The following is a 57671-nucleotide window of genomic DNA, read 5'->3' on the forward strand; positions in this document are numbered from 1 at the left end:
ACCTACACACCCGCCGATGATTTCACCGGTGAGGATACCATTCCTTACACTGTGGATGACGGCAATGGCGGCACCGACACTGGTGAGATCGTTGTCACCGTGACACCAGAGGGCGAAAACACGCCTCCGACGGCCGTGGATGACGAAGCCACAACGCCAGAGGGCACGCCAGTTGTGATCGAAGATCCGGCAGGCAACGACTCTGATCCGGATGGCAACCCGCTAACCGTGACCGAAATTGGTGACCCAACCAACGGCACCGCGACGTTGAACCCCGATGGCACCGTGACCTACACACCCGCCGATGATTTCACCGGTGAGGATACCATTCCTTACACTGTGGATGACGGCAATGGCGGCACCGATACTGGTGAGATCGTTGTCACCGTAACACCAGAGGGCAACACCGATCCGGATGCGGATGATGATGCGGAAACAACGGCTGTTGATACGCCTGTTGTGATCTCTGTTCTGACCAATGATGACGACCCTGAGGATGACCCTCTGACGGTGACAGGAACAACTGAACCTGCCAACGGCGAAGTCGTAGTCAACGCTGATGGGACAGTGACCTACACACCTGATGACGGGTTCACCGGCACCGATACATTCGACTACACCATTTCCGACGGCAATGGCGGTACGGACACGGCAACAGTCACCGTGACGGTTGGTGACGGCGGCGGCAACAGCGATCCTGTCGCTGAGGATGACGAAGCCACGACAGATGTTGACACACCCGTCATCATCGACAACCCGGCGGCCAATGACACGGACCCTGATGGTGATCCGCTGACAGTGACCGAGGTTGGCACGCCAACCAATGGCACCGCGACGCTGAACCCCGATGGCACCGTGACTTACACGCCAGAAGACGGCTTTATCGGTGAGGATACCATTCCTTACACCGTGGATGACGGCAATGGCGGCACCGACACCGGTGAGATCATCGTCACTGTTGAGCCTGAGCAAGGTCGCATCGATACCGATGTGTTCCCAGTCAGCCCAGATCAGCAACCGCTTGATCCTCTGAACGGCTTTGACGAAGACGAAGACCCGTCTGACGATCTGGATAGCATTGATGGCACGTCGGGCTCCGACACCATTGAAACTGGTGACGACGCCGACACCATCAACGCCGGTGGCGGGGATGACAGTGTTGCACCGGGTATTGATGATGACCTTGTCGATCTTGGCGGCGGTGACGATTACGTCAACGACATCCAAGGTGCTGACACCATCTTTGGCGGTCAGGGTGATGACACCATCATCGCGGGTATCGACACCTTCTCTGACTACGAGAACGACGATCCATCCTTTGCGGATGGCACGCCACTGGCGGGTCTGGGCTTTGATCGTGATCCAAACACCGAAGATGGTCGTGACAGCATTCAGGGCAACCTGGGCAACGATCTGATCTTTACCGGTGACGATGCCGATACCATTGACGGTGGCGGGGATAACGACACCATCGATGCCGGTATCGACGACGACGAAGTCATGGGTGGTCAAGGTGACGACTCGATCATTGGTGGTCATGGTTCCGATACGCTGGATGGCGGTCAGGGCGATGATTATATCAATGGCTCCAACACACCTGAGCTAACTCAGACCGATGATGTTGACGTCAATACCGAGAACGACCGTGATTATCTCGACGGCGCGCTGGGCAATGACACGCTCTATGGTGGCGACGATGACGATACACTGATTGGTGGCTCGGGTGATGACCGTCTGCTTGGTGGTATCGACGAAGACATCCTAGAGGGTGGCGGAGACGATGACACGCTGATCGGTGGTCAGGGCAATGATACGCTCGACGGTGGCGACGGTGACGATAGCATCCGTGGCGGCGAAGACCGTGACATGATCCAAGTCGACAGTGCCGAAGCCGGTGCCAATGACACCGTTGATGGCGGTTCGGAAGGGGATGACTATGATATCCTCGATCTGGGTGGTGTTGGCGAACGCGATGTTGACTGGCGTCTTGTTGACCAGACACCTGACAGCAATGGCAACGGGACCGACGGCACCGTTGAATTCCTAGACGGCGACGGCGAAGTCACCGGCACCATGGAGTTCTTTGAGATCGAAGAGATCGTTTGCTTCACTCCGGGTACGCTGATTGCGACCCCATCGGGTGAGCGTTTGGTCGAGGATCTGGTCGAAGGGGATCGTGTTATCACACGGGACAACGGCATTCAGGAAATCAAGTGGCTGGGTCGCAAAGACCTGACCGGGCATGATCTGGCGCGCAAGCCTCACTTCAAGCCGATCCTGATCCAGAAGGGTGCGCTGGGCAACAACCTGCCTGAGCATGACCTCTTGGTCTCGCCGAACCACCGTGTGTTGGTCGCCAATGACAAGACCGCTCTGTACTTTGAAGAGCGCGAAGTTCTGGTCGCAGCCAAGCACCTGACCGGTCTGGACGGTGTGGATGAGGTCGAAAGCCTCGGCGTGAGCTATATCCACGTCATGTTCGAGAACCACGAGGTGATCTTGTCGAACGGCGCTTGGACCGAAAGCTTCCAGCCGGGTGACTATAGCCTTAAAGGTATCGGCAACGCCCAGCGTCAGGAAATCTTTGAACTGTTCCCAGAATTGGAGCACGCCGAAGGTGTCAAGGCTTATGGCTCTGCCCGCCGCTCGCTCAAGAAGCACGAAGCCGCGCTTCTGACCAAGTAAGCTGGTCGTAACAAACAACTGAATATGCAGCACAGCCCGCGCTTATCGCACTGGGCTGGGACGGGGCGGCCCTTTTGGGCTGCCCCTTTTTTGTTGATTGGTGGCCAGAAGGTTGCGATGCGAAGGGGGGGAGGGAGCGGTCGGCATGGCGGTGGGTCACGTCCCTTTGCGACAGGGGTATCAGTACCAAACGAACGCCCTAAGCGCGCGGTCGCGCCGACAATATCTCTCAAATTCTGTGCAAACGCCTTTTTTGTGCCCAATTCCGTTACCGAAATCCTTATAGGCCCAAGGTTATCGTCCACGTCGGGGGCCGCCTTTGGGTGGCAAGGCACTGGGTGACATGCAATGGCGTTTTATAGCGTAACCACAAGCAATTGGAATTCGGCTGGGTTTTGGTCTGGCATCACCGAAGGTGGTGTTGGTCATACCTTGGATTTTTCGACGCTTCCGGCCAACTACACCCTGACTATGGACAAATCGAGTGGGGCGTTGACCATTTCGGATGGCTCGTCGAGTTTTACGATTGGCCAATCCGGTTACAGCGGCACCAGTGACGCCACCCTTGGCGGTGGAACGCAGTGGGGATATTTTGACACGTTGGTTACCAATGACGGTGACCACAGCCTATCAGGCGATTTTCGCAGCGAGACCATCACCACAGGGGACGGTGACACAACCGTCTATGCGGGTGACGGGACAGATACCGTTTTTGGCGGGGCCGGGGCCGATGAGATTTATGGCCAAGCGGGTGCTGATACGCTCGATGGTGGCGATGGAGCCAACTACATCGATGGTGGGGCCGATGGAGACCTGATCACCGGCGGGACTGATGATGATTACCTACAAGGTGGATGGGAAGACACCGGTGCCGATACCATTTATGGCGGTGGCGGCAATGACCTTATCATGGGTGGCGATGGCAATGACCGCCTTTATGGGGAGAGCGGGTCAGATTGGCTTGATGGTGGTGATGGCGAAGACCTGATCCAAGGCGGCACAGATAGTGACCGTATCATTGGTGGTGATGGTCAGGACACACTTCAAGGCGATAGCGGTGATGACACGCTCACCGGAGGAGCCGGAAACGATCAACTCTACGGTGGCGACGGGGCCGATCACATCTATGGTGCCGCAGGTGACACCGTTGATGGTGGAGAAGGCGGCAGCGACAACGATTTCCTCTGGGTCGGTGATGTTGACTACGTCAGCTATGCCGGGTCCGAAGGGGGGACGGTGCATTTCCTGTCCGGGGGCACGCTAAGCTTTACCAATATCGAAAACGTTGTTTTGACGGCCAGTGATGGTGTTGTCACTGGAACCGGGGGCGACGATCAGATTGGCCAGTTCTATTTTGATGCCGATGGGGATTGGGTCGACAACAACGATGCGACGGGTGCCTTTGGGATGTCCGGGGATGAGGACAGCATCAATGCCGGGGCTGGCAACGACAACGTCTGGTCCTTGAACGGTGCCGATAGCGTCGATGGCGGTACCGGCAATGACATGATCGATGGTGGCGGGGGGGCCGATACCCTGCTTGGTGGCGACGGCATGGATTCGCTGCATGGGGATGCCGACAACGACAGCCTTGATGGCGGCGATGGGGATGATTGGCTGCAAGGCGAATGGGGGGATGACACCCTACTGGGCGGCGCGGGCAATGACACGCTGGATGACGAAAGCGGATCGGGTAGCGGTGAGGGGAATGACTACCTAGACGGCCAAAGCGGTGAAGACCTTTTGTACGGCGGCGATGGACACGACACGATCTATGGTGGCACAGGGGATGACAGCCTCTTTGGCGAGGCAGGCTCCGATAGTCTTTATGGCGGTGACGGGGCCGATACCTTTGGGTTTTGGTATGGGTTCGAGAACGATATTGTCGAAGGCGGGGAAGGTGGCACAGACACCGACACCCTTGATTTCAGCTATATGTCGAGCCCGCTGTCGGTTTGGGTCACCACCAATGAAACCGGGACGGTCACCAACGGGGCCAATGGCGACCTGATAAACTTCTCTGAGATCGAAGCCTTTACCCTAACCAGCGGAAACGACAGCCTCTGGGGTGCTGGAGCTGATGACGCGATGTATGTCGATGCCGGTGATGGTAATGACGACATTAATAGCGGCTCAGGCAATGACACGCTGATTTCGGGGGAAGGCAATGACTCGTTAAGCGGTGGAGCAGGCAACGACAGTCTGGTGGGGAATTCGACACTCGGGTCGAGTTATACGCTACTCGAAGGTGGGGCAGGGTCGGACACGCTAGACGGGACACTCGGGAACTGGGATGTCGCGGCCTATTGGAGTTCTGGTTCCGGGATCGATATTGACCTCACCGATGGTATTAAGGAAAGCGGCGGTGAGGCCGCCGGTGACACGCTGATCGGTATCGAACAGATCGACGGCTCCTCCCATAACGATACGATCGTAGGGGATGACGACCTCGTTGAGATCAAAGGCAATGGCGGCGATGATTGGCTTGTTGCTGGGGATGGTGGAACATCGATCTATGGTGGTGATGGTGCCGACACGCTGTTTGGGGGCGACGGGGATGATTACCTTGATGCCGAAGATGGTGTTGCCGCCAATGACCACATTCAGGCCGGAGCAGGTAACGACACCCTGATCACCGATGCCGGGGATGACACGGTATATGACCAAGCCGGGGATGATGTCATCTATGCCGGTACGGGGGATGATGCCATCGTTCTGGGAACGGGCGATGACACCGCATACGGTCAAGACGGCAGCGATTACTTTAGTTTGTACAATGGCACCGGCAATGATGTGCTTGTTGGCGGTGAAGGGGGGACCGACAGCGACCTCATCATGATCCATTCCAGCCCGGTTAGTGTGACCGTCACCTATACAGGCGATGAAATGGGCAACATGGTTCTGGGAAGTGATACGATCACTTTCTCGGAGGTCGAACGTCTGGTTCTAACCGATGAAGGAGATTATGTTGATGCGCTGGGCATTACCACTGATCTCAATATCGATGGGGCCGGAGGCAACGATAGCCTGAATGGCGGATCAGGGGATGATACCCTGATTGGTGGCTTGGGGGACGATGTCCTGCAAGGGTCAGGGGGCAACGACTCCCTGAATGCCGGGGAGGGTGCGGATAGCATTTATTCCGGGTCTGGCAATGATACGGTTCTTGCCGGGGATGGGGATGACTATGTTGGCCATTCGATAGGCCATGACCTTGTCTATGGCGGAGCGGGGAACGACACACTTTATGGGGGCGGAACGGCCTCCAATGGCAGTGACACGTTGTACGGTGGGACCGGGGGTGACAGCCTTGCCGGTGTCTTGGGCGATGACGTTCTCTATGGCGAAGACGGAGATGATACCCTTGATGCCGATAGTGGGGATGACAGCCTATCGGGGGGCGCGGATGCCGACACGTTTGTCATCCGGGATGGATTTGGTGATGACACGATTGTTGGGGGGGAAACCGCAACCAGTGGAAGTGATGCAGATACGCTTGACCTGTCGAACCTGACAAGCGGTGCCCACATCGACCTAAGCCAAAACGGGGCCGGCGATACCGAAAGCGGTGTTGTGACGTCTGGGGCCAATACCGCGTCTTTTACCGAAATCGAAACTGTAGTTGGGTCTGAACAGGACGATACGCTTACCGGGTCGACGGGCGATGACAATGTCGATCTCGGCGGTGGTGACGATAGTGCCGATGGCGGGGCGGGGGATGACACCCTGATTGGCGGGGCAGGCTCTGATACGCTGGATGGTGGCGCGGGTGCTGATAGCCTGTCTGGGGGCGAGGGTGATGACTTTTTTACCCTTGGTGTCGGTGATGCCGCGCTGGGCGAAGATGGGGATGATACGTTTGACGTCACCGCAACGTCTATGGCCACCGGCAATGCGACAATCACCGGTGGCGAAGCTGGGGAAACCGGGGGGGATACGCTTAACATCACCGGCCCGGCCACGATCGACATGCTTGGTGCCGAACATGGCACGGTGACGTGGTTGGATGGTGCGACACTGACGTTCTCGGAGATCGAGAACATCAACTATACGCCCTGTTTTACCCCCGGCACCCGGATCAAGATGGAACAGGGGCAAAAGCGCGCCGAACATGTGCGCATCGGCGACTTGGTGCAAACGCGCGACAACGGCGTTCAACCGGTGCGCTGGATCGGGTCAAAAACCCTGAGCTGCTCAGACCTGCGGGCCGCTCCCGCCTTGCAGCCCATCCGTATCTCTGCCGGTGCGCTGGGCGCAGGACTGCCCAAGCGCGATATGATGGTCTCTCCGCAACACCGCGTCGCGCTGGGCTCGGCTCAGGTACAGCTACTCTTTGGTGAGGATGAGGTTTTGGTCGCCGCCCAAGATCTTTTGGGCTTGGCGGGCGTGCGCCGGGCCATTCCACCGCAAGGGGTGCGCTATATCCATCTGATGTTTGATCGACATGAGTTGGTGAAATCCGATGGATGTTGGACCGAAAGCTTTCAACCCGGTGATCTGTCATTGGCGGGAATGGACATGGCGCAACGCGGTGAATTATTGTCGCTGTTCCCCGATCTTGCCCAACCCGACCGTCGCAATCGGCGGTTTGCTGCGGCGCGCCCGTCGTTGAAATCCTATCAGGCGCAATTGGTTGTCGCCCAGCTACGCGCCTGAATCATTGCGCGCTTTCTAACTCTGTGCTTCCGTCGGTCTTCTAAATGATTGACAGCAATCCGGGAGCACCCATGCAGGCACATCAGCATTTCCACTTTGTCCTGATGGGGCGATATCAATTGCTGTCTTTGGTGTCGGCGCTGGAAACGTTGCAAAATGCCAATTACACCGCCGGGCAGGAGCTGTTCACATGGTCCATCCACAGCAGCGGGCCAACACCCATTTCGTCTATTGGTACCCGCGAATTTACCTGCCAATCGCTGGACGACATTCATAGCCCCCAAGAGGTGGTCATCGTCGGCGGGCCGGATGTGGCCGCGCTAGAAGACCCGAAATTGACGGTATGGTTAGGGCGACATGCGCGCCGTGGGGTGCGTGTCTCGGGGCTTACCACCGGGGCGTTTGTTCTGGCCTATGCGGGGTTGGTCGAAAACGCGGCTGTGACCCTGCATTGGCAATTTCGCGATGCCTATCGTGAAATGTTCCCAGATCATGAGCTTAGCCCACGCCCCTTTGTCGGGGATGGAACGCGGTGCAGCAGCTCTGGCGGCGTCTCGGCGATTGATTTGTTTCTGGGGTTTGTCGCCGAATATATGGGCGAAGAGTTTTCCGGCCGCGTCTCGGAATCAATGAACTATGTGACGCTTCAACAGGTTCAACAAGTCGCTTCTGCCGAGGCCTCGGCGCGCACGCGGGTCAAAAACGCCCCAACCGTCGCGGCGCTGGAAATCATGGAATCCAATCTGGAATTCCCTGTGACTCCACCGCAAATCGCCGCTGAAATTGGTGTGTCGACGCGGCAATTGGAACGGTTGTTCAACAAACACCTCGGCCAAAGCCCAAAACGTTATTACATGCATCTGCGCCTGCGTCGTGCCTATTTCCTTTTGACACAAACCAAAATGCCGGTGATCGAAGTCGCGATTGCTTGCGGCTTCCAATCTCCGGGCCATTTTGCCAAATGCTTTCGTGCCGAATTTGGTCTGACTCCAACCGAGCTGCTTAAGTCGCGTGTGAGTTAAGGGGGCCCTTAAACCATTTCGGCCGTTTTGGCGCGCCACGCGGCCCAAGCTTCGGGCGTATCGAGATCGACAAGGGCACGATCATCCGACAAGGCGACCCGGCGCAACCGGTATTTGTTGGCCTTTAAAACCGCGCGCGCACCTTGATCGCCGGATACGGCCATCAGCGCGGTAAAACAATCCGCTGGGAACAGAACCGGGTGACCGGGGGTGCCATCGGCGCTTGTGGCTTGTTGCAAGGTCGGATGCGCCTCGTTGCAAAACCCTTGATAGACGGCCAGCAAATCTTCGGTTGTCAGGTCCGGCATATCCGCCGGGAGGATCATCACCGCGCGTTGATTGCGTGGCAACATCCCAACCCCACGCCGGAGCGAAGCCGACATGCCCAAATTGGCATCGGGCACGGCGACCATTTGCACGGGCAACCCCTGAAGCGCTGCGGCGCGTGGATGATCATGATCGGGCAAGGTCACGCACACATGCGCGCCCGTTGCCAAGGCGGTTTCGACTTGGCGGCGCAGCATCGGCACGCCGCCAACATCCTGTAGCAATTTGTCTTGGCCCCGCATCCGTCGGCTGGCCCCGGCGGCGGGAATCACAATGGCAATATCAAGCATGGCCGCACCATAGCCGCAAATGGCACAATCACGCAGAGCTTTCTTTGTGCTAATATCGCCGTGGTTGTGTCAGCCGCGCATTCGATCCCCGTTTGCATCAAACAAGGGGGCAGTCAAAAGGCGAGAATTGCACATCTTTCCAAGGATTTCGATCTCGGCCTTCATATCTTCTGATACCATTGCACGGGGCACCAAGGCGAGCGCAATCGATTTGCCCAAATGATGTGAATACCCGCCTGACGTGCAGAACCCCTGAACCTTTCCCCCTATCCACACGGGTTCATAGGCATTTACGTCAGTGTCTATTGCGTCAACCTCAAAGGCCACCAAGGTCCGCTCTGGTGGGGCGTTCCGCTCGGCCTCGGCGGCGGCGCGACCGATGAAATCGGTGGTTTTCTTCCATGAAATGAAACGGTCTAAACCGGTTTCCGCCGGCGTATAATCAGGTGAAAACTCACGCCCCCAAGAGCCAAAGAACTTGTCCAACCGCAGGCTCATCATCGCCCGCATGCCAAAGGGTTTTAACCCCAAAGGTTGCCCCGCGTCCCATAGGGTCTGCCAAAGGGCGCGTTGTTCCATGGCATCTACATAGATTTCATAGCCCAGATCGCCGGTATAGCTCACCCGCTGCACAATGGCGGTCGATAGCCCGATGGTGACCTGACGCACATCCATGAACCGCATGTCCGAGATGTCTTGGCGTGCAACTGCCTGCAAAAGATCCCTGGCACGTGGTCCGGCAATCTGAAACCCGGTGCGCCGGTCCGATACGTTGTCGAGGGTCACATCGCCCTCTGGCTCATGCGCCATAAACCACCGCATGTGATAGGCCTGCGCGCCATATGAGCCGGTGATTTGGAAATGCGTTTCGCTCAGGCAACTTACGGTGAAATCCCCGATGATGCGCCCCTTGGGGGACAACATTGGCGTTAGGGAAAGCCGCCCCGGCTTGGGGATGCGCCCCGCCATGATACGGTCAAGCCAGGCGCGCGCGCCCGATCCTTGCACATTGTATTTGCCAAAATTCTGGACCTCGTTGATCCCGACGGCCTCGCGTACGGCTTTGACCTCGCGCGCAGTGGCCTCAAAAGCGTTGGAGCGGCGGAAAGACGGTGTTTCAAGGCGCGGCTCATCTGGAGCGGCAAAGTAATTGGGCACTTCTAACCCGTATTGCTGCCCCCAAACCGCGCCCATCTTGTCAAAGACGTCATACATCGGTGTCGTGCGAAGCGGCCTTGCGGCGGGTAGCTCTTCGTTGGGGTAGGAGACGCTAAAGCGGGTCTGATAATTCTCGACCACCTTGGGCAAGGTGTACCCCGGTGTGATCCAGCGCCCATAGCGGGCTACGTCCATCGCCGCAGTATCGCGTTCGCATTCGCCTTGCACCATCCACTGCGCCAACATCAAACCCACACCGCCGCCTTGGCTAAACCCGGCCATGACACCACAAGCGCTCCAATAGCCGCGCAGCCCCGGTATGGGGCCGACAAGCGGGTTGCCATCGGGGGCAAAGGTGAACGGCCCGTGGATCACCGATTTGACCCCGGCGGTCTCCAAAACAGGAAAACGTTTATAGGCAAAGGCGATGCTGTCTTCGATCTTGTCAAAATCATCCGGGAGCAATTCGTGACCAAAGTCCCAAGGCGTGCCATCCACAGCCCATGGGCGGCAAGGTTGTTCGTAAAATCCAATACATAGACCGCGGCCCTCTTGGCGCAGATAGCTTTCACCAGCCGGGTCCATGACATGGGGGTGTTCGGTCTCGCGTTCATAGATGTCGGCAATGTCGTCGGTGACGATGTATTGATGTTCCATCGGGTGCAGTGGCAGGTAAACACCGGCCATCTCCCCGACCTCTCGCGCCCAAAGGCCACCGGCATTCACCACATGTTCGGTGTGAATGGTGCCCTTGTCGGTGACGACATCCCATGTGCCATCGGTGCGCTGGTTGGTTTCAATCACCTTGGTATGTGTGACGATGTCCGCTCCACCAAGGCGCGCGGCTTTGGCATAGGCATGGGTGGTTCCCGACGGATCGAGATGGCCATCAAGCGGGTCATAAAGCGCGCCTATGATCCCATCCGTGTTGATTATCGGTGCGAATTTTTTAATGTCGTCAGGGCTGAAAATCTCGGTTTCAAGGCCCATGAAACGATGTTTGGCGCGTTCTGCCAACAACATGTCAAACCGGTCTTGGTTATCGGCAAGGGTTAGGCCACCGACATGGTGCAAGCCACATGACATGCCGGTGATTTCTTCTAACTCTTTGTAAAGGTTGATCGTGTACCCCTGAAGTGCGGCCATGTTGGTATCGCCGTTTAGGGTGTGAAATCCACCTGCCGCGTGCCAGGTTGAGCCGCTGGTAAGCTCAGAACGCTCCAACAACATAACATCAGACCAACCCAGCTTGGTCAGGTGGTACAAAACCGATGCTCCTACAACGCCGCCTCCGATCACGACAACACGGGTGGTGGTCTTCATGGCAGTCTCCTTGCAGGTGGTTTTTTACGGATATGAGATAAGTCTAGGAAGCCGCAAATGCCTTCGCTTTCCCCAAACACGACACATTGTGTCGCTTTTGATACCTCTGCGGGAAATCTTTAACTTTAAGCGCTTTTTTGGACGATCTGCTGCTTATTTCAGCAGAGATAAATATTTGATGCCTAGGCTCGGTCGAAATGTAAGCCAAACCCCCGAATATCGGAGCCGCATGAATGTCCGCACTCTTTCGTCTAAGTATCGCCTCCAAAGTCTATTTGCTGATCGCTTTTTTCATAGCGTCCAGTCTTGGCGCAGCTTGGGTGTCGGTCTCGATGATGGAGCGAAATACCTATGCTCTGAGAGAAGCGCATCTGAAGGATGTTGTTGAAACCGCGCGTAGTCAGTTGGTTGCGTTGCAAGCCGAGGTTGATGCCGGGGAGATGACACTTGAAGACGCCCAAGCCGAAGGGGCCAAGCGTCTGGCGATCGTGCGCTACAGTGGTTCCGAATACATGTTTGCCTCGGACTATGAGGCCAATGTGACGGCGCATCCGCGGGATAGTCTGTTGGGATCAAATCAGTGGGAATTAGAAGATAAAAGCGGCCAAAAGATCTACCAAGAAGGGATTGCTCTGGCACAGAGCGGGCCGCAAGGCGGGGCATTTTACTACATCTGGAATCGCGGCACCACCGAGGGCAGCGAACAGTTCGAAACCAAGATGAGCTATGTTTTGCCTTTCGAACCCTGGGGGTGGATGGTTGGAACTGGCACGTTTGTGACCGACATCGAAGCCATGACAGCAGAGGTTCGCAACACCTTGATGACATTGATTGGCGCAGGCATTGCCGCGATTATGATCATCGGTGGGCTTTTGGCCGTAAGCATCAGTCGACCGGTCAAGCGCTTGAAAAACAGAATGCATTCCCTTTCAGAAGGCAACTATGATGAGCCGGTTCCCTACACCAAGGGACGAACGGAGATGGCACAAATGGCGCAAAGCATTCTGGTGTTTCGCGATGCTATGAAAACCAAAGCCGAGCTGGAAGCCAAAGAGGAACTCGCACGCGCTGAACGTGAAGCTGACATGCAAATGCAGCAGGATATTGTTGAGGAGTTGGCCGAAGGTTTGAATGGCCTTGCTTGTGGGAACCTGCAGGTGGACATCACAAATGAGTATTCGGGCCTGTATGAAAAGCTACGGTTGGACTTTAATCAAACCGTCGAAACGTTGCGCGATTTGATCGGAAATATCATAGCGATGTCTTCTGAATTGGAAGCACGCAGTCGAGGCATCAACGATTCCGCTCAACGGGTCGCAGTGAGTTCGGAACGCTCCGCAGCGACATTGGAAGAAACAGCAGCCGCTTTGGAAGAATTGACGAACACGGTCAACCAAGCTGCCCAAAGTGCCGAAGATGTTGATGGTATCGTCAAAGGTGCTCAGGATCGCGCGGCGACAAGCGGAACAGTTGTCGATCAGGCCGTTGGCGCAATGAATGAGATTGAAGGCTCGTCAAAAGAAATTTCCAAGATCACAAGTGTGATTGATGACATTGCCTTTCAAACGAACTTGCTTGCTCTCAATGCCGGGGTCGAAGCTGCGCGTGCAGGTGAAAGCGGTCAGGGTTTTGCAGTTGTGGCCAGCGAAGTACGTGCATTGGCAGGGCGTGCCTCTGAGGCTGCGAGTGAAATCAAAAGCCTTATTACCGCAAGTGGCGATGAGGTGTCGCGCGGCAGCGAGCTTGTCGACGGGGCCGGCAAAGCACTGGGTGAAATCTCGGATTCTGTGTCTCAAATCAGCGGCCATGTGGCCAACATCACATCGGGTACCAAAGAGCAATCAATTGGCTTGTCAGAAATCAACAATGCGATGGCCGAGTTGGATCGTTCTACCCAGCAAAACGCGGCGATGTTTCAGGAAACGCTGTCGGAATCTGAAATACTTACTCGAAAGGCGGTCGAACTGGCGCAGCGCGTTTCACATTTCAAACTTGAAAAGGCCGACGTGGAACCGATCTCTGACGCAGCTTAAGTCGCTTGCATAGCAGCACTGACCAGAGGGCGGACTTTCAACAGTGTAATCCGGTTGTGTTCACGTTCCATGACTTGAAAGCGAAAGTTGTGGAAAGAGAATACTTGACCCACAACAGGGATCATCTGGGCTTCGTGAATGACCAGTCCGGCAACCGTATTGGCCTCATCATCAGGCAATGTCCAATCGGTTGCACGATTGAAATCACGGATCGTCATAGCGCCTTCGATGAGGTAATCCCCATCTTCGGACTTGCGAATTTCCTGCTCGGCATCTGGGTCAAATTCATCGGTGATTTCACCAACGATTTCTTCGAGAATATCTTCGAGTGTGATCAGCCCTTGCAATGATCCGTATTCATCGACGACCAGCGCAAAGTGCGTCCGGCGGCGTAGAAATTGCCGCATCTGATCATCCAAAGCCGTGGTGTCGGGCACAAAATAGGGTTTCATCGCGACATCTGTCACCTTGAACCCTTTGAGCGCATCGGCAGCCGTTTCTGCCCCGTCCAAAAGTCCATACATGGCGCGCAACAGGTCTTTGGCGTGGATCACACCGATGATGTTTTCCGGGTCATCTCGAAAGACGGGTAGGCGGGTATGGCTACTCTGTAGACACTGCGCAAGGATGTCCTGAGGTGGCGCATCGGCATCAATCATTTCGATGCCAGAGCGGTGAAGCATGATTTCCTCGACGGTGCGTTCCGCTAAGTCCAAGGCACCCAAAATTCGGTCTCGGTCTTCCTTTTCGACGACACCTTCGGAGTGGCCAAGCTGTAAAGCACCGGCGATTTCCTCACGTACGGCAAGGATATGGCTGTCGGGATCGGTTTGCACACCAAAGAGACTAAGCACGCCCCGCACCAAGAGACGCACAGCCGATACCACCGGCGCAAACCAGCGCACAATAAAGCTAATCGGAGTGGCGACACGCGCAGCGGCGGTTTCGGGGTTTGTGATCGCGTAGGTCTTGGGCAGGACCTCTGCGAAAATCAAAACCAAAAGTGTCATGACCAAGGTGGCAAGCGCAACGCCGCTTTCACCGAAAAGGCGCGTGAACAAGGCCGTGGCAAGCGAGGTTGCCAAAATATTCACAAGGTTGTTGCCCAGCAAGACCGACCCGATCAGACGTTCATTGTCTTCGGTAATCTCCAGCGCAGTTGTGGCCCCACGGGACCCTTTGTCATGGGCGGCGCGCAATTTGCCCCGCGACGCGGCGGTCAGCGCGGTTTCCGAGCCTGAGAAAAAGGCGGATAGGGTCAAAAGCGCCAGAATTGACAAGGATGTGATCCAAAATGCGGAGTCAATCAGGCTGGTCTCGGCTTCCATGCGTTGGGCTTTCCTTTATGGTTACGCAGGTTATGGGGCCGGGGCGGCGCGCAATCAAGGGGAGCAGGCCATGGAAGCCTTTCGTAATGTGCATCTTTTTGACGAAGACGGGCCGGTTTTGATCTTTGGTGGCCCATATTCGAACTTGCAAGCCACTCAGGCGATGCGTGCCGAAGCGCAGCGGCGGGGCATTCCATCCGAGCGCTGTATTTGCACCGGCGACGTGGTGGCTTATTGTGGAAACCCAGCGGAGACGGTTGCCGAGATCCGTGATTGGGGATGCGCCGTTGTGGCAGGCAATTGCGAAAGGCAACTTGCCAGCGGTGCGCAGGATTGCGGATGTGGTTTTGAAGAGGGCACGACCTGCGATCTCTTGTCGGCTGGTTGGTTTTCCTTTGCGAGCGCGGCTCTTGATCAAGACGCGCGCAATTGGATGATGGAGCTGCCAGATTCAATCAGTTTCGGACGTGGGGAAAGCGCCCCCGATTGTTTCTGCATCCATGGAGGCCTCACAGACATCAGCCGTTTTCTCTGGTCCTGTTCACCGCAAGCCGAATTTGATGAAGAGCTAAGAGAACTTGCGACGCGATCAGGAAAGGGCACACCGAATTATGTGTTCGCCGGGCATAGCGGTATCCCCTTTGATCGTCGCATAGGGGACGTTCGATGGATCAATGCCGGCGTGATTGGCATGCCGCCCAATGACGGATGCCAAACCGGGCGGTTTGTGGTGTTGGATCAAGGGAAAGTCGAGTTTTTTGACCTAACTTACGATCATATCGGCGCGCGCGCCGCCATGGAGAAGGCGGGGTTAACGCAAGGCTATCACCTTGGTCTGACCTCAGGATTTTGGCCATCAGAAGATGTTTTGCCGCTGGAGTTGCGCCGCGATGTCAAAGCCGGTTAGTCATCCGCCAATGGGTGATGTTCCAAAACCAGCTCTTTGAGCCGTTCTTCAAGCACATGTGTGTAGATTTCGGTCGTCGCCACATCCGCATGGCCAAGCAGGGTTTGGATCGCCCGTAAATCCGCGCCATTGGCCAAGAGGTGTGTGGCAAAGGCGTGGCGCAATGTGTGCGGCGTAACCTTGTCCGGTGACACTCCCGCTTCGACAGCAAACTCTTTGATCAGCAAATAAAACGCATGGCGGGTCAGATAGCCGGATTTCCCCCGCGAGGGGAACAGATAGCTGGATGCTGCTTTGCCCTTTTCCTGCGCCAGCGCATCCTGAGCATCGCGTGCCGCCAGCCAAACAGCCAAGGCCTTTCGCGCCGGTGGTGAAAGCGGAACCATGCGTTCCTTGTCTCCCTTACCGCGAACCAACAACATGCGCGGGTCACCGCGTGCAGCGGACACGGGCAACGAGACCAGCTCGGTCACCCGCATTCCCGTGGCATAGAGAACCTGCATCAAACAGGTGTTGCGCAACCGGTCATGTTGGGTGCGGCCATGGGCACTCGCCGCGATAAGGAGGCGGTCAACCTCATCGGTGGATAGGGTTTTTGGTAGACGTTTGTCACGACCGGGGCCGGTGATTTGGACCGCTGGATTGTCGGTGCGCAACCCTTCTTCAAAGGCAAAACGGTAGAGTTGTTTGATCGACGATAGGCGACGGGCGCGTGTGGCCCGGGACAGACCTAGAATATCGCAATGTACAAGATAGGCTTCGATATCTGTGCGGGTTGCGACCAAAAAGTCAGACCCTTGATCACCTAGCCAAACCGATACGTGATCGAGATCACGCTCATAGGCCACCAAGGTATTGGAGGCCGCGCCACGTTCGGCTGCAATGGCTTCTAGAAAGACCGAAATCCAACGATTTGGTGTCATCGCCGGGCTCTTTCAGCATCCAAGATAATGAGCTGGAGGGCGGCGCGGCGCGCCGTTTCCTCAAGCCCAACGCCTCGGAAGGTCGCCAAAGCATCAGTCATATCTTGGCCATTGCCCTGTGCGCCACTAGCAAACAACGACATAGCGCGCAATATGACTTCGCCCAAACGCCCTTGTCTAAGCTGTTCCTTAAGAGTTTCCGGAATATCCGCAGTACCAAAACCCAATGCCACCGGTGTAACATGATCAAGGTCGGGGAGATCAGTTTCGGATGGCGGGCCTCCACGTGCGATGCTGGTGAAAAACCTTGTTTCGGCATTGTCTTGCGGAAGGGTCGCGGCCAATTCTTCGAACTGAGGTGATAAGAACACCGCGCGTCTTAAAATGCCCTGGGCGCGACCGGACAAGTCGACCTGAGACAAGCGGGTCGCAAACAAGTCGGCAAACGGGTCAAGCAATCGCGCACTGCGCATCTGTGGCCAGACTTCGATCAAAGCGCTTGAAACCGCGTCGGGGCGACCGCGGGTGAGCTCTTGTTCAAAACGTTGCAAGGCGCTGACACGGTCCCAAACCCCGCCGGACGCAGCGGCTTGGCGTTGCGTGTAAAGGCCCAGCAGTTGATTGGCAGGCAAGCTGCCGATCCGGGCAAGGCGTTCTGCGGCTTCGATCTGTGCGCGCCACCCGTTGTCACCGTTGAGGTCAAGCACCGAAAATTGCAACGGCAATGGTGCGGTTGGCAGGGGCTCTCCCAAGGCTTCAAACAGGCGAAACTCAAGAGGAGTTGGCCGGACTGGCGGCAACAAAGGCGGGCTGTCTTCGTGCAGTTCCGGATCAAGGAAACGCGCCAAGAGGTCGGATTTACGGCTGTCCAATTCGCCCAAGGTTTCGGCGCTGCGCAGGATCAATGCTGCGCGGTTCCAATCGCCGCCGCGAGCCGTGCAGTAAATTCGCAAGCCAAAGTCACTTGATAGGCGTGGACGGGCCAGCAAGGTCCGACATACGGGGTCGGGGCGACCAACCAAGAGATTGAGATCGGCCCAACGGGAAAACAGTTGTGGGTCATCAACGCCGACAATGTCGAGCATGGCCAAGGCTTCGTCGACCGACCCATGGTCCAACAGCCAATCGAGACGATGGCCGAGATGGGCAACAGAAGCAGCCCCGCCGGCGGGAGGATCGGCCTCGGCAACCATCAAGGTGCGCATCAGATTGCGCAACGCCGGGACCGGTTGGTCAACCGCGCGGATCAGGTTTGACAAAGTTTCTGGGTCTGAGCCAAGCCAGAGGCTCCCCGGTAGGCCGGTTTTTGTACTGGGCAGCAGACCAACCGCGCCGGGGCCTTGTGACTCCAAGGGGGTTGATTCGATTTGTGGCGGCAAAGCGCTTTGGGCAACCGGCGCGTTTTGTGCGGCGGGGTTGCTTTGGCCTGCGACAAAACTTGGCAGGGCAGCAAGGGCCAAACCGGCCCAGAGAATCGGTTTAATTCGCATCCAGCTCAACAGGTACATGGATTTCTGTTTGCGGCGGGCTGAAATCTGCCCCAAAAAACGGGCCGATATAGGCATAGGCCACAAGCGCGAGCGCCCCCAGCAAAGCCAGAATGAACAGCCATTTCAATAAGCGCCCCATATGGATCGTTTCCCTGCCACGTCGTTTTTTCGAACTTATACCTAGCCTTTTTGGCCGGTTCACGTCATTCACGCAACGAAATAAGGAATGAGCGAGAGATGGCCGAGGAGCAACCCCACAAACACGTGATTTTGCGCAAGACCGTGGTTTTGGTTGGCATGATGGGCGCAGGGAAGACGGCGGTGGGTCGCACATTGGCGGCCCAGCTCGGGGTGGACTTCCTTGATTCCGATCATGAGATCGAAGAAGCGGCCAATATGAGCATCGCCGAAATCTTTGCCCGCGACGGTGAACCGTTTTTTCGCGACAAGGAAAGTCAGGTGATAGAACGGCTTTTGGCGGGAACACCTTGTGTGTTGTCGACTGGCGGCGGGGCGTTCTTGGCAGAGCGCAATCGCCAGATGATCACCGAAAAAGGCGTGTCGATCTGGCTGAATGCGGACCTTGAGGTTTTGTGGGAACGGGTACGTCACAAGGACACACGTCCGTTGTTGAAAACTGAGAACCCCAAGAAAACCTTGAGCGAGATTTTTCAGACACGCGTTCCCATCTATTCATTGGCGGATATGTCGGTGCTTTCCGGTGGTGGTGCGACGCTTGAAGAAATGGGGCGTCGTGTTCAGGATGCTTTGCTGCAAGAGCGTCCGGATGTTTTGGAGGTAGCGACATGATCGAAGTGGTCGAGGTCCCCCTAGAGGGCCGCGAATACGAAGTGCGGATCGGGCAGGGGCTTTTGGATCAAGCGGGGGCACATATTGCACCCCTTCTCAAACGTCAGCGAGTTGCTATCGTTAGTGATGAAAACGTAGCGGCCTTGCACCTTGAAACACTAACTCGTGCCCTAGAGATCGAAGGGGTCGAGCATGTTTCGATGACTTTGCCCGCCGGGGAGGCGACCAAAAGCTGGCCGCATTTCACCCGCACCGTGGAATGGTTGTTGGAACAAAAGGTTGAGCGGCGCGATGTGGTTATAGCCCTTGGCGGCGGTGTGATTGGCGATCTTGTGGGCTTTGCCGCGGCCGTTTTGCGCCGTGGCGTGCGGTTTGTGCAGATCCCGACGTCCTTGTTGGCGCAAGTCGATAGTTCGGTCGGTGGCAAGACCGGGATCAATGCACCACAAGGGAAAAACCTGATTGGGGCTTTTCACCAGCCGTCTTTGGTTCTGGCCGATATCGATGTGCTTGGGACATTGACGAAACGCGATTACCTTGCTGGGTATGGTGAGGTGACCAAATACGGGTTGCTGGGGGATGCGGCGTTCTGGGATTGGCTTGAGGCCAATGGAGAACGGGCAGCGGCAGGTGATGCTGAGGCAAGGATTTACGCGGTCAAACGGTCGGTTGAAATGAAAGCCGAGATCGTTTTGCGGGATGAAACCGAGCAAGGGGACCGAGCCTTGCTTAACCTTGGTCATACGTTTTGCCATGCTCTTGAGGCGGCAACCGGGTTTTCGGACCGCTTGTTGCACGGCGAAGGGGTGGCGATTGGGTGCGCTTTGGCCTTTGAGCTGTCGTCACGTTTGGGATTGTGCAGTCAGGAAGACCCAAGCCGGGTGCGTGCGCATCTAAAAGCGATGGGGATGAAATGCGATCTGTCAGATATTCCGGGCGATTTGCCGGGGGCCGAAGCGCTATTGGACCTGATGGGGCAGGACAAGAAAGTTGTCGATGGCCAACTTCGGTTTATTCTAGCGCGTGGCATCGGTGATAGCTTTGTCACCGCAGATGTTCCGTCGGATAAAGTGCTGACGTTACTGAAAGATCAGCTGATCTAAACATCAAAAACGTTGTTACATTATGCGCTTCCGCGCGCTTGGTTTAGGTGCGCGGAGGGGTAATGGATTTTTTGAAAGCTCAGACACCCGAAGCAAATGAAAAGGCCGACACAATGGCCGGCCTTTGGTCTTAAAACGGGATTTCGTCGTCGATATCGCGCGCCGGTGGGCGCGATTTTTCCTGACCGCCGCCGCCACCTTGGCCGCCGCCATAGCCGGGATCGTCATAACCGCCACCTTGGCCACCGCCATAGTCGCCGCCGCCGCCGTAGCCGCCACCTTGGCCACCACCGCCGCCGCCGCCATCACGACCATCGAGCATTACCAACGTGCCGCCAAAGCCTTGAAGGACGACTTCGGTTGAATAGCGATCGGCTCCGGACTGATCTTGCCATTTGCGGGTTTGCAGCTGGCCTTCGATGTAAACTTTGGAGCCTTTGCGGAGGTATTGTTCGGCCACGCGAACCAAGCCCTCTTGGAAGATCGCGACCGAATGCCATTCGGTCTTTTCACGGCGTTCGCCGGTGCTGCGGTCTTTCCATGTTTCGGATGTGGCGATGCGCAGGTTGCAGACCTTGCCGCCGTTTTGAAAACTGCGGACCTCGGGATCACGTCCCAGATTACCCACTAGGATCACCTTGTTCACGGAACCGGCCATACTCTCTCCTTGCGCTCTTGTGCGAATCTTTCGGCAAATGTTTGCCGAACCTATACCAGCGAATGGGCGGAAACAAAGGGCCTGCGTATCAGACCCTAGCGGAAACTTTAAATTCGCGTATATTGCCCGCAATGAAAAAATGATGGGCGGGTGGCTATCATGGTGCGATTGCGTTTTGGCGTGGTAACGACGCTGGTTTTGGGCATGACGGGGCAGGCGGCTTTGGCCGATGTTTTGTCGACCAAAAGTCGGGCAAGATTGTTTTCAAGCCAAACCAGCGTGCTCGATACCAGAGCGTCACAGCAATATAACAATTCCGTTCGCCTAAAGCCGCCGACCGTCGTAACCCCAACAAAATATGGTGATATTCCGGCTGGCTCGGAAGGGTCGGTTCCCAAGTATCGTGGTCGCTACAATGGTGAATACGCGGCGATGGCACGTGCTGCTGCGCGCAAACATGGCATTCCCGAGGATCTTTTCTTGCGATTGGTCAAACAGGAATCGAACTTTAACCCCAATGCGAAATCGCATGCTGGGGCGATTGGTTTGGCACAGCTCATGCCAGCAACAGCTAAGTCTTTGGGGGTGAACCCAAAAGATCCCAAGCAAAACCTTGAAGGCGGCGCGCGCTACCTCAAAATGCAGTACAAGAAGTTCAAATCTTGGCGTCTTGCGCTTGCGGCCTATAACGCCGGGCCTGGAGCTGTGACCAAATACGGCGGTGTTCCGCCTTACCGAGAAACAAAAAACTACGTCAAGAAGATCTGGGGCAGTTAGACCTTTAGGGGTTGTTATCTGTTTTCGGTCATCATGTTTCCATTGGTGAAACATGCGGATTTGGCGATGGCATGGGTGTTAGGTTTGTTTGGTTGTGTGCGCAAGGTCGGTGCCTTTGCGCTGGTATTCTCGTGGGTCATTGTATCTCAAGTCAGCGCACAAAGCTGCCAAATGCCATCAAAGCTTTCGCATCTTTCTGATGTCTTGGTCAGTTATTTGGAGTTCGAGGGGCCGATTTCAGCCCAGCGGGCCCTACAGCTCGGGCAAATAGTGGACAACATTGATGATCAACACTTGGTTGTTCAATTGCGTGAAAACGGGTTGCAAAGCCTATCAATGGTGGTTGCTGATCTGATCAGCGAAGCCGAAAGAATAGCTACGGCGGCTGAAATCCAAGATTCCCGTCGTTTGAAAGGGATGCTTCATAACCTGAACCAACAGGCATTGATTGCTTGTGCGGATTCGGATGGAAAAATCTTTCAGAATATTCAACAGGAAAGGGACGGTGGCATAATAGAGGCCGGCAAAGTTGATTGGGAGGCCGTCAATCGTGTGCTGGCCAAGGACAGGTCCCTAAGCATGGCGATCTTGGTCGTTCTTGTCGGTATCGTGATCGGGGTTCTGTACCTTGCCGATACATCCTACAGGTTGGCGATGGCCATGTTGTACAATCGCAAGGCATGTCGCATTCCCGTAACGCTGCGTTTGGGGATGGATAGAATTCCCGTGTTTGTAACGACGCTCGGCCGCGGTGGATGCCGGATTACGCCGGAAGAACCCGTCATGTTTGATACGCATCTGGCCAAGCTTAGGCAAACGACCACAGTCTTTGATTTCGAGGGTAAATTGATAGAAGCGCAGGTCAGCGCCATCTACGAGGATGTGTCGGATTTTCGTTTCGAATATCGCATTCCGCTAAGGCTTCAGAAAGAGTTGTTGTCGCTCTCAACGATCTCACCATTTTATGTAAAAAAGAACCGCCGCAAACCACGCAGCAAGCCCGAGACCGCATCGTAGAGGTTGGATTAGTGTTGATTGAGCTTGCGTCAAAGCTTTCCTGTTGAAAGAAGATGCTTGGCCGCAAGCATAGTGGGTCGGACGAGGTGAGAAATGAATAAGACAGTTTTGATTGGTCTGATAACTGTGTTGGCTTTGCCCGGTATCGGTAGGGCCGAGAATGCGTCTGTATCCTATCCGAGCATCGAAGCTTTGGGCGAGGCGTTGTTCTTTGATACAAACCTATCAAAGAACCGCACACAAAGCTGTGCAAGCTGCCACGCACCGGAAAATGGGTTTGCCGATCCACGAGGGGCCGCGTCGTTGGGCGATGACGGGGCGTCGATTGGTGACAGAAACGCACCAACGGCGAGTTATGCCAGTTTTGCACCACCGTTCCATCAACGCGATGATGGGGCGTGGGTAGGTGGTCAATTTTTGGATGGTCGCGCCGCTGATTTGATGGAGCAAGCTGGCGGGCCGCCTCTCAACCCAATCGAAATGGGCCTGACCGACAAGGCGGAGGCCGTTGCGCGCCTCGCTGAAAACCCGTCCTATGTTGCGGCTTTTGATAGTTTGTTTGATCAGGGCATCTTAAACCGACCAGATGAAGCGTATTCAGCCATGACTCAGGCCATCGCTATGTTCGAACGAACAGACCAATTTGCGCCCTTCGATAGCAAATATGATAGGTATTTGCGTGGCGAAGTTGAGCTGGCCAAAGAAGAAGAGCTTGGGCGCATCCTGTTCTTTTCCGAACAATTCACCAATTGTAACCTTTGTCATCAATTGCAGCGCAGCCAAATCCACCCACAAGAAACGTTTAGCAACTACGAATTTCATAATATTGGCGTTCCGGTGAACCAATCATTGCGGGCCGAAAATGGGGTTTTGACCAAGGATCTTGGGTTATTGGCCAATCCACTGGTCACTGACCCAAGCCAAGCGGGCAAGTTCAAGGTTCCGACGTTGCGCAATGTCGCGGTTACGGGGCCGTATATGCACAACGGTGTCTTCGATGATTTGCGCACGGTTGTGTTGTTTTACAATCGCTACAACACCACGGCCAAAGCCCGCCAAATAAACCCAGAGACTGGTGGCGTATTTGGCATGCCTGAAGTTCCTCAGACTTTGGCAACCAAAGAGTTGACCCACGGTCCCGCTCTCAACGATCGTGAAATTGACGCTTTGGTTGCATTTATGAAAACGCTGACGGATGCCCAATACGAACACTAATTGGACACCGAATAGCGGGTTTTCGAGAGGGTCACTCAGCTGCGATTTTGATCACGGGCTCCATTTCGTTTAACTGTCCATCGCTTAGGTGGCATTTGATCTGATGCCCGTGTGACAGCGTCTTGATGGGGGGGATTTCCGTCTCACAGAGGCCGCCGGGGACCTGAGATTTCCAACGGCAGCGCGTTTGAAAAGGGCACCCAGAAGGCGGATTCATAGCCGAAGGAATGTCACCTTCCAGAACGATATGTTGCTTTTCAATGCTGGTATCCGCAATCGGAACCGCCGACAAAAGCGCTTCGGTATAGGGATGATAGGGCGGGGCAAAGACCTGATCAGTTGTGCCCAACTCGACCACATGACCAAGGTACATCACCATCACACGGTCGCTCAGATAGCGCACGATACTGAGATCATGGCTAATGAACAGCAACGTGGTTTTGTGTTCGCGCTGGATTTCCATCAACAAATCGGTGACAGCGGCCTGTACAGAAACGTCCAAGGCCGAAACGGGTTCATCTGCAACAACAATGCGGGCGTCCCCAGCAAATGCGCGGGCAATACCGACCCGCTGTTTTTGGCCCCCCGACAATTGACGCGGCATCCGATCGGCAAAGGCGCGGGGCAGCTTGACCAGATCTAGCAATTTGAGCATTCGGTCTCGCCGCTCGGTATCGCTACTGCCAACCCCGAACACCTCAAGCGCGCGGATGATCTGACGCCCGACCGTCATCGACGGGTTCAGAGTATCAAATGGGTTTTGAAAGACCATCTGCACATCCGCGATTGTACCTGTATCGCGCGCTTCAATCGGGATGTCCTGAATCTCGCGGTTGTCCAAAAGAATCCGGCCATCCGTCGCGGTTTCAAGTCCCATCAAGACCTTGGCAAAAGTGGATTTTCCACAGCCGGATTCGCCAACAATCGCCAGTGTTTCACTTTCGCGCGCCTCAAAACTGAGGCTTTCATTGGCTTTCACAACCTTTTTCTCACCGGTGCTACCGAAAAGCGCATTGGCCGCGACTTCGTAATATTTACGAAGGTTTTCCATCTTTAAAACCACCGGCCCGGGTTGGGGTTTCTCGACGGTTTGACCATGGCCTATCGGGGCGTTCCAGTCAATTTCGGTGAACCTCAAACAGCGCGACGCGTGGCGATCGCCTTCGGCGGGGGACATGGGAATGTCACTCGCATCACAGCGTCCAGCTTCGAAATAATCGCAGCGCGGACCAAAGTTGCAGCCCGGTGGCCGTTCGTGAGGAAGGGGGAAGTTGCCGGGAATTGCGACCAATGGGCGGGCATTTTTATCGGCTCCAGGGAGTGGGATAGAGCGAAACAAAGCCTGCGTATAAGGGTGCTGCATATGGTCAAACACAGCTTCGATAGACCCGGTTTCAACCGCCTCTCCACTATACATGACGCACAGTCGGTCGCAGGTCTCTAGAACCAGCCCAAGGTTGTGCGAGATGAACAGCATTGAAGTCCCGTATTTTTTGCCAAGCTCTTTGACCAGTTCGACAACGGCAGCTTCTACTGTCACGTCCAAAGCGGTTGTGGGTTCGTCCAAAATCAACAACGACGGTTCCGCCATCAGGGCCATCGCAATCACAATGCGTTGCTGCTGCCCACCAGACAGTTGATGCGGGTAGCTATCTAGCATCCGCTTGGGATCTGGCAGCTTCACATCGGTCACCACCTGCAGCGCCCGAGCATAGGCGTCTTCGTTAGAAACACCTTTGTGAACTATGGGGACTTCCATCAGCTGCTTGCCGATTTTCATCGCCGGGTTCAGGCTGGCCATCGGTTCTTGATAGATCATAGCGATTTCAGAGCCGCGAATGTCACGTAGCTCCTCAGCACTCATGAGGCTAAGGTCGCGCCCTTTGAATTTGATCGATCCACCGACAATCCGGCCGTTTTTGCCAAGGTCTTGCATGACCCCAAGCGCAACAGTGGATTTACCACAGCCGGATTCCCCAACGAGCCCCACCGCTTCTCCGGGCATAACGGTAACAGAGAAATCCATCACCGCTGGGATTTCCCGAAGTCGGGTGAAAAAGGAAATCGAGAGGTTTTCGATCTCTAAAATCGGTCCATCATAGTCATCAGTCATATGCGTCTCCCTGGCGGGGGGCAGGACGGGGCCTTGGGCCTACATCTTACCAAAAAAACTCCGGGGGGGCCGGGGGCTAGACCCGGTCCGTCCCTCTCATCAATCGCGCAAGGATTCTTCGCGCAGACCATCAGCCAATAGGTTCAACCCCAAAACCAAACTTAGCAAAGCCAAAGCAGGCGGAAGAGCAGGGTGCAGATACACCGACAAAAGCTTGCGTCCTTCGTTGATGGTTGATCCCCAATCCGGGCTTTCGGGTGGAAGACCCAGCCCAAAGAACCCCAAGGTCCCCAAAAGGATCGTCGTATAGCCAATCCGCAGGCAAAAATCGACGATCAACGGACCGCGAGCGTTCGGCAGGATTTCCCAAAGCATGATGTACCACGGGCGCTCGCCCCGTGTTTGTGCGGCGGCGACGTAATCGCGGGTTTTGATATCAAGCGTCAGCCCGCGCACGATCCGGAACACGGTGGGTGAGTTAACGAACACCACCGACACAAAGACCACCAAGGTTCCGCCCGGAATATCGAACATGTCCAGCGGCCAGAAGTCGATCTTTGAGCCACTTTCGTTGATGAGCGACAAGTACAACAAAATCAATGGCACCAAAACGACGACTAGCCAACGTATGTTCTTGCTCGGTTGGGTACGAAAGCGTGAATGGATCAGAACGGCAAAGAACACCACGGGACAAACGAACAAAACAACGGCCATAAACTGAGGCAAACCTGTTGCGACAATTTCCGGTGTGACCAACAGATAGAAGAGTAAGATGACAGGAAAGGCGAGGATGAGGTTGGCCAGAAAACTTAGCCCGGTATCAAGCCGCCCGCCATAATACCCCGCTGGCAACCCAAGCGTGATCCCCACCATAAAGGCAAACAACGTGGCAAGGGGGGCAATGGCAATGACAACCGTGCTGCCCATCACCATGCGGGTGAATACATCTCGGGCCAGTGTGTCGCCGCCCAAAAGGTAATGGGCAAACTCGCCCTCTTCTGCGCCGCGCACCGGGGTTCCGGGTAGTTTGTTTTTCATTCCAGAAATCTGTGCGACAGGGTCATGAGTGCCGATCAGATCAAACACCCCAGCAAACAGTGCGGTGAAAACCCAAAACATCACCAGCGCAAAACCGATCATACCGATCATACTGTCAAAGAGCTTGCCATAAAGGCCAAGCCGCCGTTTGTAGCGGATCGATACGGTGTACAGGACGATCAAAGCCACCCAAACCGGTGTGAACTGAATGAGAATTTGCGTGAAAATGGCGCCCCAGCTTAACGGATCCATGAGCGCCTCCTTATGTTACGCTAATGCGTGGGTTGAGATAGACATAGCCGATGTCTGAGATCAGCTGCGTCAGCAGAACCACAACCACCGAAACCACCGAAATCCCAAGCAGCATTTCGATATCATTGTTGCCCGCCGCACGGACAAGTTCCCATCCCAAGCCTTTGTATTGGAATAGGGTTTCGACAATTACGACCCCGTTTAGCAACCATGGGATTTGCAACATGATGACCGTAAACGGCGCGATAAGCGCGTTGCGCAGCGCATGTTTGACCACAACATTGGCAAAGCTCACCCCCTTGAGACGGGCGGTGCGAATGTATTGGGCGGTCATCACTTCGGCCATCGAGGCGCGGGTCATGCGGGCGATGTACCCCATGCCATAAAGCGCAATTGTTAGAACCGGCAGGGTGAAGTTTTCGAAAGTGGGGGTTTCCATGGCCTTGGCTGCGGACCCTTTGAAAAGGGCTTTGCCTTCGATCCAGCCGTTGGAAGCCAACCACTGGTTTATCGGTGATTTTGAGGACGCCAGCAAAGCAATGAAAATCACACCGGACACATATTCCGGCGTCGCTGTAGACAAGATCGACACGCTGGACAGGGTTCTGTCGGTTGCGGACCCTTCGCGCATCCCGGCCAGCACCCCGATGATCAGGGCGCTTGGAACCATGACAATCATCACCCACATCATCAGATAACCGGTATTGGCAAGCCGTGTTGACAGAACTTTGACCACCGGAGCTTTGGAGACCGAAGACCACCCCCATTCCCCTTGCAGGATTCCGCAATAATGCGGCGCTTCTTCGGGTTTCATCCCAGGTTTGATGCAGCGACCATTGACTGAGCCATCTTCCTCAACCTGTCGAAACGAGGGCACAACCCCAATCCATTCGGCGTATTTCTTTGGAGTGGATTGCAAATAGCCGCGATCGGTTAACCAGCTGGCAACAGCCTCATCTGACATTCGAAAGTTGCCTTGGGTTTTGGCGAGTTTCTCGAGGTTCGGATAGAGGTTGGTCAGGAAAAAGACGATGTAGGTCAGACAAAGCGCTGTCAGGATCATGACCCCGACACGCCTAAGGATGAATAGTCCCATGGGTGCCCCTGTTGGTGGCTGGACACAAATCTGACCGAAAAATCCGGCGCATGTGTCTCTTGTTTTGGCTCAGGACGAAAAAGGGCGCCCCATGTGGCGCGCCCAATTTGTACTTAGATCAGGCTTCGAGCGCCCATTTATACAATTGCGGTAGGTCGGAAATGTGTTTGTCCACTCCGACAAGACCTTCGCGTGTATGGCGAATTGCGGTGCGCCAATAGGGCTGCAAGGTCACACCTTCGTCGATCATGATCGCCTGAATTTTGGCCATCACTTCGCGGCGTTTGTCGACATCCGCAATTGAGTTGGCCTCGGCCAGTAGGGAGTCAAACTCAGCGTTGGCAAAGCCCGCTTCGTTCCATGCCTCGCCAGAGCGATAAGCCAGAGCAAGAACCTGTGTGCCCAATGGACGGTGGTTCCAGTTTGTCGAGCTGAACGGATATTTCACCCAATCATTCCAGAAAGTAGAGCCGGGAAGAACCGTTCTTTTGACGTTGATACCCGCATCGCGGAGCTGAGCCGCCACGGCATCGGTGGTGTTCTTGCGCCAATCATCGTCGATCGAGTGTAGCTCGTGCTCATAGTCACCCATGCCGGCCTCATCCATCAAAGCCTTAGCTTTCGCCGGGTCATGGGGAAGGCGGGTGACATTTGCGTCATGTTCCGGGTGCATCGGACCGACGTGGCAGTTATCGGCAACAACGCCGTAACCGGACATGCCAAGTTCCAAACAAATTGCGTTGTCGACCGCCATGGCAAGCGCCTGACGCACACGTTTGTCGCCATAAATCTTTTTGCCATCTGCGTCTTCTGCAAGCTGGTTGGGGCGGATCACGATGGTGAACCCCGAGGCGACTTCGGACCGCTTAAGGCCAAGTCCATCAAAGACGTCGACAAATTCGCCAACCGATTCCCAGTTGAGATCGATTTCTTCGGCGTCGAAGGCCGCAACAAAGGCAGCTGGATCAGTGCCGTAGTCGATGAATTCGACCCGGTCGACATGGCCGCCTTTACCCGCAGCATAGCCCCACCATTCGTGGTCCTCGTTGCGCACCAACACGCTTTTGACCCCAACTTCGAGGAGTTCGGGTCTCATGAAACCGGTGCCAATTGGGTTCTCATACATGGTGGCAGGGTCGTGGCTTGAATGCACGATGGCGGCTGGATAATCGGCCATGCCGGGAATGATTGTGATGTCCGGCGCGTTGGTTTTTAGCTTGACGGTATGGCTGTCAACAACGGTGATTGCGCCGTCGCTAGCCTTGTTTGTGGTGGCGTCGATCATACTCGACATACGGCCAGCCATCGAGTTGCCCTCGACCTCCTTGTCGCACCACATGGCAATGTTGCGCGCGACATCTTCGGCGGTGAAATCGTCGCCGTTGTTCCATTTTACACCTTTACGGACATGGAGCGTGTATTCGGTGGCGTCTTCATTGGCTTCCCAACTCTCCAAAAGCATACCATTGAAAGAGCCGTCATTGTTGTATTCGATCAGATACTCAAGCCAACCCGAGGTAAAGGTCGCGATCTGGGTCCAGTCATAGGTGCGCGGATCTTTGAGGGCACGGACTTCCATTTGCATCCGAATAGTGCCGCCTTTTTGAGCGTGCCCGTCGGCCAAAGCCGGGCGTGTCAGTCCGCCCAATGTATAAGCCGCAGTTGCCGTCAAACCCAATGCTGTACAGCGCGCCATAAATTCACGGCGATCCAAGTCGCCATTTTTGAGTTCTTTGGCATACATTTCTGCAGCCGGATGGACGCCGTTGGCTGGTGAGTGGAAAGTCATCGTCTTCTCCCTGAGACTTATCATTTATTTAGGATGTCTTTTTTTGTCACAGACCGCAAATCCAAGGATGTCCCTCGGTTTGCGATGCCGTCATGACACCCCTTACCTCCATAGCGCCCGAGATGGCCCTTAAGGTCAATGATAGAATTCGACATCATGGGTCGCAAAAGCGACATTCCCTTTGTTGGGAAACGACCTTTTCAGGGTTTGAAAACGACAATTTAGAAAATTGGAATTGGGCTAGCGGCGGTTTTTGGGCTGGGATTGTCGCCGCAAACCTGACGGAGAATGCCCCGATTGAGTTTGAACAAACCGGGTAAAATAGGCAGCAGAAGAAAACCCTAGCGCGGATGCAAGATCTTTGATCGGCATTTTTGACATACTCAGAGCAAGCCGAGCAGAGTAGAGTTTTCTCTCGGCCAAAAAATCTGCTGCGGTCTTACCACAGGATTTTCGACAAACACGGGTGAGGTGCGTTGGCGTCACCTCAAGCCGTTCAGAATAATCAGAAACACCCATGGGCCGATAGAAATCGCGTGTCACGTTCTGGGCAAACCGTTGGGTGAGGCGGCAGGCGGCGTTGTCCTTAAATGGTTCACAGGCACCGGCCTGAATTTGGCGATGCAGCCAAACGGCTATCAGGCGCACATGCGCCTCTAGCGCTTCGTCAATTAACGGGCGGCTGTGCATCAGTTCCCGGCCCATCGTGTCAATTTCTGATATAATTTCGGCCTGGGCCAAGCTATCACGGACCCGCATGTGCAAGCATTCTCGCGGCATGCGGGTGGTCAGACCGCTGGGGCTTTGCATCATCAAACCCTGTGCGGTTTTTGGGAAATCGAGTGCAAACAGCGTTCCAGCAGGCAAAAACATTGCCTGATTGGCGATTAATCCGCGACGGACACCATTAACGATGATCACACCTTGCCCACGAGTCAGGTAGATCAGCACATTGTCAGGCCGGTCATGCAAAAGCGTATAGCGCCATGGAGCCGCCTGAGTGAGCAGGGCAAGCGAGCCGGCTTTGATAGGGTCTTGTTCTATGATGGGGAGAGAGGGGCGGTTCCGATTTGATGACACAGGCTCGGCAACGGGGGCGGGCGGCATAGGTTTTGTCAGGAAAGATGGGGGTTTCATGTGCCCATCTCCTGAGGAGAAATCCTCGACCATGTCTTCATGCGGGCGTTAAACCACGTGCGTTGGCGTTTGGCGAATTGCCGCGTCAAGATTGTGGCCCGCAGACAGGCATCCTCGAGCGTTATTTCTCCACGCAGATGGGCGATCAGTTCAGCGGCCCCAATGGCCTTGGCCGAGGGCAGGGCAGGGTGCCAATCATCAAGATTTGCGTGGGCTTCGTCCAAGGCCCCCTGTTTGATCATCAGATCGAACCGACGTTCAATGCGAGGCGTGAGCCATTCCTTTGGGGCATCAAAAACAAACGGGTGGGTTTGGTCGAGAGGCAACAAAGGCGGCGGAGTGTTGTCTTGCCACTCTGCAATACCGCGTCCGGTGTTTTTCAATACTTCCCAAGCGCGCCCAACCCGAGCAGGGTTTTGCAAATCTATCCGAGCACGTGTTTGTTCATCTAATTCGGCTACCAATAACGATAGACCATCTTGTGCCAGCCGCGTTTCAAATTCGGCGCGGATATCGGGCGGGGTGGCCGGAATATCGGCCAACCCTTCGGTCAGAGCGGTAAAGTACAACCCTGTCCCGCCAACAATAATTGGGCGTTCTTTGGCACTGAGGCGTGGTTTCACCTCTCGCAACCAATGGCCAACGGAATAGTCTTGATTTCCGGGAATATGCCCGTAAAGCATATGTTTAGCGCATGTTTCATCCTCTTGCGACGGGCGCGCCGTCAAGATGCGCCAGTCGTCGAAAACCTGTATGGCATCCGCATTGACGATCACGCCGCCCTGTGCCTCGGCAATGGCCAATGCCAAGGCTGATTTTCCGCTGGCCGTCGGGCCAGCGATCAATACCGGCTTGGCCGGGTCAAGCTGTGCGATGATGTCATCGCCTTGCGCGCTCATTCAATATGCTCCGTCTGCCCCTTGTTTGGCCGATTTTCCACCGCTGGCCATTGCGGCCAGCCCGGTTTTGCGCCAAATATGCGCGCGATCATATCCCCCAGTCATGACGGAGCGCAACATGACCGCGAGCGACACAGCAGAAACCACCTTTAATCGTGTAATGTTGAAGATTTCCGGCGAAGCCCTGATGGGGGATCAGGGATTTGGCCTGCATCCACCGACGGTTGAACGGATCGCCCAAGAAGTCAAATCGGTCCATGACATGGGTGTCGAGATTTGCATGGTCATCGGAGGCGGCAATATCTTTCGCGGTCTTTCAGGCAGCGCTCAAGGTATGGAACGCACGACAGCGGATTACATGGGGATGATGGCCACGGTCATGAATGCCCTTGCGATGCAATCCGCGTTGGAAAAAATGGGCGTGTTTTGTCGGGTGATTAGCGCGATCCGCATGGATGAGGTGGCCGAGCCCTACATTCGTCGCCGCGCGGTGCGCCACCTTGAGAAAAAGCGGGTTTGCATTTTTGCGGCCGGAACCGGTAACCCGTATTTCACAACGGACACGGCTGCTGCCTTGCGCGCCAATGAAATGGCGTGCGAAGCGATCTTTATGGGTAAAAATGGTGTCGATGGCATCTATGACAAAGATCCGCAAAAGCATGACGATGCCAAGCGCTATGACCGCGTAACATTTGATGAAGTCCTGAGCAAAAACCTAAAAGTTATGGATGCTTCGGCGATTGCCTTGGCACGCGATAACAACCTTCCTTTGATTGTATTCCCATTGGACGAGCCGGGTGGTTTCCGCGGGATTTTGGCCGGCAAAGGCACGTACACAAGAGTTACTGGATAACCTTGCTACGCGTTTTGGCGCATGATGCGCGGTGGGGCCCCGTAGCGGGATTTGAAGCTACGTGTAAAGGATGATGGCGAGGCAAAGCCAGTTGCCAACGCCACATCTTCGACGCTGAGCACCGTGTCGCGAACAAGCTGTTCCGCCCGTTCCAGACGCAGTTTGAGGTAGACTTGGGTGGGCGTTTGACCAAGCCCCTTACGACACCGCAGCCGTAGTTGTTTAGGGCTGAGATCCAAATCCGAGGCGATTTGATCCATCGGGCGTGGGTCGCCCAAATGCGTGACCATTATCGACTGCATGCGGGCAAGAATGGGGTCTTGCGCTTGGGGGAGGTGACAGGCATCGCCATCGCTTCTAAAGCGTCCCAACGACAAAGCGTCTGAAACTTCGCGTGCGACATCCGGGTCGTGAACCCGTGCGACCCAAGCCAATAGCGCATCACCAGCGGCAAGCCCGGTTGCAGCCGTCAAGCGACCACGATCAAAGCAAAACAGTTGATCGCTTGGCGCAACACGGGCAAGAATATCGGCCTCGTCCTCAGTTGGATCAATGGGCAAAACCGCTTGATATCCATCCAGTAATCCAAGTGCAGCAAGCACCGTAACACCACTATCAAACCCGGCCAGTGTTCCGCCGGCGGTCTGAGCACGCAACAAGAAACCACGTAACCCCATGGGCAGCCGTTTCAGCGGCTGAGCGCACGCGCAAATGACGACCAAGTCCCATCCTGGTGGATCCTCCCAGTCGGTTCGATCAGGGGAAATTTCGATTCCGTCGATTGAAGCAACCGGCGCGCCGGTTACAGTTCTGATCTCAACCGAAAACAATGGGCGACCCGCTAAATTATTGGCCCGGCTCACAACTTCGCGAAGCAATACGTAGGTGAGGATCGGGAAGCCGGGGGCGAGGATCAGGCAGATATGCATTGGGCCGTTTCAGTTCGGTTTTCTGTTGGGATTAGTGATGCCGGAATTAGGTAAATGAACCCTTTCTATGCGGAGATTTTTCGGGGTGAAGACGACGGTTGAGCCAGTGGAAACAAGCGTGAATTAAATGATATGTCATCGCGCCTATACATTCTGAACGCGAGCGCATAGAACGAAAGCAATCGAAAACAAGAAGAAGACCGAGGGCCCATGTCCGAAGATTTCGAACTCGACACAGATGATCTCGCCCGCCGCATGGACGGTGCTATGGCCAATTTGCGGACGGAATTCGCCTCGTTGCGAACCGGTCGTGCATCGGCCTCGATGCTTGAACCTGTGATGGTGGATGCCTATGGCTCCATGACACCAATCAATCAAGTCGGTACGGTGAACGTGCCTGAACCCCGTATGGTCACAATCAATGTGTGGGACAAAGGGTTGGTTGGCAAAGTCGAAAAAGCCATCCGCGAATCCGGGTTGGGCATCAACCCACAGCTCAACGGCACCATTATTATGCTGCCTATCCCCGAGCTGAACGAGGAACGTCGCCGTGAGCTGACCAAAGTGGCCGGCGGTTACGCCGAACATGCCCGCGTTGCGGTCCGCAATGTGCGCCGCGATGGGATGGATCAGATCAAGAAAGCCAAAAATGATGGGATGTCGGAAGACGACCAGAAACTTTGGGAAGGCGAAGTGCAAGAAATGACCGACGACTACATCAAGAAGGTCGATGATGCGCTTGAAAACAAACAAGAAGAGATCATGCAGATCTAAGAGACGGGGCGGTCCTATTTGACCGCCTTTTGCGTGAGGCAGCGCTAAGCTGCCTTTTTCGCGTTTTTGGGGCGGCTTGCCCAAACCAAGTGTTTTGAACAAACAAAGGACGATGTGATGGCAAAACCGCTCCGTGACGGCACTGGCCCGCGCCATGTGGCGATCATCATGGACGGCAATGGCCGTTGGGCGACCAATCGCGGACGTCCGCGTCTGTTTGGGCATCATGCCGGTGCAAAACGTGTAAGGGAAGTGGTCGAAGCTTGCCCGGACGTGGGCGTAAAATATCTAACGATATTTGCCTTTTCCACGGAAAATTGGAAACGCACTCAGGTTGAAGTCGCCGGTCTGATGAGCTTGTTTCGTCGCTATATTGCCAAGGAAACCCGTGCTTTGCGTGATCGCAATGTTCGGGTGCGGTTTATTGGTGATCGGGTGCGACTGGATGCGAAACTTATCCAATTGATGGACGATCTGGAAAAGATCACCGAAGAATGCACCGGAACAAACCTGACGATTGCGCTAAACTATGGTGGTCGCGATGAGGTGACCCGCGCGACACGCCGTTTGGCGCAGGATGTCCATGACGGCAAACTTGACCCGGCAAGCGTGGATGAGGAAACCCTTCCTAAGTATCTGGATACACATGTTTTACCTGATCCGGATTTGGTGGTGCGTACAAGCGGTGAAGCGCGGATTTCCAACTTCTTGCTTTGGCAATCGGCCTATGCGGAATACGAATTTATCGACACGCTTTGGCCGGATTTCACCGCCGAGGAATTTGCCCGTTTGATCAATGGTTATGGCGCACGTGATCGACGGTTTGGAGGGGTAAACGCATGACCGACAAGTGGCGTGATCTAGGACCTCGGGCGATTTCGGCCATTGTTATGTTGGCTCTCGCGATAGGGGCGGCTTGGGCTGGCCCTTTTTACTTTGCCATTCTAATTTCGATCGCGACTGGGCTTATGGTCTGGGAATTGGCGCGTATGCACGAACCGCGCTTTCCTATGTTGCCCGAGATCATGGCCGCCGTAACCACCGCGATGGTCTTTACCACTTACCCATTGTTCATGGGAATTTTGGTCCAATATGCCTTTGCTGCGACTGTGGTGTTGGCCGCTCTTCTGACCATTTGTGTCAAACGTGATATGCATCTCTTTGCGCCCTATGTTTTGGCGGTTCTGCTAACCGGTAACCTGTTGGCAGGCCTATACATGGCCTCACCCAAATCGGTTCTGTTCTTATTGGCCATTGTCATCGCAACCGATGTTGCCGGGTATTTCGCTGGCAAATCTATTGGCGGTCGCAAATTCTGGCCGCGCTTTAGCCCCAAGAAAACCTGGTCTGGTGTCATTGCTGGCTGGCTTGCGGCTGGGTGTATTGGGTTTGTGGGGTATGTGACCGGAAATTTCGGGCCTTTGTTCATTTTAACCGCGATGATTATGAGCTTTGGTAGCCAGCTTGGGGACATTGCCGAAAGCGCGTTAAAGCGCCGGGCAGGGGTCAAGGATAGCTCCAACCTTATTCCGGGCCATGGCGGCGTGCTTGACCGGTTTGATGGTGTTGTTGGCGCGTCGATAGTCCTTATTGTCTACATGGTTTTCTAACCTCAATGACACGACGCATATCCATTTTTGGCGCAACAGGGTCCATCGGGCAAAGCACGATTGACCTGATCGCTCGTGATCCAGACGCCTATGAGACTGTGGCACTGACCGGTGGCCGCAATATTGCGCAGCTGGCATCCGATGCGATTAAGCTTGGCGCGCAAATCGCTGTGACTGCTGATGAAAAGCGCCTTGCGGAATTGCGTGACGCTTTGGCCGGAACTGGTGTAGAGGCGGCCGCGGGGCGACAGGCCTTGATCGAAGCAGCCAGCCGTCCGGCCGATTGGGTGATGTCGGCCATTGTCGGTGCAGCTGGTTTGGAGCCGGGGCTGCGGGCCTTGCAAACCGGCGCGACATTGGCGTTGGCCAACAAGGAAAGCCTTGTTTGTGCTGGGCCATTGATCATGCGAACAGCCCAAGCGCATGGCACGCATATCCTACCGGTCGACAGCGAACATAGTGCGGTTTTTCAAGCGCTGATTGGCGAAGACCTGGCCACCGTCGAACGCATTGTCATAACGGCGAGCGGCGGGGCCTTTCGCGATTGGCCAATCGAAGACCTTGCCAAAGCGACCCCGGCCCAAGCGGCGACCCACCCCAATTGGGATATGGGCCAGCGCATCACTATTGATAGTGCATCCATGTTCAACAAAGCCCTGGAGCTGATTGAAACCAAAGAATACTTTGGTGTCTCGGCGGATAAGATTGAAACGGTTGTCCATCCGGAATCGATGATCCATGCGCTTGTTGGCTTTAACGATGGCGCATTGATGGCCCATGTAGGCACCCCGGATATGCGCCATGCCATTGGGTTCGCCTTGCACTATCCGCACCGCAAATCGCTCCCTGTGGAACGGCTCGATCTGGTCAAGCTGGGCCAAATGACCTTTCGCGATCCCTGTGAAACCCGTTGGCCCGCCTTGCGCTTGGCGCGCGAGGTCATGGAAGCCGGTGGTTTGATGGGCGCGGTTTTTAACGCCGCCAAGGAGCGCGCGCTTGATGCGTTTATCGCTGAACAAATCACGTTCCCGCGCATGGCCGGTGTGGTCGAAGAGGTACTGAGTGACCTTTCTACATACGAAAGTCATAATCCTGCCGAGATTACCCTTGATAAGGTCGCCGAGGCAGACCATCTCGCTCGGGTACGGGCGGATGAGATCATGGCGCAATAATAGCAATCTACCAATGAGGCATATGCTTTGGACCTGACGACGTTGATTCCGCAATTTGGCGGCCTGCTTTGGACTTTGTTGTTCTTTGTTGTGGCCTTGTCGATCATCGTGGCGATCCACGAATATGGCCACTACATTGTTGGCAAGAAATCCGGCATTTATCCCGAGGTGTTCAGCCTTGGATTTGGCCCCGTTCTTTGGTCGCGCTACGACGATTTTGGCACCAAATGGCAGATCGCGGCCATTCCCTTTGGTGGCTACGTAAAATTCCGCGGCGATGCGAATGCGTCTGGTGGAATAGATGGCGAGACTATCCATGGTATGGACGAAAAGGCGATGCGCGCCACCATGCATGGGGCCCCGCTTTGGGCGCGAACGGCGACGGTTGCCGCGGGCCCGATATTCAACTTCATCTTGTCGATCATTCTGTTCACTGCTGTCATTATGGCGCGCGGTGTCGTGACCGAACCTTTGACCGTTGGTGAACTGCGCACTATGCCTGTTGCGCAGGAATTGCAGTCTGGTGATGTGATCTTGGCGATTGAGGGCGGCTCACCGCCTGCTTTTGACGATGCCGTTGCCTACGAAGCCTTTATGAAAGCGCTGCCCCAAAAACCGTTGTTAGACTACACGGTGATGCGCGATGGGGCAGAAACGATTGTATCGGGTCCTTATGTATATCCGCCGATTGTGACTCAAGTCGCGCCGCGTTCGGCGGCACGGGATGCCGGGCTTCAGCAGGGTGATGTGATTGTCGCCATTGATGGCGAACCGGTTTTTGCCTTTGATCAGCTCAAGCAAAAGGTCGAAGGATCGGAAGGGGCGTCATTGGCCTTGACGGTTTGGCGCGATGGTCAAGAGGTTGAAGCCGATTTGACCCCTCGCCGCGTTGACGAACCTCAGGCGGATAACAGCTTTAAAACCTTTTACCGGATCGGCGTGATCGGCGGCATTCTGTTTGAACCGGCCACGGCAACACCGGGTTTTGGGGAATCTGTTTGGGCTGGTGTTGAACAAGTTGGCCGCATCATGTCCGGGTCGCTGTCTGGCATGTGGCACATGATCACCGGAGCGATCAGCACCTGTAACCTGTCCGGGCCAATAGGAATCGCTGAAACTTCGGGTGATATGGCCAGCCAAGGCACATCCAACTTCATCTGGTTTGTCGCTGTCTTGTCGACGGCTGTTGGCCTGATCAACCTGTTCCCGATCCCGGTTTTGGACGGCGGGCATTTGGTGTTTTACGCTTATGAGGCCGTCACAGGCCGTCAGCCAAGCGAAAAAGCGCTCGACCTCTTGATGAAACTTGGTTTGATTGTCGTGTTGGCGGTGATGATCCTCGGTGTGAGCAGTGATTTGTTCTGCTAAATGACACAATTGATCCGGCGGGTGCCGTAATCTCGCCGGATTTACCATGTATTCAGGTCTTAGAAACGAAAGGACCGAATCCATGAGCACTCTTCAAGCAGGATATCGTAGTGTCAGCTTGCTGGTCTCCATCAACTGGGACCGGTTGCTATATGTCTTTACCATCGTCTTTGCGCTGTTCTTGGGCGCATATCTTGGGACCTTGGCGCAATAGTCCCCCAGCCGTAGGGGATTTTCCACAAAAACACCGGCAAATGCCTGCCATGTCCTTTTGACAAGGGCCACCATTCCCGATACTCAGTTTCAGAGGGATGTCGGAGTGGATTGTTAAGATGGCACAGGTCATTTCGGCGCGTAAAGCGCCGCTGAGTTTTAAGCAGAAAAACCAAGTGTCACGGGCTGCCAAAGTTGTGGCCGTGGCAATCGCGTTAACTGCAGGTGTCGGGGCTGCCACCCTGCCACGGGCCGCTTACGCCCAAAGTTACGTGTTCAACAGTGTGTCGATTGAAGGCAACGAACGCATCGAAGGATCGACCATCCTGTCCTATGCGGGGATTGCGCGCGGCCAGTCAGTGTCTGCAGGGCAGCTAAACGACGCTTATCAGCGTATCTTGGGATCGGGCTTGTTTGAGACCGTGGATATTATTCCACAGGGGTCCAAGCTTGTTATCAAAGTGGTTGAATACCCGACGGTCAACAAAATCTCGTTTGAAGGTAACAAACGTCTCAAAGATGATGAGTTGGCCGGTATCGTGCAAACTCAACTGCGCCGCGTCTTTAGCCCGCGCATTGCCGAGGCAGACGCCCAGCGTATTTCCGAAGCCTACAGCCAGCAGGGCCGAATTGCCGCGCGGGTGTCTCCCAAAGTTATCAAGCGTCGGGACAATCGCGTCGATCTGGTCTTTGAAGTCTTCGAAGGGGGTGTTGCTGAAATCGAGCGTATCGGTTTCTCTGGTAACTCCAACTACTCTGACCGCCGTTTGCGCCGGGTTATGGCTACCAAACAGGCGGGCATTTTGCGGGCCTTGATCCAAAAAGACACCTATATTGAAGACCGGGTTGAGTTTGACAAGCAGCTGTTGCGCGATTTCTATGCCTCGCGCGGCTATGTTGATTTCCGCATCACCGGTGTAAACTCTGAGCTGGCACAGGAACGTGACGGCTACTTTGTGACTTTCAATGTCGAGGAGGGGCAACAGTTCCAAGTTGGCGAAGTCACTATTACGTCTGATCTTCCCGAAGTCGACGTTGAGTTGTTCGAAAAGAAACTCAAACTCCGGTCGGGGAAGGTATATTCTCCGGCGCGTATCGAAAACGAAATCGCCCGCCTTGAAACTCTTGCGGTGCGCGAAGGTCTGAACTTCTTGCGGGTAGAACCACGTATCACCCGCAATGATCGCGATTTGACTCTGGATGTTGAGCTTCAGCTAACTCGCGGGCCGCGCATCTTTATCGAGCGTATCGATATCGAAGGAAATACCACCACCCTTGATCGCGTCATTCGCGAACAGTTCTTGCTTGCAGAGGGTGACCCTTTTAACCCGCGTGCCGTACGCGAGAGCGCAGAGCGTATTCGGGCGCTGGGGTATTTTGAAACCGCAGATGTGCAAGCGCGCGAAGGTTCAACACCTCAACAAGTGATTGTTGACGTTGATGTCGAAGAACGCCCAACAGGATCGATCGGTTTTGGTGGGTCCTATTCCACCAATAACGGCATCGGTGTGAACCTGTCCTTTAGGGAGCGTAACTTTTTGGGGCGTGGCCAAAACTTTGGCTTTTCCTTTGACACGTCGTCGTCAACCAGAAGCTTTAACCTGAACTTTAGCGAGCCGTCCTTCCTTGGGCGCGATTTGGAGTTTGGGTTCATCGCAAATTACGCGGAATCGGATAACGACAACGCGGATTACGACACGGCCAACGGGATCTTCCGTCCTTTCTTGGCGTTCCCAATCTCTGACAATGGTCGTCTGCAGCTGCGTTACACTTTGGACTATTCCGACCTTGGGGCCCCGCGTGTTGATGAGGGCGAAGAGGAAGAAGTTGGTGCCGTGATCCTGCAAGAAGCAGATTTTGGTCCGCGCTACGATAGCTCGCTTGGATACACCTACACCTACGACACAATTCGCGCGGGTTTGAGCCCGACAAGCCGTTTCCGGTTTGAGTTTGGTCAGGATTTTTCCGGGGTCGGCGGGAACTCGGCCTTTGTGAAAACAAATGTGCGAGCCGTGGCTCAGACGAAAATATGGAACGAAGAAGTGACTTTGCGCGCGTCGTTCCAAGGTGGTGCTCTGAACTATTCCCAAAGCGAGAGCCGGGCGACCGACCGTTTCCGCACCAACCCAAACATCATGCGTGGTTTTGAAAGCAATGGTATTGGACCGCGTGAAATTCGCGATTCCAATGACATTGACGACCCGTTGGGGGGTAACTTCTACGCTGTGGCCCGTTTCGAAGCGGACTTCTCGCTTGGTCTTCCCGAGGAATACGGTTTGACCGGTGGTTTGTTCTATGATGTCGGATCGGTTTGGGGGGTCAATGATGGCTACGACGAACTGGCAGAATCGGCAGGCGGCAAGATTGTTTCAGATGATTTTGATCTGCGTCACGTTGTCGGGGTATCTGTGTTCTGGAACAGCGCTCTTGGCCCGCTTCGTCTTGATTTCTCCGAAGCCGTGAAGAAGAGCAAATATGACAAACCGCTCAACTTCAATATCTCGGTCTCAAAGCAGTTCTAATCGCGTGCGGCGCGCTTTAACTTTCGCGACTCTTTTTTTGGCCCTGTCAGTTTGGACTGCTGGGGCCAAAGCCCAGTCTGTTGGGGGCTTCGACACCGGTACGGTTCAAAGCCCGGTTTTGGTAATTGAGTTCGATCGTGCTTTTAGTCAAAGCGCCTTTGGTCAAAAACTAACCGTTGAATTAGAGACCGCGGGGGCAGAAATAGCCGCCGAAAACCGCCAAATCGAAACAGAGTTGCGCGACGAAGAGATGCTTTTGACAGATCAGCGCAAAGCGATGGAGCCTGCAGCTTTTCGCGAGCTTGCTGATGCGTTTGATCAGAAGGTTCAAAAGCTGCGCCGCGAACAAGACACGAAAGCGCGCGAGTTGAGCGAGCGCCGAGATGGGGCGCGGCGCGACTTCTTGACCTCGGCGGGACCAATTCTGAACCGCATCATGCAAAATACAAATGCCGTTGTCGTCATGGAAAAACGCAATGTTTTTGCATCGATATCCGCAATTGATGTCACCGATTTGGTGATTTCCGAGATCAACGCACTTTTCCCACAAGAGCCATCCGACCCCTGACGCTGACTTGCCCCGACGCCCGGCGATTGGTAGGGAGAGGGCAACAGAAAAACAAAGGCAAGCTTCATGACTGACACGCTGCTGAGCGCTGATATTCAACTGATCCAACGTATTCTTCCGCACCGCTACCCGTTTTTGTTGGTGGACCGCGTCGAAGACATTGACGGTTACACGTCGGGTATCGGCATCAAAAACGTCACCATGAATGAACCGCATTTTCAGGGCCATTTCCCCGGCCTTCCGATCATGCCAGGCGTGACAATTGTCGAAGCTATGGCCCAGACCGCCGCTGTTATGGTGGGTGTGGCAATGGATATGGCCGACAAGGAGATGAAGGTTTACTTTATGTCGATCGACAAATGTAAGTTCCGGCGCAAGGTTGTTCCGGGTGATCAGCTGCGTCTGAACCTGAAAACCGTCCGCGGCAAACCCGGTGCCAAAGTTTGGAAATTCGCCGGTATCGCCGAAGTTGACGGTGAAATGGCGGCGGAATGCGAGTTCACGGCGATGATGGACCTTCCTGCATGAATGCGAAAATTCACCCATCGGCTGTGGTCGAAGACGGTGCGCAGATTGGCGACGGCTGTATCATCGGGCCATTTTGCCATGTTGGCCCCAAGGTTGTGCTTGGCCCTCGGGTTGAACTCAAATCGCATGTGGTGGTGACTGGTCTAACCGAGATTGGTGAAGAAACCATCATTTTCCCATTCGCAGTGATCGGTGAAATCCCTCAGGATTTGAAGTTTGATGGCGAAGACACCCGGCTAGAGATTGGCAAGCGCAATCGCATTCGTGAACATGTGACAATGAACACCGGCACGGCGGGGGGCGGCGGTCTCACCAAGGTTGGGGATGACGGTCTTTTCATGGCGTCGAGCCATGTCGCCCATGACGTTCATGTCGGCAATAACGTGATCCTTGCCAATAACGTCGCGCTGGCCGGGCACTGTGTACTTGAGGATCAGGTCATTGTTGGTGGCCTCTCTGGCGTTCATCAATTTGTGCGTATTGGCCGTGGTGCGATTATCGGCGCGGTGACCATGGTCACAAATGACGTTATTCCTCATGGTCTCGTTCAAGGGCCACGCGGGCAGCTTGATGGTTTGAACCTTGTTGGTTTGAAACGTCGCGGCGTTGCGCGTAGTGACATCACCGCCTTGCGGGCGGCATTTCAGATGTTGGCGCAGGGCGAGGGGGCCTTTCAGGACCGTGCACGCCGATTGGGCGAAGAAACCGACAGCGATTATGTCTCGGAAATCGTGGCCTTTATCCTTGGCGACAGCGACCGATCCTTTTTAACTCCGGGTTAAACACGTATGTTGGCATTGATCGCAGGACGGGGCGCATTGCCAACGGTGGTGGCTGAAACACTGCCGACCCGCCCGATTGTCTGTGCTCTCGAACATGTTGCTCCAACTGATTTGGCACCGGATCATGTCTTTCGGCTCGAAAAGGTTGGTGGCCTGCTGCGCTGGCTCAAGGCGCAGGGGGTGACGCAAATCTGTATGTGTGGCGCGATCCGCCGACCGGAGTTTGAGTGGCGGCAGTTGGATATGGCCACTCTGCTGATGGTGCCGCGCATTTTTCGGGCCTTGCGGCGTGGCGATGACGGCGCATTGCGCATTGTTATTGCGATGTTTGAGGATGCTGGTTTTGAGGTGCTCGCCGCCCATGAGGCCGTGCCGAGCCTTTTGCCAGATGCCGGTGTTCCGACCTTTTCTCAGCCATCGCCCGAGGCCGATCGCTTGGCCCGTATTGGTGATGATGTCAGCGCAGATCAGGCCCGAGACGATCTCGGTCAAGCCTGTATCGTCGCACGAAGCGGCATTCCCGCCCGCGAAGGTGAGGACGGCACCGATGCCATGCTGCGGGCCGCCGGGCAAGAGGTCAAGGGCGGCATTCTTTATAAGGCACCAAAACCCGGCCAGGAACGCCGTGCCGACCTTCCCACAATTGGCCCGGATACGGCGCGCAATGCCGCCGAAGCGGGATTGGCTGGTATTGTGATCGAAGCGGACGGCGTGATGGTGTTGAATTTCGAAGAGACCCTGCGCCGGCTTGATGCCGAAGGCTTGTTTCTTTGGATCAGAGAAAGGCCGGAATAGATGCGGGTGTTCATCACAGCGGGCGAGGCCTCGGGCGACAAGCTTGGCGCAGCGCTGATGCAAGGCCTGCGACAGCTGGTGCCTGACGTCGAGTTCCGCGGCATTGGTGGGACGTTGATGGAGAAAGAGGGCTTGGACAGCCTCTTTCCCATGGATGAGATCAGCGTCATGGGGGTGTCGGAAATTCTCAAGGAATATCGTCATCTCAAGGCGCGTATCCGCGAAACGGCAGATGCAGTGATTGCCGATAAGCCCGATGTTTTGATCACCATTGATTTGCCCGAGTTTTCCTTGCGGGTGAACAAGTTGGTCAAAGAGGTGAGCGATGTTCGCGTGGTGCATTATGTTGCCCCGACGGTGTGGGCGTGGCGTCCTAAGCGCGCGGGCAAAATGGCGCATCATGTGGATCAGGTTTTGGCGCTGCTGCCCTTTGAGCCGCCATACATGCAGGCCGCTGGAATGGATTGTGATTTTGTCGGTCACCCGGTGGTGACGGACCAGATTGCCACCCAAGCCGAGGCCGATGCGTTTCGCGTTAAACACGCAATAAAGGGGCCGATGGCCTTGGTCTTACCTGGGTCGCGAAGGTCAGAAATCGGGCGTTTGATGCCTATTTTCGCGCAAGCGGCGGCGTTGCTGCACGAAAAACGGCCCGACCTGCGATTGGTCCTTCCGGCGGCGGGCAACGTGGTTGACGCGGTCCAAGAAGCGGTGAGCGATTGGCCGGGTGCACCCTTGGTCATCGATCCGCGACAGGACGATGGATCAGACAAGCGGGCGGCATTTCGCGCCGCCGATGTGGCTTTGGCGGCGTCGGGAACAGTGTCTCTTGAGCTTGCTGCGGCGGGCACTCCGATGGTGATCGCCTATGACATGAGCTGGCTCAGCCGTCAGATCATCGGGCGAATGATGCTGGTCGACACGGTGACTTTGGTCAATCTGGTGTCTGAGACTCGCGCCGTACCGGAGTTTATCGGCAAGGATTGTTTGCCGGGGCCTATCGCCGATGCGGTGTTGCACGAGCTTGACGCACCGGGAACCCAACAAGAGGCGATGCGCCTAACCATGGAGCGGCTCGGCCTTGGGGGCGAACATCCGGGACTTCGTGCCGCACGGGCGGTTTTGAATGGGCTGGGGCAGGGCGCAACGCGTCATTGACCCCAAAATCAGACACGACAATAAAAAAAGGCCGCCTAAAGAGGCGGCCTTTTCTTTAACGTCTCTCTTCTGCTTACAGCAAGGATTTAACCTGCTCAGCAACGTTTTCGGCTGTGATGCCGAATTTTTCATAAAGAGTGCCTGCCGGGGCGGAGGCACCAAAGCCGTCCATACCCACAAAGGCCGACTTCTTGGCATTGCCACGCTCACCACAAAGCCAGCGATCCCAACCCATACGGTTTGCGGCTTCGACGGCAACACGCACCGGACCGGCAGGGGGCAGAACACGACGACGATAGCTTTCGTCCTGCTGTTCAAACAGCTCCCAGCACGGCATGGACACCACGCGGGTGCCAATACCTTCGGCCTGAAGCAGATCACGCGCAGCAAGGGCGATTTCAACTTCGGAACCGGTCGCCATGATGATCGCCTGACGCTTGCCCTCGGCCTCGGCCAGAACATAGGCTCCTTTTTCGACAAGGTTGGCGTTCTTGTGCTCTTTGCGAACCGTCGGCAAGCCCTGACGGGTCAAGGATAGAACCGACGGCGTGCCGGTCTGACGCATGGCAACTTCCCAGGCTTCGGCGGTTTCAACCGTATCACATGGGCGGAAGACCAAAGTGTTTGGCGTGGCGCGCGAAATCGCCAGATGTTCCACCGGCTGGTGGGTTGGGCCATCTTCGCCAAGGCCGATGCTGTCATGGGTCATGACAAACACGGTTGGAACCTTCATCAGGGCCGCCAAACGCATCGCAGGGCGGGCGTAATCGGTAAAGGCCATGAAGGTGCCGGAATAGGGGCGAATGCCGCCATGCAGCGCCATGCCGTTCATTGCCGACGACATGCCATGTTCCCGAATACCCCAATAGACATAACGACCTTTGCGGTTGTCGGTGTCAAAGGTGCCAAGATCTGCGGTCAGGGTGTTGTTGGACCCGGTCAGGTCAGCAGAGCCGCCACAGGTTTCGGGCATGATTGGGTTGATCACGCTCAGCGCCATTTCAGACGATTTACGAGTGGCCACTTTGGGCTGCTCTTCGCTGATCTGTTTCTTCAGCGCTTTGACAACGGCCGAAAGTTTCTTGGGCGCGCCACCGGTCATCACACGTTCGAATTCGGTTTGACGGGCGGTGGACACTTCGGCCAGACGCGCTTCCCATGCTTCGCGTTCGGATGCACCACGAGTGCCAACCTCTTCCCACCAGGATTTGATCTCGGCAGGAATGTCGAACACGCCGGCGTCCCAGCCCCAATTGGCTTTGGCCGCAACGTTCTGCTCTTCGTTGGTCAATGCGCCGTGACCTTTGGACGTGTCTTGCGCGGCGTGGCCCAAAGCGATGTGGGTTTTGCAAGCGATCATCGATGGTTTGCCGGCCTTTTTGGCGGCGATGATGGCGGCGTCGATGGCAATAGGATCATGGCCGTCGATTTCCTGAACATGCCAGCCAGACGCCTTAAAGCGCTGAACCTGATCTGTACGATCAGAGAGAGACACTTTGCCGTCGATGGTGATGTCGTTGTTGTCCCAGAAGACAATCAGGTTGCCAAGCTCATAGCGACCCGCAAGGGCGATGGCTTCTTGGCTCACACCTTCCATGAGGCAACCGTCACCGGCGATGACATAGGTGTGGTGATCAACGATTTTCTTGGAGAAACGACCGCGCAGCATTTCTTCGGCCATGGCAAAGCCAACCGAGTTTGCAATACCCTGACCCAAGGGGCCGGTGGTGGTTTCAACAGCCTTGAGAAGGAAGTTTTCCGGGTGACCGGCGGTTTTCGCGCCCCACTGACGGAAATTCTTGATCTCGTCTAAGGTAACCTCGGGGTCGCCACAGAGATAAAGCAGCGAATAGATCAGCATCGAGCCGTGGCCTGCCGACAGGATAAACCGGTCACGGTCATGCCATTCGGGGTTTTTCGCGTCAAACTTGAGGTGCTTTGAAAACAGCACGGTTGCCACGTCGGCCATGCCAATCGGCATACCTGTGTGACCGGAGTTTGCAGCAGCAACCCCATCCAGTGCGAGGGCACGGATAGCAGTTGCACGCATCCAATGTTCGGGATTGCTTGTACGGAGCTCTTGGATATCCACCGGGTTCGATCCTTTGGCCAGATAGGGGATTGCGCGCTCAATAACAGCGTTGGGGCAAAGTGCAAGCATGCCTGTCATGTGGTGATGTGGACAAACAGGCCTATTTCCGCCTAAGACATTGGAATTAATAGGGGGCGCTTTTTCCGTAAGCGCTTGTTAAACTTTTTGCCAAGCGAGCCAAAGCGCGATTCGTTTGTGATAGCGCTAAAAAGGGCTCAAAGCAGGCTAGGGGGTAGGATGACCCAAATCGATGAATTGCACGGCCGGATTACGCGGGCGTTAGAGCGGATTTCGCAACAGGTTGAGGGCTATACGGCCCCCGTGGCCGAAGCGGACCCGGAGGCGGCCAACAAGCTTGTTGAGCTTGAGGCGGCCTTGGTTGCTGCCCAAGAGGATGCGAAGGCGGCTCAGATTGAGGCCAATGTCTCTCGCGAAGCGGCGGCGGTTGAGGCTGAAAAGCTAAGGGTCGCACAAGATGAATCGGCGGTTTTGACGGAACAATTGGCCGCAGCAAAAGAAGCGGCCGAAGTGGTGCAAGCGGCAGTGGTTAAAACGGAGGCAGAAGACGCCACCGGGGACCCCGTCGAACCCCCCGTCGAAGAACCGGTTGCCGCGCCCGTAGTGGCCGCCGTTGATAGCGCTGAACTTGAAGCCCTACGCGAAGAGCTGGAAGACGAGAAGATCGCCAATGCTCAGCTTCAGGAGCGGCTTAACGTTTTGACTGCCCGCCAGTCCGAAGCGAGTTCCGAACCAAGTGGCGATGGCGGCAATGATGCGGCGCTTGAACAGCAATTGCTAGCTCAACGCGAGAGCATGGCGCAGTTGGACGGTGAGCTACAGCGTTTGCGCAGCTCAAACGCAGCGCTTGAGGAAACCGTTTCCGCGTTGCGCGAGGCCAATGCCCAAGGGGTTGGTGAACCGCATTTGATCAACAAGGCGATGCTGGCCGAGCTGGAAAGCCTGCGGGCGACGCAGGCCGCCGAAGCCGCCGAAACCAATGCCGTTCTGGCGGCGATGGAGCCGCTTTTGGCCGAAGCCGCCGGTGAGGAGAACGCGTAATGTCTCAGATCGAAGTTGAAATCATCATCGGTGGCCGGTCGTTTGAAGTTGCTTGCCAAGAAGGCGAACAACAGTATTTGCAATCCGCTGCCAAATTGCTTGATGCAGAGGCCGCTGTTTTGGTAGGTCAGATTGGTCGGATGCCAGAGCCACGCATGTTGTTGATGTCGGGCCTGATGTTGGCGGATAAAACCGCCGGGCTTGAGGAAAAACTGCGCGAAGCCGAGGACAAGATGGCGGCCATTCAGTCCGAATTGGATGAACTCAAAAGCGCGCCCCCACCGATGCCCGAAAAAGTCGAGGTTCCGGTGATCCCGTCGAACGTTTCCGATGGATTGGCAGAACTCGCCGCGCAAGCCGAGGCCGTGGCCAGTTCGGTGGAAGAAAAGCTGGCCTAACTGCCAGGCTTGTTGGTCTGATCTCTAAAACAAAAAAGCGCCCCAAATGCGGGGCGCTTTTCTTTTTGGTCTGTCACTAACCCTTAGGCGTTGGCTTCGCGGATTTTGTCAGCCGCTTCCTTGTTATAGGCAAGGCCATTGTCATCCAGAAGCGTGTCCAGCTCACCAGACAGAGCCATCTCAGTAATGATGTCGCAACCGCCAACAAATTCACCTTTGACATAGAGCTGGGGAATAGTCGGCCAGTCGGAATAGTCTTTGATGCCCTGACGGATGTCTTCGTCGGCGAGAACGTTCACATCGGTATATTCCAGACCCATGTAGTTCAAAACACCGGCGACACGGCTGGAAAAGCCACACTGCGGCATATCCTTGGTGCCCTTCATATAAAGAACAACGTCATTGGCTTTGACGGTTTCATCAATTCTGGCTTTTGCATCAGTCATCTTGGTTTTCCTCTTCAAGTCGCCTTTGGCGATCCTTGCGAATATAGGGCATTATGGATCCGTAGGTGATAACCCCGACAATCGCCAAACTGGCCAGAACCGGCCAAACACTATCGAGATAAGTCATCACGCTGGACATCGGATTATTCCGGGGCTTTGGTGGTTAGGGCCAGCGCGTGCAATTCACCGGCTGCGCCATCCATCTTGCCCTTGAGCGCGGCATAAACGGCACGCTGTTGCTGAACACGGTTTTTGCCACGAAAGCTTTCGTCGACGACCATGGCAGACATATGAACACCGTCTTCGCCAGCAACCTGAATTTCCGCATCAGGAAAGCTTTCGCGCAGCAGGTCTTCGATTTCTTGGGCATGCATCGGCATTGAGCATGGGCCTCCGGTTTGTTTCGCTTTCCTGACAGAAGTAGTGCGATGTGCCCCGATGCGCAAGGCGCACAAGGGGCGGGGCCGCCCTCAATTGGTCGCGGATTGCGACGTGGCCGTTTAAATGTCGAGCTCAACCCAGACCGGAACATGGTCAGAAGGCTTTTCACGGCCGCGAATGGCGCTGTCAATCTTGCACTCAACAAGCATGTCCGCAGCCTGAGGTGTCAAAAGGAAATGGTCGATACGGATGCCATTGTTGCGCTGCCAAGCGCCGGCTTGATAATCCCAAAAACTATAGTGCTCTGGTCCTTGGGTGCGGGCGCGGAATGCCTCGGTAAAGCCAAGGTTCAGGATGCGACGAAAGGCGGTGAGGGTTTCGGGGCGAAACAAGGCGTCCTCGGTCCAATCTTGCGGGCGGGCGGCGTCTTCGGATTGAGGGATGACATTATAGTCCCCGGCCATAAGCGCGGGCATTTCATCATCCAGCAACTGTTGGGCCCGCGCCTCAAGGCGTTTCATCCAGTTCAACTTGTAATCATATTTTGGACCGGGGCAGGGGTTGCCGTTGGGCAAATACAATCCGCAAAGCCGGATCGCCTCGCGTTCACCCATAACCGTGGCTTCGATCCAGCGGGCTTGTTCGTCTGATTCGTCATCTTCGTTAAGGTTGGGAAGGCCGCGGGTGACGTCCTCTAGCGGCAGTTTGCTCAGAATCGCAACACCGTTGAAGCTCTTCTGCCCATGGGTTTCCACATTATAACCGCGATCTTCAAACTCTTGACGCGGAAACGCTTCATCAACTGACTTGATTTCCTGCAGCAGTGCCACATCTGGCTGCGCGTCGTCCAGCCAATCGAGAAGCGCGGGAAGCCGCGCCTTGATACCATTGATGTTAAACGTGGCGATTTTCATGCGCGCTCTCCCTTTGTCTTTCTATCGCTGAAAGCGGGGGGCGGGTGCAAGGAATCAATGCGATTCGGAACCTGTAAAATTTGCAAATAAGTGTTGCATTGCAAAGTTTATACTTATCCACAAGAAAAGCAAAAATGTGGACAACTTTTATAAATGTTTTCTGAGAGTTAGCTGAAAGGCGAAGCTCATGTGGATAACTGATTTTGAGCACAACCTTAACGGGAATTAACTATTATGCAAACGCGGTAAGGTGGCAGCTTTGGGGGGCAAAAACACGCAACTCTCAAAACGGAGAATTCCAATGTCAGCTCAACACAAGCACATGATTTCTGAACAAACTGTTTCCAAAGCTGAAACAAGTGCGTTTACCGGCGATGCAACTGAGATGTTTACGTCTTGGTCTGGCCCTGCGGATGGTCACATTGATGCCGGCGACGCGGTCGAGATGTTCACATCCTGGTCCGGTCCTGCGGCGGGCAACACCGATTCCGGTGACGCCGTCGAAATGTTCACATCCTGGTCCGGCCCAACAGCAGGCAACACAGACGCAGGTGACGCCGTTGAAATGTTCACGTCTTGGAGCGGTCCTGCAAGCGGAAACACAGATGCCGGTGACAACGTAGAGATGTTTACCTCGTGGTCTGGCCCATCCGCAGGCAACACAGACGCCGGCGATGCGGTTGAAATGTTTACGTCTTGGAGCGGTCCGGCAGACGGCAACACCGAAGCGGGTGACAATGTTGAGATGTTCACATCTTGGTCCGGCCCTGCTGGCGGCAATTCCGATGCCGGTGACAGCGTTGAAATGTTCACGTCCTGGAGCGGCCCCGTTGGTGACAGCACCGAAGCCGGTGACAATGTCGAAGCGTTCACATCCTGGTCCGGCCCGGTCACTGCCTAATCTCTAGGCCAAAGGCTTCAGAATCCGGGTAGGGCGTTTGCTGCTCTGCCTCTCAGAACAAGAGGAGTTCTTATCATGACAAATGTCGTCGCGCTCAACGTACCGACCCGGATTCTGCCTCTGGAGGCGCGGGTTGCCGCGCTTCTGGGCTGCTTTTCCCAATCCCGCCGCATCGGAGAGGATGTGTTTTGGCTCAAGGAAAACGCGGAACTTTTGAATATTCTGGAATGCACCGGCCAACCGGTGTCCTCCCAGTCCCTTCAGGTTTACGAAGGATTTTACGAACAGGCCGAAAAACGGCTGCAATTCTTCCCACAATATTACCGCTTTTTGCTGTCTCTTGCCCTAGACCTTGAGGATCTGGGAATGCCGGGAGACAAAGCACAACGTATGGTGGATTTTGCCAAATCCGAACGCTTGCCCATGGCAGAGCTGTCCGATTTGCAACGTGCCGAGGCGCGCCGCCTGATGATTCGACGTGGGGTTGAATCGGTCAAAGATGCCGGTTTGGATGATAGATTGCGCAATTTTGCGGCAAGAACGCGTACTTTTACGCTTCCCAACAAGAAAGCTGCGTATGAATTGACACATATTTCATTCTACCTGAGCGAGTATGGTCGACGTGACCCGAAACTTAGCGTAGAAGGAAAGCTAAGCTTGCATTTCGCCGGACTGACCGCCTTTTTGGATCAAAACGCTGATTTGCTGGCCGAGGTTTGTATTGCTCTGCGCTATGCGAGTGTGGTTCCGCCCACAATTTGGACGGATTGGCTCGAGGGCGAAACAGTGGGATTTGAGATCGACGAGGGGGACCATGTGCCGCTGAACGATGATTACCATGAGTTCCTCGTCTGCAACTGGCATCAAGCCGTTGCAGGGTCCTCGATCTTCCGCAAGTCATTTGGTGGCGGACGGATGCGTTTTGATCGCCATCAACGTCCAACTGCGTTGCGCGAAATCAGTCAGGTGATGTTGTCGCTTGATGATGCGCGCAGCACCGATTGGGAAGTCATGCGCCATCGTATGGCCCCGCAGCTTTCGCCAGAAGCCCGTGACGTTCTTGATATTGCTGCCGAAAGCAGTTCAGACTTTGGTGCTTTTTTCGAAGGGTTCGCCCGGGCAGGTCGGGCATGAAGGCGACAACACTCGGCGCTCTGTTGGTCATTGTATATACAGGTATGATGGCCGCCGCAGATGGGATCACCAAATTCATCGCTGGTGGCTATGAGGCCCCGCAACTCTTTGCCCTGTCCTCGGCGCTTGTGGTGTTGATGGCAGCGGGCGCGGCCCGAACAACCGGCGGTGGGACGTTGAAAATCAGCTCGATCAAGGCCATGGTCGCGCGGTCCGCACTAACCGTCATTGCCTCGCTGGCGTTTTTCAAAGCCTTCCTGCTCTTGCCTTTCGCAGACGTCTTTTTGTTCATTGGCCTGATGCCTTTGATCGCGGCGGCGATGTCTGGCCCGATGTTGGGCGAAAGCCCGCGCCCCTTGGCTTGGGTCGCCCTAAGCATAGGTGCCTGTGGCGTGTTTTTCCTGACCCCAGGCGGTGTGAGCGGTGCACAAGAGGGTCATGCCTGGGCGTTTCTAGCGGCGCTCACCGGAACGGCGTCGATGTTGCTGGCGCGGGTCATTGCCAAGGTGGAGCGCGCGCCCCTGGCGCAAGTGTTCTGGCCCAATTTGGCACTGATGGTTGCCATGGGCGTGGCTTTGCCCTTTGTCTGGCGGCCAATGACATTGGTCGATGCCGGTTGGATCATGGGCTATGCGGTGTTCTTGTTCGGCGCCCGCTATGTGGTTGCGGAAGCATTGCGTTTGCTTCCGGCCTATGTGGCGACACCGCTGATGAACCTTCAATTTGTGTGGATGGTTGCCATCGGCATGGTGGCCTTCAACGAGTTCCCCGGAACCGGAACGATATTAGGTGTCATGCTGGTTATCGCATCGGGTCTTTGGCTGGTGGTCGAAGAAAGCCTGGTGCGTAGAAAACTCGCACTGCAAAACGCGTCGGAGCAATCCGGCGCGTCACCGTCTTTGGGTAAGGCACGAATTTACCCGGCTGAATAGAAGTAAGGCGCTGATTACATAGAGAAAGATGTGCCGCAGCCGCAAGAGCTGCTGGCATTTGGGTTTTCTATGGTAAAGCGCGCACCGATCAACTCGTCGCTGAAATCAATCGTCGCGCCGGCCAGAAATGGCAGCGATACAGGGTCAACAACGACCTTTTCGCCATCGGCCTCAAGGACAAGATCATCGCGAGCAGGCTCGTCCAGCTTAATCTCATACTGAAATCCACTGCATCCGCCGCCCTCAACCGCGACCCGCAAGGCCATGCCGTCGCCTGCGGCACCGATCTCGGAGAGGCGCTCATAGGCGCGGGGGGTCACTACTGGTGGCAATTGCATTGCAATCCTCGTGGTTTATCTCGGGCGTTGAATGCAATATATGGCGGCTTGGGACAAGCGACAAGGAGCGCCCGCCATGCGCGCAACATTTGCCTGCGATCCAAATCGGGTCCGGGGACGTCTATATGCCGAGGAAGAGAGCGCTCATCGCTCATGTTTTCAACGGGATCGCGACCGGATTATCCATTGTTCGGCCTTCCGCCGGTTGAAACATAAAACCCAAGTTTTTGTGGAACATGAGGGCGATTTTTATCGCACGCGCCTAACCCATTCGATCGAAGTGGCGCAAGTAGCGCGCACAATCGCCAATGCTTTGGACCTGAATACGGACCTTACCGAAGCCGTTGCCTTGGCTCACGATCTTGGGCACACGCCCTTTGGGCATACCGGCGAAGATGCTTTGGCGCTTTTGATGGAACCCTATGGTGGCTTTGATCACAATGCCCAAACCTTGCGGATCGTAACCTCGCTCGAACGGCATTATGCCGAATTTGATGGGCTGAACCTGACATGGGACACGCTTGAGGGGATTGCCAAACACAACGGCCCGGTTGAAGGCGACATTCCCTATGCTTTGTCCGAATACAACGCCTTGCACGATCTGGAGTTACATACTCATGCCAGTGCCGAAGCACAGGTTGCTGCATTGTCCGATGATGTTGCCTACAACAACCATGACTTGCATGACGGCTTGCGGGCCGGGCTCTTTACAGAAGAGCAAATTATGGAATTGCCAATTGTTGCAGACGCTTATGGCGAGGTCGACGGAACCTTTCCGAACCTAGATGCCTATCGGCGGCGCCACGAGGCCTTGCGCCGGGTATTTGGCGTCATGGTGACGGATGTTTTGACAGAATCTCGATCAAGATTACATGCGTCGGGGTGTAAAACTGCGCAGGACATTCGCGAATTGGGGCGACCTGTCATTGCCTTTTCTGATGGGATGTGGAGCAAGTTGAAAGAAATTCGGAAGTTTCTGTTTTCAAACATGTATCGCGCGCCCTCTGTGATGGAGCAACGCCGTCGTGTGACCATTGCGCTGAATGATTTGTTTCCTGCCTTTATGGCGGATCCATCTATGCTTCCGGACCGTTGGCGCGGCGATACAGCAGCCATTGAGGATGAGACAAGCCGGGCCCGTTTGGTGGCTGATTACATCGCTGGTATGACTGATCGCTTTGCCTTGCAACAACATGCCGACTTGACGGGAACCCATGTTCTTGATCGTGATGGTCAAAGCGCTCTTCCCCCCGGTTAACCTTTGTGTCACATACATCCAAATCAATTTGAGGTAGAGTGAGTGTTAGGGGTGTCACGCTTTCAAAACAAAGTGGCCGTGGTGGCTGGGGCCGAACACCCTTTGGGCGCGGCGCTTTGTACACGATTGGCGGGGTTTGGGGCGACGGTTGTTGCGATAGGCGTTGATGATTTGGCGCTGCGCGCCCTAGCAAGTCGACATCCCAGCAAGATCGAACCTTTGGCCATGCATTCGGGGTGGCGTGACATCTTGCGGTTGCTCAAAGATGCTTGGGAAGAGCAGCCCGTTAACATTTATATAGATGTGTTGCCCTTGATGGAGGGAACGGCTCGGGGCCAACGGCCTGACACCTTTGCCCGGAGCACCGGCCTGACGGCGGCGCTCAAAGACGGCATGGTCGCCGGTCGCACTTTGGGCGTCATCACTATTCCTGAGCCAAAGGATAGCAAAGAAGATAGTACCAACCGCACAGGCTATGAAGCTTTGTTGCAGCGGTTTTCTACTGAAAACAAACCGGTTCGCATGCTGGGTGTTGGGCTGCCTCAACATAACCGAGATTGGACACGTGAGCAGCTTGTCTCGGCCACGGATACTATTTTGATGCTCTGTCATCCGGTGTCGCGTGGCGTCAAATCGGGGATGGTGATCGACTGGGCGCTTGAGCTGCGCTAAGCATTAACGCGAACAACGACAGGGCAGAGCATGGCGGTTTCCTCAGGTACGGGTCTTGACCCGGTGGTGGCATTGGCGCTGGTTGGCGTTTTAGGGGTTGGTAGCCAATGGCTTGCGTGGCGTCTGCGGCTTCCGGCGATTGTCTTGATGCTCGCTGCGGGTTTGGCGGTTGGTCCGGGTCTGGGTGTTTTGAACCCGGCGGAGCAATTTGGCGATATGTTGCAACCCATGGTCGCCATTGCCGTGGCGATTATCCTGTTCGAAGGCGGCATGGTCTTGAACCTTCATAGCCTCTCGGATGCTGCCAAAGGTGTGCGCCGATTGGTCATCGTTGGCGCGCCGCTTGGGTGGTTGGCCTCAACGCTGGTCCTGCATTACGTTGCCGGTTTGGGCTGGGCTTCCTCGGCGGTGTTTGGCGGTATCATGATCGTCACGGGTCCTACCGTGATTGCGCCGTTGTTACGCCAAGCACGATTACAAAAACGCCCCGCCGCCTTATTGCAGTGGGAGGCCATCGTCAACGATCCGGTTGGTGCTTTGGCGGCGGTTCTGGCCTTTGAAGTTGTTGTTGTTCTAAACACGGCTGAAAGCGCCGGACATGCGGTGCAACAGCTGGTCCTGGGTATCGGTTTTGCCAGTGTTCTGGGTGTTTTGGGTGGCTGGGGGATAGCCAATTCTTTCCGGCGCGGCTGGGTGCCGGAGTACATGAAGATCCCGGTGCTCTTTGTTGTTCTTATTGCCGTTTTTGCGGCCTCCGACGCCGTGTTGCACGAAAGCGGATTGTTGGCGGTGACCATTATGGGCCTATGGATTGCCAATTCGGACCTGCCAAGCTACGTCGAGCTGCGCCGTTTCAAGGAGCACGCCACCGTCCTTTTGGTCTCGGGCGTTTTCATCCTTTTGTCGGCGAATATGAGCGCGGCAACACTGGCGGCGCTGGATTGGCGCGCGGCTTTGTTCGTCTTGGCGGTTATCTTTATCGCCCGACCTTTACCGGTTTTGGCTGCTTTGGCCTTTACCAATGTCCCATGGAAAGAGCGGCTTTTGGTGGCGATGACCGGCCCGCGCGGCGTGGTTTTGGTGGCTGTCGCCGGGTTATTCGGTGAACGATTGGCGGAACTCGGTATCGTCGACGGCGCACGGATTGCACCACTGGCGTTTGCCTTGGTTTTGGCGACTGTGGTTCTGCATGGCTTCACCCTCACTCCTGTGGCGCGGGCCTTGGGCCTAACGGCGGGCACCACGCCGGGGGTCTTGATCTTGGGTGGATCGCGTTGGTCGGTTGCCTTGGCACAGGCCCTCGAAAAGCTCGACCTTCAGGTCTTGTTAGCCGATCCCAATCACGCCCATTTGCGCAGCGCTCGCGAGGCGGGGGTGCCGGTCTACTATGGCGACATCCTATCTGAGGCCGCCGAAGATCGGTTGGATTTGGTGGCTTTTGATATGTTGATAAGCGCCACGGACAACGATGCCTACAACACGCTTGTGGCCACCGACCTTGCCCCGGAATTTGGCCGCTCCAACGTTTTCCAACTGCGACGTGTCCGCGAAACCAGTTCCCGCCATGCCCTACCGGTAACCTTGGGTGGGCGCGCCATTTGCGGTGATGAGACCTTCTTTGAACTCAATGCCAAAATGGCCGAAGGCTGGGTGTTCCGCACCACCAATTTGACCGAAGAATTCAGCGCCGATGATTGGCGGGCCGAACATCCCGATGCGATCCCGGTGGCGGTTCTAGGCAAGGGCGGTGGCCTGCGCCTGCTTGGTCCCAAAGATACCTTGCGTGATGTCACTGGGGCGCAAGTGCTGGCATTTGGTCCACCACGAC

The 57671-nt window shown here is 55.4% G+C and carries 51 protein-coding genes (1 of these 51 running past the window's edge); 31 read left to right on the forward strand and 20 right to left on the reverse strand.

Going from position 1 to position 57671, the window contains the following annotated elements:
• The 3 genes from Q1A43_RS06335 to Q1A43_RS06345 all read left to right on the forward strand — a co-directional run.
• The coding region (locus Q1A43_RS06335) for an Ig-like domain-containing protein (protein ID WP_299933531.1) at positions 1-2685 on the forward strand (2685 nt) is incomplete at its 5' end.
• Positions 2686-3033: 348 nt separating this feature from the next.
• Positions 3034-7341 carry a Hint domain-containing protein gene (locus Q1A43_RS06340; RefSeq protein WP_299933533.1) on the forward strand — a complete coding sequence of 1436 codons (4308 nt, stop codon included), beginning with the start codon at positions 3034-3036 and terminating at the stop codon, positions 7339-7341.
• Between the two features lie 71 nt (positions 7342-7412).
• A complete protein-coding gene (locus tag Q1A43_RS06345; RefSeq protein ID WP_299933535.1) occupies positions 7413-8363 on the forward strand; it encodes a helix-turn-helix domain-containing protein in 951 nt (316 codons plus the stop codon).
• Positions 8364-8371: 8 nt separating this feature from the next.
• On the opposite strand, the gene Q1A43_RS06350 is transcribed toward Q1A43_RS06345, so the two are convergent.
• Positions 8372-8980, reverse strand: a complete 609-nt coding sequence (locus Q1A43_RS06350; RefSeq protein ID WP_299933537.1) for a nucleotidyltransferase family protein — start codon at positions 8978-8980, stop codon at positions 8372-8374.
• 69 nt (positions 8981-9049) lie between these two features.
• Complete coding sequence (locus Q1A43_RS06355) at positions 9050-11461, reverse strand: FAD-dependent oxidoreductase (protein WP_299933539.1); 2412 nt, start codon at positions 11459-11461, stop codon at positions 9050-9052.
• Between the two features lie 233 nt (positions 11462-11694).
• On the opposite strand from Q1A43_RS06355, the gene Q1A43_RS06360 reads away from it, so the two are divergent.
• Positions 11695-13494, forward strand: coding sequence for a methyl-accepting chemotaxis protein (locus Q1A43_RS06360; protein WP_299933541.1), 1800 nt, complete (start codon positions 11695-11697; stop codon positions 13492-13494).
• Here the strand turns inward: Q1A43_RS06360 and Q1A43_RS06365 are convergent.
• Positions 13491-14822 carry an HlyC/CorC family transporter gene (locus tag Q1A43_RS06365; protein ID WP_299933543.1) on the reverse strand — a complete coding sequence of 444 codons (1332 nt, stop codon included), beginning with the start codon at positions 14820-14822 and terminating at the stop codon, positions 13491-13493. The genes Q1A43_RS06360 and Q1A43_RS06365 overlap by 4 nt on opposite strands.
• On the opposite strand from Q1A43_RS06365, the gene Q1A43_RS06370 reads away from it, so the two are divergent.
• Complete coding sequence (locus tag Q1A43_RS06370) at positions 14821-15729, forward strand: metallophosphoesterase family protein (RefSeq protein WP_366944244.1); 909 nt, start codon at positions 14821-14823, stop codon at positions 15727-15729. The genes Q1A43_RS06365 and Q1A43_RS06370 overlap by 2 nt on opposite strands.
• Here Q1A43_RS06370 and Q1A43_RS06375 read toward each other — a convergent pair.
• The 3 genes from Q1A43_RS06375 to Q1A43_RS06385 are packed head-to-tail and all read right to left on the reverse strand — an operon-like array spanning position 15726 to position 18281.
• Positions 15726-16652 carry a site-specific tyrosine recombinase XerD gene (locus tag Q1A43_RS06375; protein WP_299921471.1) on the reverse strand — a complete coding sequence of 309 codons (927 nt, stop codon included), beginning with the start codon at positions 16650-16652 and terminating at the stop codon, positions 15726-15728. The two genes, Q1A43_RS06370 and Q1A43_RS06375, sit on opposite strands and share 4 nt — an antisense overlap.
• Complete coding sequence (locus tag Q1A43_RS06380; protein ID WP_299933545.1) at positions 16649-18160, reverse strand: hypothetical protein; 1512 nt, start codon at positions 18158-18160, stop codon at positions 16649-16651. The genes Q1A43_RS06375 and Q1A43_RS06380 overlap by 4 nt, the downstream gene beginning before the upstream one ends.
• A complete protein-coding gene (locus tag Q1A43_RS06385; RefSeq protein WP_299921475.1) occupies positions 18132-18281 on the reverse strand; it encodes a hypothetical protein in 150 nt (49 codons plus the stop codon). The genes Q1A43_RS06380 and Q1A43_RS06385 overlap by 29 nt, the downstream gene beginning before the upstream one ends.
• A 98-nt stretch (positions 18282-18379) precedes the next feature.
• Between Q1A43_RS06385 and Q1A43_RS06390 the strand changes: the two genes are divergently transcribed.
• Both Q1A43_RS06390 and aroB read left to right on the forward strand, forming a co-directional pair.
• Complete coding sequence (locus tag Q1A43_RS06390) at positions 18380-18952, forward strand: shikimate kinase (protein WP_299933546.1); 573 nt, start codon at positions 18380-18382, stop codon at positions 18950-18952.
• Positions 18949-20055 carry a 3-dehydroquinate synthase gene (aroB, locus tag Q1A43_RS06395; RefSeq protein WP_299933548.1) on the forward strand — a complete coding sequence of 369 codons (1107 nt, stop codon included), beginning with the start codon at positions 18949-18951 and terminating at the stop codon, positions 20053-20055. The genes Q1A43_RS06390 and aroB overlap by 4 nt, the downstream gene beginning before the upstream one ends.
• A 130-nt stretch (positions 20056-20185) precedes the next feature.
• Here aroB and ssb read toward each other — a convergent pair whose 3' ends face one another.
• Positions 20186-20713: a single-stranded DNA-binding protein gene (gene ssb / locus Q1A43_RS06400; protein WP_299933550.1), complete on the reverse strand. Its 528-nt coding sequence runs from the start codon at positions 20711-20713 to the stop codon at positions 20186-20188.
• A 159-nt stretch (positions 20714-20872) separates the two neighbouring features.
• Between ssb and Q1A43_RS06405 the strand changes: the two genes are divergently transcribed.
• The 3 genes from Q1A43_RS06405 (at position 20873) to Q1A43_RS06415 (ending at position 23722) form a co-directional block, all read left to right on the forward strand.
• Positions 20873-21490 carry a lytic transglycosylase domain-containing protein gene (locus tag Q1A43_RS06405; RefSeq protein ID WP_299933552.1) on the forward strand — a complete coding sequence of 206 codons (618 nt, stop codon included), beginning with the start codon at positions 20873-20875 and terminating at the stop codon, positions 21488-21490.
• A 60-nt stretch (positions 21491-21550) separates the two neighbouring features.
• Positions 21551-22507, forward strand: a complete 957-nt coding sequence (locus Q1A43_RS06410; protein WP_299933554.1) for a hypothetical protein — start codon at positions 21551-21553, stop codon at positions 22505-22507.
• Between the two features lie 93 nt (positions 22508-22600).
• A complete protein-coding gene (locus Q1A43_RS06415) occupies positions 22601-23722 on the forward strand; it encodes a cytochrome c peroxidase (RefSeq protein WP_299933556.1) in 1122 nt (373 codons plus the stop codon).
• 31 nt (positions 23723-23753) lie between these two features.
• Here Q1A43_RS06415 and Q1A43_RS06420 read toward each other — a convergent pair whose 3' ends face one another.
• The 6 genes from Q1A43_RS06420 to miaA form a co-directional block, all read right to left on the reverse strand.
• Positions 23754-25835, reverse strand: a complete 2082-nt coding sequence (locus tag Q1A43_RS06420) for an ABC transporter ATP-binding protein (RefSeq protein WP_299933558.1) — start codon at positions 25833-25835, stop codon at positions 23754-23756.
• A 99-nt stretch (positions 25836-25934) separates the two neighbouring features.
• The gene (locus Q1A43_RS06425) at positions 25935-27125 is read right to left on the reverse strand and encodes an ABC transporter permease (RefSeq protein WP_299933560.1); all 1191 of its coding nucleotides are present in this window, start codon (positions 27123-27125) and stop codon (positions 25935-25937) included.
• A 10-nt stretch (positions 27126-27135) separates the two neighbouring features.
• Positions 27136-28221, reverse strand: a complete 1086-nt coding sequence (locus tag Q1A43_RS06430) for an ABC transporter permease (RefSeq protein WP_299921494.1) — start codon at positions 28219-28221, stop codon at positions 27136-27138.
• Positions 28222-28339: 118 nt separating this feature from the next.
• A complete protein-coding gene (locus Q1A43_RS06435) occupies positions 28340-30010 on the reverse strand; it encodes an ABC transporter substrate-binding protein (RefSeq protein WP_299933562.1) in 1671 nt (556 codons plus the stop codon).
• Positions 30011-30250: 240 nt separating this feature from the next.
• Positions 30251-31147 (reverse strand): AraC family transcriptional regulator, encoded by an 897-nt coding sequence (locus tag Q1A43_RS06440; protein ID WP_299933564.1) that lies wholly within the window; start codon positions 31145-31147, stop codon positions 30251-30253.
• Positions 31144-32046: a tRNA (adenosine(37)-N6)-dimethylallyltransferase MiaA gene (gene miaA / locus Q1A43_RS06445; protein WP_299933566.1), complete on the reverse strand. Its 903-nt coding sequence runs from the start codon at positions 32044-32046 to the stop codon at positions 31144-31146. Before miaA ends, Q1A43_RS06440 begins: the two co-directional genes overlap by 4 nt.
• Positions 32047-32149: 103 nt before the next feature.
• Between miaA and pyrH the strand changes: the two genes are divergently transcribed.
• The gene (gene pyrH / locus Q1A43_RS06450) at positions 32150-32899 is read left to right on the forward strand and encodes a UMP kinase (protein ID WP_299921501.1); all 750 of its coding nucleotides are present in this window, start codon (positions 32150-32152) and stop codon (positions 32897-32899) included.
• Positions 32900-32904: 5 nt separating this feature from the next.
• Here the strand turns inward: pyrH and Q1A43_RS06455 are convergent, their stop codons facing one another.
• Positions 32905-33828: a helix-turn-helix domain-containing protein gene (locus tag Q1A43_RS06455; RefSeq protein ID WP_299933568.1), complete on the reverse strand. Its 924-nt coding sequence runs from the start codon at positions 33826-33828 to the stop codon at positions 32905-32907.
• 210 nt (positions 33829-34038) lie between these two features.
• Between Q1A43_RS06455 and frr the strand changes: the two genes are divergently transcribed.
• From frr to lpxB, 12 genes are all read left to right on the forward strand, one after another.
• Positions 34039-34602 carry a ribosome recycling factor gene (gene frr, locus Q1A43_RS06460; RefSeq protein WP_299921505.1) on the forward strand — a complete coding sequence of 188 codons (564 nt, stop codon included), beginning with the start codon at positions 34039-34041 and terminating at the stop codon, positions 34600-34602.
• A gap of 66 nt (positions 34603-34668) precedes the next feature.
• The gene (locus tag Q1A43_RS06465; protein ID WP_299933570.1) at positions 34669-35445 is read left to right on the forward strand and encodes an isoprenyl transferase; all 777 of its coding nucleotides are present in this window, start codon (positions 34669-34671) and stop codon (positions 35443-35445) included.
• Positions 35442-36212, forward strand: a complete 771-nt coding sequence (locus tag Q1A43_RS06470) for a phosphatidate cytidylyltransferase (protein ID WP_299933572.1) — start codon at positions 35442-35444, stop codon at positions 36210-36212. The genes Q1A43_RS06465 and Q1A43_RS06470 overlap by 4 nt, the downstream gene beginning before the upstream one ends.
• A 5-nt stretch (positions 36213-36217) precedes the next feature.
• On the forward strand, positions 36218-37384 hold the full coding sequence (dxr, locus tag Q1A43_RS06475; RefSeq protein WP_299933574.1) for a 1-deoxy-D-xylulose-5-phosphate reductoisomerase: 1167 nt from the start codon (positions 36218-36220) through the stop codon (positions 37382-37384).
• Between the two features lie 27 nt (positions 37385-37411).
• Positions 37412-38752, forward strand: a complete 1341-nt coding sequence (gene rseP, locus Q1A43_RS06480; protein WP_299933576.1) for an RIP metalloprotease RseP — start codon at positions 37412-37414, stop codon at positions 38750-38752.
• An 82-nt stretch (positions 38753-38834) separates the two neighbouring features.
• Positions 38835-38966 carry a hypothetical protein gene (locus tag Q1A43_RS06485; RefSeq protein WP_299921514.1) on the forward strand — a complete coding sequence of 44 codons (132 nt, stop codon included), beginning with the start codon at positions 38835-38837 and terminating at the stop codon, positions 38964-38966.
• A 118-nt stretch (positions 38967-39084) separates the two neighbouring features.
• Positions 39085-41487: an outer membrane protein assembly factor BamA gene (gene bamA, locus Q1A43_RS06490; protein WP_299933578.1), complete on the forward strand. Its 2403-nt coding sequence runs from the start codon at positions 39085-39087 to the stop codon at positions 41485-41487.
• Between the two features lie 37 nt (positions 41488-41524).
• Entirely contained in the window at positions 41525-42055 is a 531-nt protein-coding gene (locus Q1A43_RS06495) for an OmpH family outer membrane protein (protein ID WP_299921518.1), read from the forward strand.
• Between the two features lie 66 nt (positions 42056-42121).
• Positions 42122-42583, forward strand: a complete 462-nt coding sequence (gene fabZ, locus Q1A43_RS06500; RefSeq protein WP_299921520.1) for a 3-hydroxyacyl-ACP dehydratase FabZ — start codon at positions 42122-42124, stop codon at positions 42581-42583.
• A complete protein-coding gene (gene lpxA / locus Q1A43_RS06505) occupies positions 42580-43365 on the forward strand; it encodes an acyl-ACP--UDP-N-acetylglucosamine O-acyltransferase (RefSeq protein WP_299921522.1) in 786 nt (261 codons plus the stop codon). Before fabZ ends, lpxA begins: the two co-directional genes overlap by 4 nt.
• A 6-nt stretch (positions 43366-43371) precedes the next feature.
• Positions 43372-44160: a UDP-2,3-diacylglucosamine diphosphatase LpxI gene (gene lpxI, locus Q1A43_RS06510; protein ID WP_299933581.1), complete on the forward strand. Its 789-nt coding sequence runs from the start codon at positions 43372-43374 to the stop codon at positions 44158-44160.
• The gene (lpxB, locus tag Q1A43_RS06515; protein ID WP_299933583.1) at positions 44161-45318 is read left to right on the forward strand and encodes a lipid-A-disaccharide synthase; all 1158 of its coding nucleotides are present in this window, start codon (positions 44161-44163) and stop codon (positions 45316-45318) included.
• A 73-nt stretch (positions 45319-45391) separates the two neighbouring features.
• Here the strand turns inward: lpxB and tkt are convergent, their stop codons facing one another.
• Complete coding sequence (gene tkt / locus Q1A43_RS06520) at positions 45392-47410, reverse strand: transketolase (protein WP_299934230.1); 2019 nt, start codon at positions 47408-47410, stop codon at positions 45392-45394.
• 237 nt (positions 47411-47647) lie between these two features.
• Between tkt and Q1A43_RS06525 the strand changes: the two genes are divergently transcribed.
• Complete coding sequence (locus tag Q1A43_RS06525) at positions 47648-48469, forward strand: hypothetical protein (RefSeq protein ID WP_299933584.1); 822 nt, start codon at positions 47648-47650, stop codon at positions 48467-48469.
• On the forward strand, positions 48469-48867 hold the full coding sequence (locus tag Q1A43_RS06530; protein ID WP_299921531.1) for a cell division protein ZapA: 399 nt from the start codon (positions 48469-48471) through the stop codon (positions 48865-48867). Before Q1A43_RS06525 ends, Q1A43_RS06530 begins: the two co-directional genes overlap by 1 nt.
• An 83-nt stretch (positions 48868-48950) precedes the next feature.
• Here Q1A43_RS06530 and grxD read toward each other — a convergent pair whose 3' ends face one another.
• The 4 genes from grxD to xth form a co-directional block, all read right to left on the reverse strand.
• The gene (gene grxD, locus Q1A43_RS06535; RefSeq protein WP_299933586.1) at positions 48951-49313 is read right to left on the reverse strand and encodes a Grx4 family monothiol glutaredoxin; all 363 of its coding nucleotides are present in this window, start codon (positions 49311-49313) and stop codon (positions 48951-48953) included.
• The gene (locus Q1A43_RS06540) at positions 49306-49452 is read right to left on the reverse strand and encodes a hypothetical protein (RefSeq protein WP_299921535.1); all 147 of its coding nucleotides are present in this window, start codon (positions 49450-49452) and stop codon (positions 49306-49308) included. The genes grxD and Q1A43_RS06540 overlap by 8 nt, the downstream gene beginning before the upstream one ends.
• Positions 49453-49456: 4 nt before the next feature.
• The gene (locus Q1A43_RS06545) at positions 49457-49693 is read right to left on the reverse strand and encodes a BolA/IbaG family iron-sulfur metabolism protein (RefSeq protein ID WP_299933588.1); all 237 of its coding nucleotides are present in this window, start codon (positions 49691-49693) and stop codon (positions 49457-49459) included.
• A gap of 120 nt (positions 49694-49813) precedes the next feature.
• Entirely contained in the window at positions 49814-50608 is a 795-nt protein-coding gene (gene xth, locus Q1A43_RS06550; RefSeq protein WP_299933590.1) for an exodeoxyribonuclease III, read from the reverse strand.
• A gap of 301 nt (positions 50609-50909) precedes the next feature.
• Here xth and Q1A43_RS06555 point away from each other — a divergent pair, with 301 nt between their 5' ends.
• From Q1A43_RS06555 to Q1A43_RS06565, 3 genes are all read left to right on the forward strand, one after another.
• Positions 50910-51509 (forward strand): DUF6749 domain-containing protein, encoded by a 600-nt coding sequence (locus Q1A43_RS06555; protein ID WP_299933592.1) that lies wholly within the window; start codon positions 50910-50912, stop codon positions 51507-51509.
• A gap of 75 nt (positions 51510-51584) precedes the next feature.
• Positions 51585-52643, forward strand: a complete 1059-nt coding sequence (locus Q1A43_RS06560) for a hypothetical protein (protein ID WP_299933594.1) — start codon at positions 51585-51587, stop codon at positions 52641-52643.
• Positions 52640-53575, forward strand: coding sequence for a DMT family transporter (locus Q1A43_RS06565; RefSeq protein WP_299933596.1), 936 nt, complete (start codon positions 52640-52642; stop codon positions 53573-53575). The genes Q1A43_RS06560 and Q1A43_RS06565 overlap by 4 nt, the downstream gene beginning before the upstream one ends.
• A 14-nt stretch (positions 53576-53589) precedes the next feature.
• Here the strand turns inward: Q1A43_RS06565 and Q1A43_RS06570 are convergent, their stop codons facing one another.
• The gene (locus tag Q1A43_RS06570) at positions 53590-53913 is read right to left on the reverse strand and encodes an iron-sulfur cluster assembly accessory protein (protein WP_299921547.1); all 324 of its coding nucleotides are present in this window, start codon (positions 53911-53913) and stop codon (positions 53590-53592) included.
• A gap of 76 nt (positions 53914-53989) precedes the next feature.
• On the opposite strand from Q1A43_RS06570, the gene Q1A43_RS06575 reads away from it, so the two are divergent.
• The 3 genes in view from Q1A43_RS06575 to Q1A43_RS06585 are tightly spaced (at most 51 nt apart) and all read left to right on the forward strand, a layout consistent with a single transcriptional unit that may run on beyond the window.
• Entirely contained in the window at positions 53990-55171 is a 1182-nt protein-coding gene (locus tag Q1A43_RS06575) for a deoxyguanosinetriphosphate triphosphohydrolase (RefSeq protein WP_299933598.1), read from the forward strand.
• A 51-nt stretch (positions 55172-55222) separates the two neighbouring features.
• The gene (locus Q1A43_RS06580; RefSeq protein ID WP_299933600.1) at positions 55223-55843 is read left to right on the forward strand and encodes a hypothetical protein; all 621 of its coding nucleotides are present in this window, start codon (positions 55223-55225) and stop codon (positions 55841-55843) included.
• A gap of 30 nt (positions 55844-55873) precedes the next feature.
• Positions 55874-57671, forward strand: partial view of a sodium:proton antiporter gene (locus Q1A43_RS06585; RefSeq protein ID WP_299933602.1) — the 5' portion only. It continues 26 nt past the right edge of the window; 1798 of the gene's 1824 nt are visible here — the first part of the coding sequence; its start codon is at positions 55874-55876; its stop codon lies off the right edge, out of view.

The sequence above is a fragment of the uncultured Pelagimonas sp. genome, from assembly GCF_947498515.1.
GTDB lineage: Bacteria > Pseudomonadota > Alphaproteobacteria > Rhodobacterales > Rhodobacteraceae > Pelagimonas.

Bases quoted from the DNA above. Each gene is read 5' to 3' on its own strand.
- Q1A43_RS06340 (WP_299933533.1), top strand. From the start codon at position 3,034: ATGGCGTTTTATAGCGTAACCACAAGCAATTGGAATTCGGCTGGGTTT.
- Q1A43_RS06345 (WP_299933535.1), top strand. From the start codon at position 7,413: ATGCAGGCACATCAGCATTTCCACTTTGTCCTGATGGGGCGATATCAA.
- Q1A43_RS06350 (WP_299933537.1), bottom strand. From the start codon at position 8,980: ATGCTTGATATTGCCATTGTGATTCCCGCCGCCGGGGCCAGCCGACGG.
- Q1A43_RS06355 (WP_299933539.1), bottom strand. From the start codon at position 11,461: ATGAAGACCACCACCCGTGTTGTCGTGATCGGAGGCGGCGTTGTAGGA.
- Q1A43_RS06360 (WP_299933541.1), top strand. From the start codon at position 11,695: ATGTCCGCACTCTTTCGTCTAAGTATCGCCTCCAAAGTCTATTTGCTG.
- Q1A43_RS06370 (WP_366944244.1), top strand. From the start codon at position 14,821: ATGCGTTGGGCTTTCCTTTATGGTTACGCAGGTTATGGGGCCGGGGCG.
- Q1A43_RS06365 (WP_299933543.1), bottom strand. From the start codon at position 14,822: ATGGAAGCCGAGACCAGCCTGATTGACTCCGCATTTTGGATCACATCC.
- Q1A43_RS06375 (WP_299921471.1), bottom strand. From the start codon at position 16,652: ATGACACCAAATCGTTGGATTTCGGTCTTTCTAGAAGCCATTGCAGCC.
- Q1A43_RS06380 (WP_299933545.1), bottom strand. From the start codon at position 18,160: ATGTACCTGTTGAGCTGGATGCGAATTAAACCGATTCTCTGGGCCGGT.
- Q1A43_RS06385 (WP_299921475.1), bottom strand. From the start codon at position 18,281: ATGGGGCGCTTATTGAAATGGCTGTTCATTCTGGCTTTGCTGGGGGCG.
- Q1A43_RS06390 (WP_299933546.1), top strand. From the start codon at position 18,380: ATGGCCGAGGAGCAACCCCACAAACACGTGATTTTGCGCAAGACCGTG.
- aroB (WP_299933548.1), top strand. From the start codon at position 18,949: ATGATCGAAGTGGTCGAGGTCCCCCTAGAGGGCCGCGAATACGAAGTG.
- ssb (WP_299933550.1), bottom strand. From the start codon at position 20,713: ATGGCCGGTTCCGTGAACAAGGTGATCCTAGTGGGTAATCTGGGACGT.
- Q1A43_RS06405 (WP_299933552.1), top strand. From the start codon at position 20,873: ATGGTGCGATTGCGTTTTGGCGTGGTAACGACGCTGGTTTTGGGCATG.
- Q1A43_RS06415 (WP_299933556.1), top strand. From the start codon at position 22,601: ATGAATAAGACAGTTTTGATTGGTCTGATAACTGTGTTGGCTTTGCCC.
- Q1A43_RS06420 (WP_299933558.1), bottom strand. From the start codon at position 25,835: ATGACTGATGACTATGATGGACCGATTTTAGAGATCGAAAACCTCTCG.
- Q1A43_RS06425 (WP_299933560.1), bottom strand. From the start codon at position 27,125: ATGGATCCGTTAAGCTGGGGCGCCATTTTCACGCAAATTCTCATTCAG.
- Q1A43_RS06430 (WP_299921494.1), bottom strand. From the start codon at position 28,221: ATGGGACTATTCATCCTTAGGCGTGTCGGGGTCATGATCCTGACAGCG.
- Q1A43_RS06435 (WP_299933562.1), bottom strand. From the start codon at position 30,010: ATGACTTTCCACTCACCAGCCAACGGCGTCCATCCGGCTGCAGAAATG.
- Q1A43_RS06440 (WP_299933564.1), bottom strand. From the start codon at position 31,147: ATGAAACCCCCATCTTTCCTGACAAAACCTATGCCGCCCGCCCCCGTT.
- miaA (WP_299933566.1), bottom strand. From the start codon at position 32,046: ATGAGCGCGCAAGGCGATGACATCATCGCACAGCTTGACCCGGCCAAG.
- pyrH (WP_299921501.1), top strand. From the start codon at position 32,150: ATGACGGAGCGCAACATGACCGCGAGCGACACAGCAGAAACCACCTTT.
- Q1A43_RS06455 (WP_299933568.1), bottom strand. From the start codon at position 33,828: ATGCATATCTGCCTGATCCTCGCCCCCGGCTTCCCGATCCTCACCTAC.
- frr (WP_299921505.1), top strand. From the start codon at position 34,039: ATGTCCGAAGATTTCGAACTCGACACAGATGATCTCGCCCGCCGCATG.
- Q1A43_RS06470 (WP_299933572.1), top strand. From the start codon at position 35,442: ATGACCGACAAGTGGCGTGATCTAGGACCTCGGGCGATTTCGGCCATT.
- dxr (WP_299933574.1), top strand. From the start codon at position 36,218: ATGACACGACGCATATCCATTTTTGGCGCAACAGGGTCCATCGGGCAA.
- Q1A43_RS06485 (WP_299921514.1), top strand. From the start codon at position 38,835: ATGAGCACTCTTCAAGCAGGATATCGTAGTGTCAGCTTGCTGGTCTCC.
- bamA (WP_299933578.1), top strand. From the start codon at position 39,085: ATGGCACAGGTCATTTCGGCGCGTAAAGCGCCGCTGAGTTTTAAGCAG.
- fabZ (WP_299921520.1), top strand. From the start codon at position 42,122: ATGACTGACACGCTGCTGAGCGCTGATATTCAACTGATCCAACGTATT.
- lpxA (WP_299921522.1), top strand. From the start codon at position 42,580: ATGAATGCGAAAATTCACCCATCGGCTGTGGTCGAAGACGGTGCGCAG.
- lpxI (WP_299933581.1), top strand. From the start codon at position 43,372: ATGTTGGCATTGATCGCAGGACGGGGCGCATTGCCAACGGTGGTGGCT.
- lpxB (WP_299933583.1), top strand. From the start codon at position 44,161: ATGCGGGTGTTCATCACAGCGGGCGAGGCCTCGGGCGACAAGCTTGGC.
- Q1A43_RS06525 (WP_299933584.1), top strand. From the start codon at position 47,648: ATGACCCAAATCGATGAATTGCACGGCCGGATTACGCGGGCGTTAGAG.
- Q1A43_RS06530 (WP_299921531.1), top strand. From the start codon at position 48,469: ATGTCTCAGATCGAAGTTGAAATCATCATCGGTGGCCGGTCGTTTGAA.
- grxD (WP_299933586.1), bottom strand. From the start codon at position 49,313: ATGACTGATGCAAAAGCCAGAATTGATGAAACCGTCAAAGCCAATGAC.
- Q1A43_RS06540 (WP_299921535.1), bottom strand. From the start codon at position 49,452: ATGTCCAGCGTGATGACTTATCTCGATAGTGTTTGGCCGGTTCTGGCC.
- Q1A43_RS06545 (WP_299933588.1), bottom strand. From the start codon at position 49,693: ATGCCGATGCATGCCCAAGAAATCGAAGACCTGCTGCGCGAAAGCTTT.
- xth (WP_299933590.1), bottom strand. From the start codon at position 50,608: ATGAAAATCGCCACGTTTAACATCAATGGTATCAAGGCGCGGCTTCCC.
- Q1A43_RS06555 (WP_299933592.1), top strand. From the start codon at position 50,910: ATGTCAGCTCAACACAAGCACATGATTTCTGAACAAACTGTTTCCAAA.
- Q1A43_RS06560 (WP_299933594.1), top strand. From the start codon at position 51,585: ATGACAAATGTCGTCGCGCTCAACGTACCGACCCGGATTCTGCCTCTG.
- Q1A43_RS06565 (WP_299933596.1), top strand. From the start codon at position 52,640: ATGAAGGCGACAACACTCGGCGCTCTGTTGGTCATTGTATATACAGGT.
- Q1A43_RS06570 (WP_299921547.1), bottom strand. From the start codon at position 53,913: ATGCAATTGCCACCAGTAGTGACCCCCCGCGCCTATGAGCGCCTCTCC.
- Q1A43_RS06575 (WP_299933598.1), top strand. From the start codon at position 53,990: ATGCGCGCAACATTTGCCTGCGATCCAAATCGGGTCCGGGGACGTCTA.